Annotated in this window: 55 protein-coding genes and 7 pseudogenes (1 of these 62 running past the window's edge); 23 read left to right on the forward strand and 39 right to left on the reverse strand. The window is 65.9% G+C overall.

What is annotated here, in order from left to right; genetic code table 11:
• The first annotated feature begins 328 nt into the window (after positions 1–328).
• The 4 genes from IPK20_19260 (at position 329) to IPK20_19275 (ending at position 2921) form a co-directional block, all read left to right on the forward strand.
• On the forward strand, positions 329–673 hold the full coding sequence (locus IPK20_19260; protein ID MBK8018635.1) for a hypothetical protein: 345 nt from the start codon (positions 329–331) through the stop codon (positions 671–673).
• Between the two features lie 262 nt (positions 674–935).
• Positions 936–1652 (forward strand): enoyl-CoA hydratase, encoded by a 717-nt coding sequence (locus IPK20_19265; GenBank protein ID MBK8018636.1) that lies wholly within the window; start codon positions 936–938, stop codon positions 1650–1652.
• A gap of 46 nt (positions 1653–1698) precedes the next feature.
• A complete protein-coding gene (locus IPK20_19270) occupies positions 1699–2574 on the forward strand; it encodes a CoA transferase (protein ID MBK8018637.1) in 876 nt (291 codons plus the stop codon).
• The gene (locus IPK20_19275) at positions 2514–2921 is read left to right on the forward strand and encodes a CoA transferase (protein MBK8018638.1); all 408 of its coding nucleotides are present in this window, start codon (positions 2514–2516) and stop codon (positions 2919–2921) included. Before IPK20_19270 ends, IPK20_19275 begins: the two co-directional genes overlap by 61 nt.
• Before the next feature lie 7 nt (positions 2922–2928).
• Here the strand turns inward: IPK20_19275 and IPK20_19280 are convergent, their stop codons facing one another.
• From IPK20_19280 to IPK20_19295, 4 genes and pseudogenes are all read right to left on the reverse strand, one after another.
• A complete protein-coding gene (locus IPK20_19280; GenBank protein MBK8018639.1) occupies positions 2929–4389 on the reverse strand; it encodes an alginate export family protein in 1461 nt (486 codons plus the stop codon).
• A gap of 17 nt (positions 4390–4406) precedes the next feature.
• A complete protein-coding gene (locus IPK20_19285; GenBank protein MBK8018640.1) occupies positions 4407–5771 on the reverse strand; it encodes a PFL family protein in 1365 nt (454 codons plus the stop codon).
• A gap of 2 nt (positions 5772–5773) precedes the next feature.
• Positions 5774–6063 (reverse strand): annotated as a pseudogene (locus IPK20_19290) (ACT domain-containing protein).
• A gap of 38 nt (positions 6064–6101) precedes the next feature.
• Positions 6102–6512, reverse strand: coding sequence for a group III truncated hemoglobin (locus IPK20_19295; protein MBK8018641.1), 411 nt, complete (start codon positions 6510–6512; stop codon positions 6102–6104).
• 297 nt (positions 6513–6809) lie between these two features.
• Between IPK20_19295 and IPK20_19300 the strand changes: the two genes are divergently transcribed.
• Complete coding sequence (locus tag IPK20_19300) at positions 6810–9287, forward strand: PEP-CTERM sorting domain-containing protein (protein ID MBK8018642.1); 2478 nt, start codon at positions 6810–6812, stop codon at positions 9285–9287.
• Positions 9288–9347: 60 nt separating this feature from the next.
• On the opposite strand, the gene IPK20_19305 is transcribed toward IPK20_19300, so the two are convergent.
• The 3 genes from IPK20_19305 to IPK20_19315 form a co-directional block, all read right to left on the reverse strand.
• Complete coding sequence (locus IPK20_19305; protein ID MBK8018643.1) at positions 9348–10931, reverse strand: AMP-binding protein; 1584 nt, start codon at positions 10929–10931, stop codon at positions 9348–9350.
• 183 nt (positions 10932–11114) lie between these two features.
• Complete coding sequence (locus IPK20_19310; GenBank protein MBK8018644.1) at positions 11115–11774, reverse strand: tetratricopeptide repeat protein; 660 nt, start codon at positions 11772–11774, stop codon at positions 11115–11117.
• A complete protein-coding gene (locus tag IPK20_19315) occupies positions 11768–13345 on the reverse strand; it encodes a hypothetical protein (protein ID MBK8018645.1) in 1578 nt (525 codons plus the stop codon). Before IPK20_19315 ends, IPK20_19310 begins: the two co-directional genes overlap by 7 nt.
• Before the next feature lie 231 nt (positions 13346–13576).
• Here IPK20_19315 and IPK20_19320 point away from each other — a divergent pair, with 231 nt between their 5' ends.
• The 7 genes and pseudogenes from IPK20_19320 (at position 13577) to IPK20_19350 (ending at position 18671) form a co-directional block, all read left to right on the forward strand.
• Positions 13577–13891 carry a hypothetical protein gene (locus tag IPK20_19320; GenBank protein MBK8018646.1) on the forward strand — a complete coding sequence of 105 codons (315 nt, stop codon included), beginning with the start codon at positions 13577–13579 and terminating at the stop codon, positions 13889–13891.
• Positions 13892–13923: 32 nt separating this feature from the next.
• Positions 13924–15014, forward strand: a pseudogene (locus IPK20_19325) (DSD1 family PLP-dependent enzyme).
• Between the two features lie 126 nt (positions 15015–15140).
• Positions 15141–16432 (forward strand): annotated as a pseudogene (locus IPK20_19330) (O-acetylhomoserine aminocarboxypropyltransferase).
• Between the two features lie 46 nt (positions 16433–16478).
• Positions 16479–17267: an alpha/beta hydrolase gene (locus IPK20_19335; protein ID MBK8018647.1), complete on the forward strand. Its 789-nt coding sequence runs from the start codon at positions 16479–16481 to the stop codon at positions 17265–17267.
• Positions 17268–17271: 4 nt separating this feature from the next.
• Positions 17272–17643, forward strand: a complete 372-nt coding sequence (locus tag IPK20_19340; GenBank protein MBK8018648.1) for a TfoX/Sxy family protein — start codon at positions 17272–17274, stop codon at positions 17641–17643.
• Positions 17644–17751: 108 nt separating this feature from the next.
• Entirely contained in the window at positions 17752–18225 is a 474-nt protein-coding gene (locus IPK20_19345) for a hypothetical protein (protein ID MBK8018649.1), read from the forward strand.
• Entirely contained in the window at positions 18222–18671 is a 450-nt protein-coding gene (locus tag IPK20_19350; protein MBK8018650.1) for a hypothetical protein, read from the forward strand. Before IPK20_19345 ends, IPK20_19350 begins: the two co-directional genes overlap by 4 nt.
• 147 nt (positions 18672–18818) lie before the next feature.
• Here the strand turns inward: IPK20_19350 and IPK20_19355 are convergent.
• Positions 18819–19345 (reverse strand): annotated as a pseudogene (locus IPK20_19355) (peroxiredoxin).
• An 87-nt stretch (positions 19346–19432) separates the two neighbouring features.
• Between IPK20_19355 and greB the strand changes: the two are divergent.
• A complete protein-coding gene (gene greB, locus IPK20_19360; protein MBK8018651.1) occupies positions 19433–19990 on the forward strand; it encodes a transcription elongation factor GreB in 558 nt (185 codons plus the stop codon).
• Positions 19991–20019: 29 nt separating this feature from the next.
• Positions 20020–20376, forward strand: coding sequence for an arsenate reductase (glutaredoxin) (gene arsC / locus IPK20_19365; GenBank protein MBK8018652.1), 357 nt, complete (start codon positions 20020–20022; stop codon positions 20374–20376).
• Between the two features lie 53 nt (positions 20377–20429).
• Here the strand turns inward: arsC and IPK20_19370 are convergent, their stop codons facing one another.
• The 7 genes from IPK20_19370 to soxY all read right to left on the reverse strand — a co-directional run bounded on the left by IPK20_19370 (position 20430) and on the right by soxY (position 27042).
• Positions 20430–21287 carry a hypothetical protein gene (locus IPK20_19370; GenBank protein MBK8018653.1) on the reverse strand — a complete coding sequence of 286 codons (858 nt, stop codon included), beginning with the start codon at positions 21285–21287 and terminating at the stop codon, positions 20430–20432.
• A 329-nt stretch (positions 21288–21616) separates the two neighbouring features.
• Complete coding sequence (locus IPK20_19375; protein ID MBK8018654.1) at positions 21617–22921, reverse strand: PEP-CTERM sorting domain-containing protein; 1305 nt, start codon at positions 22919–22921, stop codon at positions 21617–21619.
• A 137-nt stretch (positions 22922–23058) separates the two neighbouring features.
• Complete coding sequence (gene soxB / locus IPK20_19380) at positions 23059–24774, reverse strand: thiosulfohydrolase SoxB (GenBank protein ID MBK8018655.1); 1716 nt, start codon at positions 24772–24774, stop codon at positions 23059–23061.
• 10 nt (positions 24775–24784) lie between these two features.
• Positions 24785–25387, reverse strand: a complete 603-nt coding sequence (soxX, locus tag IPK20_19385; protein ID MBK8018656.1) for a sulfur oxidation c-type cytochrome SoxX — start codon at positions 25385–25387, stop codon at positions 24785–24787.
• The gene (gene soxA, locus IPK20_19390) at positions 25384–26178 is read right to left on the reverse strand and encodes a sulfur oxidation c-type cytochrome SoxA (protein MBK8018657.1); all 795 of its coding nucleotides are present in this window, start codon (positions 26176–26178) and stop codon (positions 25384–25386) included. Before soxA ends, soxX begins: the two co-directional genes overlap by 4 nt.
• Positions 26179–26261: 83 nt before the next feature.
• On the reverse strand, positions 26262–26573 hold the full coding sequence (soxZ, locus tag IPK20_19395; GenBank protein MBK8018658.1) for a thiosulfate oxidation carrier complex protein SoxZ: 312 nt from the start codon (positions 26571–26573) through the stop codon (positions 26262–26264).
• A gap of 10 nt (positions 26574–26583) precedes the next feature.
• Positions 26584–27042 carry a thiosulfate oxidation carrier protein SoxY gene (gene soxY / locus IPK20_19400; protein MBK8018659.1) on the reverse strand — a complete coding sequence of 153 codons (459 nt, stop codon included), beginning with the start codon at positions 27040–27042 and terminating at the stop codon, positions 26584–26586.
• A gap of 618 nt (positions 27043–27660) precedes the next feature.
• Between soxY and IPK20_19405 the strand changes: the two genes are divergently transcribed.
• Positions 27661–28425 carry a hypothetical protein gene (locus IPK20_19405; protein MBK8018660.1) on the forward strand — a complete coding sequence of 255 codons (765 nt, stop codon included), beginning with the start codon at positions 27661–27663 and terminating at the stop codon, positions 28423–28425.
• Between the two features lie 106 nt (positions 28426–28531).
• Here IPK20_19405 and IPK20_19410 read toward each other — a convergent pair whose 3' ends face one another.
• The 7 genes from IPK20_19410 to IPK20_19440 all read right to left on the reverse strand — a co-directional run bounded on the left by IPK20_19410 (position 28532) and on the right by IPK20_19440 (position 36573).
• Positions 28532–30724 (reverse strand): TonB-dependent receptor, encoded by a 2193-nt coding sequence (locus IPK20_19410; GenBank protein MBK8018661.1) that lies wholly within the window; start codon positions 30722–30724, stop codon positions 28532–28534.
• Between the two features lie 79 nt (positions 30725–30803).
• Positions 30804–30875, reverse strand: coding sequence for a pyrroloquinoline quinone precursor peptide PqqA (gene pqqA, locus IPK20_19415; GenBank protein MBK8018662.1), 72 nt, complete (start codon positions 30873–30875; stop codon positions 30804–30806).
• 44 nt (positions 30876–30919) lie between these two features.
• On the reverse strand, positions 30920–30991 hold the full coding sequence (pqqA, locus tag IPK20_19420) for a pyrroloquinoline quinone precursor peptide PqqA (protein ID MBK8018663.1): 72 nt from the start codon (positions 30989–30991) through the stop codon (positions 30920–30922).
• Between the two features lie 130 nt (positions 30992–31121).
• The gene (locus IPK20_19425; GenBank protein ID MBK8018664.1) at positions 31122–31742 is read right to left on the reverse strand and encodes a response regulator transcription factor; all 621 of its coding nucleotides are present in this window, start codon (positions 31740–31742) and stop codon (positions 31122–31124) included.
• Between the two features lie 26 nt (positions 31743–31768).
• Complete coding sequence (locus tag IPK20_19430) at positions 31769–33532, reverse strand: PAS domain S-box protein (GenBank protein ID MBK8018665.1); 1764 nt, start codon at positions 33530–33532, stop codon at positions 31769–31771.
• Between the two features lie 7 nt (positions 33533–33539).
• Positions 33540–34514 carry a prolyl aminopeptidase gene (pip, locus tag IPK20_19435; protein ID MBK8018666.1) on the reverse strand — a complete coding sequence of 325 codons (975 nt, stop codon included), beginning with the start codon at positions 34512–34514 and terminating at the stop codon, positions 33540–33542.
• A 4-nt stretch (positions 34515–34518) separates the two neighbouring features.
• Positions 34519–36573 carry a TonB family protein gene (locus IPK20_19440; GenBank protein ID MBK8018667.1) on the reverse strand — a complete coding sequence of 685 codons (2055 nt, stop codon included), beginning with the start codon at positions 36571–36573 and terminating at the stop codon, positions 34519–34521.
• 225 nt (positions 36574–36798) lie between these two features.
• Between IPK20_19440 and pqqA (IPK20_19445) the strand changes: the two genes are divergently transcribed.
• From pqqA (IPK20_19445) to pqqE, 5 genes are all read left to right on the forward strand, one after another.
• Positions 36799–36870: a pyrroloquinoline quinone precursor peptide PqqA gene (gene pqqA, locus IPK20_19445; protein ID MBK8018668.1), complete on the forward strand. Its 72-nt coding sequence runs from the start codon at positions 36799–36801 to the stop codon at positions 36868–36870.
• 95 nt (positions 36871–36965) lie between these two features.
• Complete coding sequence (pqqB, locus tag IPK20_19450; protein ID MBK8018669.1) at positions 36966–37880, forward strand: pyrroloquinoline quinone biosynthesis protein PqqB; 915 nt, start codon at positions 36966–36968, stop codon at positions 37878–37880.
• A gap of 17 nt (positions 37881–37897) precedes the next feature.
• The gene (gene pqqC / locus IPK20_19455) at positions 37898–38611 is read left to right on the forward strand and encodes a pyrroloquinoline-quinone synthase PqqC (GenBank protein MBK8018670.1); all 714 of its coding nucleotides are present in this window, start codon (positions 37898–37900) and stop codon (positions 38609–38611) included.
• Between the two features lies 1 nt (position 38612).
• Complete coding sequence (gene pqqD, locus IPK20_19460; protein MBK8018671.1) at positions 38613–38915, forward strand: pyrroloquinoline quinone biosynthesis peptide chaperone PqqD; 303 nt, start codon at positions 38613–38615, stop codon at positions 38913–38915.
• Positions 38878–40041, forward strand: a complete 1164-nt coding sequence (pqqE, locus tag IPK20_19465; protein MBK8018672.1) for a pyrroloquinoline quinone biosynthesis protein PqqE — start codon at positions 38878–38880, stop codon at positions 40039–40041. Before pqqD ends, pqqE begins: the two co-directional genes overlap by 38 nt.
• 42 nt (positions 40042–40083) lie before the next feature.
• Here pqqE and IPK20_19470 read toward each other — a convergent pair whose 3' ends face one another.
• Together IPK20_19470 and IPK20_19475 are read right to left on the reverse strand one after the other, a co-directional pair.
• Positions 40084–40572 (reverse strand): FKBP-type peptidyl-prolyl cis-trans isomerase, encoded by a 489-nt coding sequence (locus IPK20_19470; protein ID MBK8018673.1) that lies wholly within the window; start codon positions 40570–40572, stop codon positions 40084–40086.
• Positions 40569–41036, reverse strand: coding sequence for a peroxiredoxin (locus tag IPK20_19475; GenBank protein ID MBK8018674.1), 468 nt, complete (start codon positions 41034–41036; stop codon positions 40569–40571). The genes IPK20_19470 and IPK20_19475 overlap by 4 nt, the downstream gene beginning before the upstream one ends.
• 73 nt (positions 41037–41109) lie before the next feature.
• Between IPK20_19475 and IPK20_19480 the strand changes: the two are divergent.
• From IPK20_19480 to IPK20_19490, 3 genes and pseudogenes are all read left to right on the forward strand, one after another.
• Positions 41110–42261, forward strand: a pseudogene (locus IPK20_19480) (cupin domain-containing protein).
• Between the two features lie 317 nt (positions 42262–42578).
• The gene (locus tag IPK20_19485; GenBank protein MBK8018675.1) at positions 42579–42815 is read left to right on the forward strand and encodes a hypothetical protein; all 237 of its coding nucleotides are present in this window, start codon (positions 42579–42581) and stop codon (positions 42813–42815) included.
• Between the two features lie 201 nt (positions 42816–43016).
• Positions 43017–43268 (forward strand): hypothetical protein, encoded by a 252-nt coding sequence (locus tag IPK20_19490; protein MBK8018676.1) that lies wholly within the window; start codon positions 43017–43019, stop codon positions 43266–43268.
• Positions 43269–43372: 104 nt separating this feature from the next.
• Here IPK20_19490 and IPK20_19495 read toward each other — a convergent pair whose 3' ends face one another.
• From IPK20_19495 to IPK20_19565, 15 genes and pseudogenes are all read right to left on the reverse strand, one after another.
• On the reverse strand, positions 43373–44137 hold the full coding sequence (locus IPK20_19495; GenBank protein MBK8018677.1) for an MBL fold metallo-hydrolase: 765 nt from the start codon (positions 44135–44137) through the stop codon (positions 43373–43375).
• Positions 44138–44152: 15 nt separating this feature from the next.
• The gene (bamC, locus tag IPK20_19500) at positions 44153–45274 is read right to left on the reverse strand and encodes an outer membrane protein assembly factor BamC (protein MBK8018678.1); all 1122 of its coding nucleotides are present in this window, start codon (positions 45272–45274) and stop codon (positions 44153–44155) included.
• Between the two features lie 56 nt (positions 45275–45330).
• Positions 45331–46225, reverse strand: a pseudogene (locus tag IPK20_19505) (4-hydroxy-tetrahydrodipicolinate synthase).
• Between the two features lie 77 nt (positions 46226–46302).
• The gene (locus tag IPK20_19510; GenBank protein ID MBK8018679.1) at positions 46303–46809 is read right to left on the reverse strand and encodes a class I SAM-dependent methyltransferase; all 507 of its coding nucleotides are present in this window, start codon (positions 46807–46809) and stop codon (positions 46303–46305) included.
• Positions 46810–46838: 29 nt separating this feature from the next.
• Positions 46839–47630 carry a flagellar biosynthetic protein FliR gene (fliR, locus tag IPK20_19515; protein MBK8018680.1) on the reverse strand — a complete coding sequence of 264 codons (792 nt, stop codon included), beginning with the start codon at positions 47628–47630 and terminating at the stop codon, positions 46839–46841.
• Positions 47631–47660: 30 nt separating this feature from the next.
• The gene (gene fliQ / locus IPK20_19520; GenBank protein MBK8018681.1) at positions 47661–47930 is read right to left on the reverse strand and encodes a flagellar biosynthesis protein FliQ; all 270 of its coding nucleotides are present in this window, start codon (positions 47928–47930) and stop codon (positions 47661–47663) included.
• Positions 47931–48107: 177 nt separating this feature from the next.
• The gene (gene fliP, locus IPK20_19525; GenBank protein ID MBK8018682.1) at positions 48108–48857 is read right to left on the reverse strand and encodes a flagellar type III secretion system pore protein FliP; all 750 of its coding nucleotides are present in this window, start codon (positions 48855–48857) and stop codon (positions 48108–48110) included.
• 74 nt (positions 48858–48931) lie between these two features.
• Entirely contained in the window at positions 48932–49351 is a 420-nt protein-coding gene (fliO, locus tag IPK20_19530; GenBank protein MBK8018683.1) for a flagellar biosynthetic protein FliO, read from the reverse strand.
• Positions 49348–49773 (reverse strand): flagellar motor switch protein FliN, encoded by a 426-nt coding sequence (gene fliN / locus IPK20_19535; protein MBK8018684.1) that lies wholly within the window; start codon positions 49771–49773, stop codon positions 49348–49350. Before fliN ends, fliO begins: the two co-directional genes overlap by 4 nt.
• Positions 49766–50761, reverse strand: a complete 996-nt coding sequence (gene fliM, locus IPK20_19540; GenBank protein ID MBK8018685.1) for a flagellar motor switch protein FliM — start codon at positions 50759–50761, stop codon at positions 49766–49768. The genes fliN and fliM overlap by 8 nt, the downstream gene beginning before the upstream one ends.
• 4 nt (positions 50762–50765) lie before the next feature.
• The gene (locus IPK20_19545; GenBank protein MBK8018686.1) at positions 50766–51401 is read right to left on the reverse strand and encodes a flagellar basal body-associated FliL family protein; all 636 of its coding nucleotides are present in this window, start codon (positions 51399–51401) and stop codon (positions 50766–50768) included.
• A gap of 464 nt (positions 51402–51865) precedes the next feature.
• Complete coding sequence (locus tag IPK20_19550) at positions 51866–52966, reverse strand: flagellar hook-length control protein FliK (protein MBK8018687.1); 1101 nt, start codon at positions 52964–52966, stop codon at positions 51866–51868.
• A gap of 72 nt (positions 52967–53038) precedes the next feature.
• Positions 53039–53491 carry a flagellar export protein FliJ gene (fliJ, locus tag IPK20_19555; GenBank protein MBK8018688.1) on the reverse strand — a complete coding sequence of 151 codons (453 nt, stop codon included), beginning with the start codon at positions 53489–53491 and terminating at the stop codon, positions 53039–53041.
• Positions 53491–54904: pseudogene (gene fliI / locus IPK20_19560) on the reverse strand (flagellar protein export ATPase FliI). Before fliI ends, fliJ begins: the two are co-directional and overlap by 1 nt.
• 7 nt (positions 54905–54911) lie before the next feature.
• Positions 54912–55493: the 3' portion of a hypothetical protein gene (locus tag IPK20_19565; GenBank protein ID MBK8018689.1), read on the reverse strand. Its footprint extends 204 nt past the window's final position; the window shows 582 of its 786 coding nt (coding positions 205–786); its start codon lies beyond the right edge, outside the window; it ends in the stop codon at positions 54912–54914.

Consider the following 55493-nt stretch of genomic DNA (forward strand, 5'->3'; position numbering starts at 1 on the left):
CGGCCGGGCATCGCCGCTGGGAGCAGACCGACGTGGTCATCGGGATCGGGTCCCGCATGGAGCTCGCGTGGTTCCGCTGGCCGAAGGCGGCAACGCCGCGCAAGACCATCCTCATTGACATCGATCCGACCCAGACGGCCCGGCTGTCCCCCGACGTGACGATCCTCGGCGACGCCGCGGACGGCGCCGGACAACTCGCCGCCGCACTACGCCGCGCAGGCGTTTCGCGGCCCTCTCGCAGAACGAGTTCGTCGACCTCAAGGACGCCGTCACCCGTGACACGCAGAAGATCCAGCCGCACATCGAATACCTCGCCGCCATTCGCGACGTGCTGCCTCGCGACGGCTTCTTCGTCGAGGAGATCTGCCAGGCCGGCTTTGCCTCCTATTACGGCTTTCCCGTCTACGAGCCGCGCACGTTCGTCACGTGCGGACCGCAAGGCACCCTGGGCTTCGGTTTTCCGACGGCGCTTGGGGGTGAAGGCCGCTCATCCGACAAGGCCGTGGTTTCGATCACAGGCGACGGCGGCTTCCAGTTCGGACTGCAGGATCTCGCGACAGCCGCCACCTACCACCTCGACGTCGCCATCGTGCTCTTCAACAACGCTGCGTACGGCAATGTGGCGCGACCAGAAGCAGCTGTTCGACGGCCGGCTGATCGCTCCCGGAATTGACCAACCCCGACTTCGTGAAGCTCGCGGAGAGCTATAGTGTGCCAGGTGAAAGAGTATCGACACCCGCGGGCCTGCGCACCGCACTGGAAAGATCGCTGGGCCGCAGCACCTCGCTCATCGAGGTCACGTTCGACCGGACCGCCGAGGTCTCTCCTGGGAGTTCCTCGTGCCCGCCCCTACAAAGTCTGAATCGTCTCACCCAGGACCACGCCATGACCGACCTCATCGCACCGAAACCGCGAACCGCATCTGCCGCATCGAGATGGCCCGCACGGACAAGAAGAACGCGCTCACTGCCGAGATGTACCAGGCGCTGGCGGACGGACTCCGATCGGCGGAGAACGACCGGGCCACGCGAGCCGTGCTCATCCACGGCACGCCCACCTGCTTTTCCGCGGGCAACGATCTCAGCGACTTCCTGCTGCAATCGCCGCACGACGACTCGTCTCCGGTGTGGCAGTTCCTGCAGGCCATCTCCACGCACCCCAAGCCGATCGTCGCCGCCGTGGGCGGGCCGGCCGTGGGCATCGGAACCACCATGCTGCTTCACTGCGACTTCGTGTACGCCACCCCGGCCACGCGCTTCCAACTGCCTTTCACGTCGCTCGGTGTGGTTCCGGAAGCCGCCTCGAGTCTGCTGCTGCCGCTCGCCGCAGGCTACCAGCGCGCCGCCGAACTGCGGCTCCTGGCCAGACCCTTCAACACGGAAAAGGCGCTCTCGGCCGGCATCGTGACCGAAGTCGTGCCGGAAGCCGATCTGCTGGAGTACGCGATGGACGCCGCGAAGGCGCTCGCCGCGCTGCCGCCGGAATCCGTGCGCCTCACCAAGGCCTTCATGAAACGCACGTGGGCCGCCGCCGTGGCCGAACGGATGAGCGACGAAAGCCACGAGTTCCGCAAGCGGCTCCAGTCTCCCGAGGCAAAGGAAGCGTTCTCCGCATTTCTGGAGAAGCGGCCGGCGGACTTCTCGAAGTTCTGATCCGGTTCACGCAACCGTTCCCTGCTTCACGATCCGGATGACCCCCATGGATTCCATCTCGAACACGGTCCGCGACCCTCTGCTGAAGGGCGTCACCGTTCTCGACTTCACGCGCGTGCTGTCCGGTCCGTACTGCACGCGGTTGCTGGCCGATCTGGGCGCGGACGTGATCAAGATCGAGCGGCCCGGCGAAGGGGACGAGATCCGCTACACCGTCCTGCAACTGGATCCCGGACGGACCGACCAGAGCACCTACTACGTTCGGCTCAACGCGGGCAAGCGCAGCATCGCGCTCGACCTCGCTCATCCCGACTCGCGCGCCGTGATTCTCGATCTGGTGCAGCGTTCGGATGTCGTGGTGGAGAACTTCTCGCCGGGCGTGATGGCGCGATACGGTATCGACGCGGCGGCGCTGCACGAGATCAAGCCGTCGCTCATCTGCTGCTCGATCTCGGGATTCGGGCAGACCGGCCCGCTGCGCTCCATGCAGGCGTACGCGCATCTCATCAACGCCATTTCCGGAATGATGGACCTCGACCGCTGCGGCGATCCGCATCCGCGGGTGTCGTACCTGCAGGCCGCGGACGTGCTCGCCGGTGCGCATGCGTTCGGCGCGATCTGCGCCGCCCTGTTCGCGCGGCCCGCACGGGCGAAAGGTGCGTTCATCGATGTCGATGCTCGAATGCCTGATCGCGGCCGACGACATCACCTACGGCGCCCTGTTGAACGGTGGTCCGGTGGAACGCGTACCGCGCCGCGGCATGATCGTCCACGAATTCCCCGACAGGAACATCGCCATGCAGACCGTCGGCGCCCCGCACCTGTGGTCGCGGCTCGTGGCGGCGATGGGAAAGACCGGACCTGGAAACGGACGATCGGTTCGCTACCGCCGCCGCACGCCGCGCCCACTGGCCGGCCTTGATGGCGGAGATCCGGACGTGGCTCGAGGGCTTCGACAGCGCCGAATCCGCCGTAGGCGCGCTCACCGGTGCGCGCATTCCCGCCGTGCCCATGCTGTCGCCCGAAGAGGTGGTGAACCACCCGCATCTCGCGCAGCGCCATGCGTTTCCGGAGGTGGATCATCCGGTGCACGGCAAGGTCAAGGTCACGGCCACGCCATTTCACCTCGATGGCCAGCCCGTGGTGCCCGCCGGCCCGGCGCCCTACCGCGTGGGGGAACACACCCAAGAGGTGCTCTCCCAGGTGCTGGGCTACAAGCCGGAACGGGTGGACAGGTTGCTGGCGGACGGCGTGGCGCACATGCCCTGATGCGGTCTCAGAACCGGTACGCCCACCAGGTGGTGAAGTAGGTCACGTTCTCGCCGGGCGGCGTCTCGCGCAGGAACTTGCCGGCGGTGAAGTACGAGATCGTCGTGAGCCACGACACGTGCGGGGTGAACTGCCACACGAACTGCACCGTGTACTGGTTGCCCACGTGGCGGGCGCGGCTGCCTGCCGCGCGCCGCTGCACCTCCGTGAAGATGTTGTACACGCCGTCCTCGGCGCTCTGGCGCCAGAAGCCGATCATGCCGAAGGAGAGCACCTTGGACTCGTCCACCTCGAAGCTCACGGACGGCGCGGCACCGATGCTGTTGGAGGGTCCCACGAGTCCTGCGAGTCCCGAATACGCGGTCGCGGCGAACATGGGGCTGAAGGTATTCAACTCGCCGTCGCCCAGCTTCCGGTCGCCGCTGCCCACGTTGAAGCGCAGACCCAGTCGGGGCCGCGACACGTGGTCGAGCCGGTAACCGGTGTCCGTCGACAGGTACCACGCGCGGAGGCTTCCCGGGCCGAAATCGCCGCGCTGGACACCGAACTCGTAGTTGTAGTCCCAATGCTCGCTGCGTCCCCACCAGCGCGTGCCGATGGACATCCGCTCCTCGCGCAGCGAGCCGTCCTGGTAGCGCGTCGTGGCGTCGGTGCGGCGATTGACGTAGAAGACCGCATTGGAATCGCCGCCGGGCAGGAGATCGTGACTGCGCGCGATGAAGAAGCCGGACAGCGTGTCCTGGCGGTCGGGCGAATCGTCGAATACACCGCGGCGCGTCTGCACCACGCGTGTGGTCATGGCGTGGAAGCGCCAGCCCTTCACTTCTCCGAATGCGCGAATGCCGTCGAAGCTCAGCCGGTCGTTGAGGCCGTTGCGCGCGGACGTGAACTGGGACGAACCGATCTCGACCTCCTGCCGGCCCAAGCGCAGGGTCATCCGGTCGTTGCCTTCCTGCACGGGCGTCCAGTCGGCGAAGAACTGGTTCAGGTCGAGGCGGTCCTCATCGGTTTCGCGCGGGCCGTTGACGCGGCCGTTCTCGCGGGACGACTCGAGCTGGCCGAACAACCGGACACGCGGCGACAGCCGCAATTCGCCATGCAGGAGATAGCGCTGCAGCAGATAACCGCTCAGGTCTTCCGGATCCGCGCCCCAGCCGGGATTGTCGAATCGCTCGTAGCGGATGCGCGCCTCGCCGCCGAGCGAGGCACTGCGTCCGCCGGCCAGATCGATGTGCTTGATGGGGTCCCAGGCATCGCGGCGGCAGCGGGGATCGGCGAGAAACCGCCAATCCTCGTCGTAACGCAGGTTGAGGAACTGCGTGCGCGGGCACGGTTCGGGCTCGACTTCTGCCGCCTCGGCAAACGCGCAGCCGGACAGCGACAGGCCGATGGCCGCGGCGCGAAGGCCCCAGCCGTTCGGAACCCGCCCTGTCCTGGCCCGGCACGCTGCGCTCCACGTCTGCACCACGTCGAATCGCCCTGCCGTCAGTTGTTCAGCGCCTGCAGCGGCGCAGGAATGCGTCCGCCGCGTGCGACGAAGGCGATGCTGCTTTCCCGGCTGACGGCCATCACCGGGGCGTAGCCGAGCAGCCCGCCGAACTCGACGCGGTCCCCGACCTTCTTGCCCGGGGCGGGAATGAGCCGGACGGCCGTGGTCTTGCGGTTGATCATCCCGATGGCGGCCTCGTCCGCGATGATGGCGGACAGCGTCGCCGCCGGCGTGTAGCCCGGGACGGCGATCATGTCCAGTCCCACCGAGCACACGGCCGTCATCGCCTCCAGCTTGTCCATGGTGAGGGAGCCGGCCTGCGCCGCCTCGATCATACCGATGTCTTCCGACACCGGTATGAAGGCTCCGCTCAGGCCGCCCACATGGCTGGAGGCCATGGCGCCCCCCTTCTTCACGGCGTCGTTGAGCAGAGCCAGCGCCGCCGTGGATCCATGCGCTCCGATGCGCGACAGTCCCATGGCTTCGAGAATCCGCGCCACGCTGTCCCCCACCGCCGGCGTCGGTGCCAGCGAAAGATCGACGATCCCGAAAGGCACGCCGAGCTTCTCGGACGCGGCGCGTCCCGCCAGCTCTCCCATGCGCGTGACCTTGAAGGCCGTGCGCTTGACGATGGAGGCCACGGTCCCGAGATCCGCACCGGGCGCGGCTTCGACCGCCCGCAGCACGACGCCGGGACCGCTCACGCCCACGTTGATCACGCAGTCGGGCTCGCCCACGCCGTGAAATGCGCCGGCCATGAACGGGTTGTCTTCCACCGCGTTGCAGAACACGACGAGTTTGGCGGCACCGATGCCGTCGCGATCCGCGGTGCGTTGCGCGCATTCGCGGATCACCTCGCCCATGCGCGCGACGGCGTCCATGTTGATGCCGGCCCGCGTGCTGCCGATGTTCACGGACGCACACACGCGCTGCGTCTCCGCGAGCGCCTCGCCGATGGAGTCGATGAGCGCGACGTCCCCCGGTGTGGCCCCCTTCTCCACCAGAGCCGAATACCCGCCGATGAAGTTGACGCCGACTTCCGCTGCGGCACGATCCAGCGCCCGGGCGATGTGCACGTATCCTTCCGTGCCCGTGCTCTCGGCCACGATGGCCACCGGGGTGACCGATATGCGCTTGTTGATGATGGGTATGCCGTACTCGTGCGCGATCGCCTCGCCTGCGGCAACGAGGCCCTGGCCCTTGCGGCAGATCTTGTCGTAGGCCTTGCGCGCGAGGTCGTCCACGCTTCCACCGGCGCAGTCGCGCAGGCTGATGCCCAGGGTGATGGTGCGGATGTCCAGATTCTCCATCTGGACCATGCGGATCGTCTCGACGATCTCCTGCGGCGAGAAGCGCTGCATCGTCAGACCCGGTGCATGTACTTGAAGACGTCCTCATGCTGCGCGTCGATGCGCAGCCCCATCTCGGCGCCCTTGGCGGCCAGCCGCTGCTTCAGTTCCTCGAAGGAACGGTGGCGTTCTCCAGGTCCGCCATCATGATCATCACGAAGAACTCCTCCATGATGCTCTGGGAGATGTCGAGGATGTTGGCGCTGGCATCGGCGAGAATCGTGGCGACACCGGCGATGATGCCGACGCGGTCCTGGCCGATGACGGTGACGATGACTCGATTGGAGCGTTGCGTTGCATTCATGCGGGTGCCTTCGTGGGTCGCGGGCGGTCGTGTGTGGGTCAGGACGGCTTCCGGACGGGAACGCGCGAAGGCTTGCCCTCGGCGTCCGTGAACGGAAAGAGGCCGGTCCTGTAGCTCTGTGCCATGTGGCGGGCGACGCGGATCGCCCTGCCGGCGGCTTCTGTATCGAGATGTTCGTTGGCGGCGCCTTCGAACGCAGCAAGCCAGTGTTCGAAGGCCTCGACGCCGAACTTGAGCTTCATGTGCGGAGCGAACGCATTGCCCTTGTAGCGACCGGTTCCATAGATCGAATTCGACCAGAAGTCCGAGACGAGCCGGATGTGTCCCTCCCAGTCGTGGATGGCATCGAAGAAGATCGGTGCGAGGACTGCGTCGGCCAGGCCGCGTTCGTAGAAGGAACGCACCATCGACTCGATGGCGGCTTCCTGCGCTGCAGTGGGGTGGATCATTGATTCCTTGCCAGGTTCCGTTTCGTGCGCGGCATGTCCCGACCGTACCGGGAGAGACGGCCGCGCATGCAAGTGTAGCTTTCGCGGCCAATGCCCGGACAGGCCAGGAACGAAGCGAGGCCGTCGGGCCGATGAGGGAACGTTGACAACTGTCAACGATGTCCGGATCTGCATGACGTCCAATGAGCGGCATGGGGATGGGCTCGACCCGCCCGCAAGCCCTTCCAAGAACGATCCCGGGAAGACCTCCGCTGCCTCGCGGCCGGAACCCCGGATCGACGACTCCGGAGACCCGCCATGCCCGCTTCCTTCCGACGTTCCGTGCTTGCCCTGGCCATCCCGGCCGCGTTCTCCGCCGTCGCCGGCGCTACCGAGTATGTCTGGGTGACCGGCAGCTTCGGCCCGCTGGTGGCGCCAGGTACGCTCGATGTGCCTGACACGCTGGCGATCGAGGCCGGCGGCGCCAAGACCTTCTCCAGCACCAGTTTCACGAACAACTCCACGGTCAACTGGAATGCCGACGACGTGGGGTTCGTGTCGTCGCTGGTCACCAACGCGGGAACATGGGACTCGAAGGCCGATCACGGCCTGGCGTATTCAGGAGGGTCCGGGTCGACATTCATCAACAGCGGAGTCTTCCGCAAGAGCGCCGGGACGGGCACGACGTCCGTGGCGTCCGCCAGCATCGCCTTCGTGAACACGGGCATCGTCGATGCGCAGACCGGTACGATCGCTTTCCTGGGGAAGCAATGCCTCGTTCCAGGACGGCTCGGTATTCAGGGTGCAGGCGTGGTCAACGTGGCGTCCTCCGCCTCGTTCTCCGGCACGATCCAGTCGCAGAACCTCCTGCTGTCGGCCGGCAACTTCTCCGGCGGCGGCGCCGTGCTCAACGGCACCACGGTCTGGACTGGCGGACAGTTCACCGGTGCGTGGAGCGTTGCCGCGAACCAGACGGTTTCGGTGGAAGCGGGCGGCAGCAAGAACTTCGAGAGCGCGAACTTCGTCAATGCCGGGACACTCGCCTGGGACACCACCGGCCGCATGGGTTTCGTCAGCTCCGTGCTGACCAACGAGGGGCTGCTCGATCTTCGACAGAACGCCGACTTCGACTACGCCGGCGGATCCGGGTCCACGGTCATCAACAAGGGAGTCCTTCGCAAGTCGGGTGCCGACGGCATTTCGGCCTTCACCAGCGCCAATGTCGCGTTCTTGAATGCAGGCGGCGTCGTCGACGCGCAAACGGGCACTCTCGACTTCGCCGGCGCCAATGCCACGTTCGAGAACGGCACGCAGTTCATGGGGGGTGGCACGGTGCGTGTCAGCCACAACGCCCAATTCAACGGGAACTTCGAATCCGCGAATCTCGTTCTCGCAGGCGGCACGTACCAGGGCGGCAACGCAGTCGCCCACGGCACGGTCGACTGGACCGGCGGGACGTTCTCGGGCAACTGGCGGATCGCCCCGGACCAGGTGTTGAACGCCTCGGGCAACACCACCAAGAACTTCTCCAGCGCCTCCTTCACGAACACGGGGACCGTCAACTGGTCCACCGAGGCAAGAGCGGGATTCCTGTCATCCCTGGTCACGAACGAAGGGCTCTGGGATCTGAAGGCCGACGCGGACTTCGCCTACGCCGGCAGCAGCAGTTCCACTTTCGTCAACAGCGGGACACTGCGCAAGAGCGGTGGCGCGGGGGTGGCGGAATTCAAGACCAACGTTGCCTTCGTCAACACAGCCACCGGTGTCATCGACGTGCAGGTGGGTACGCTTTCCTTCGCCAACCACGACAGCCAGTTCCAGGCAGGCACCCGCTTCACTGGCGCCGGGTCGTCCTCCATCGTCTCCAACGCGGCCTTCGCCGGCGCATTCACCTCGGAGAACCTGGTGCTGGCAGCCGGCAGCTTCCAGGGAAGCGATGCCGTCCTCAACGGGACGGTCCGGTGGACGGGGGGTGCGTTCTCCGGCAACTGGCAGGTCGCGCCCGGCCAGGTGTTGATTGCCCTCGGAGACAGCAACAAGAATTTCTCCAGCGCATCCTTCACGAACAAGGGAACCGTCCGCTGGTCCACCGGGAACAGGGCAGGCTTTCTGTCTTCTCTGGTCACCAACGAGGGCCTCTGGGACGTGCAGACCGACGCCGACTTCGCTTACGCAGGCAGCAGTGGTTCCACCTTCATCAACAGCGGAACATTGCGCAAGAGCGGAGACGGCGTCACGCTCTTCGGCACGAATGTCGCGTTCGTGAACCACGGCGTCGTCGAAGTCCTGGCGGGCACCTTCCAGTTGCCCAACAACTTCGACAACCCCGGCGTCATCACCGGTGACGGAATCGTGAAGACCAACACCCTGACCAACAGCGGAACGTTGAAGCCGGGGGACGGCGTGGGCACGCTCACCCTGGAGAGCAACCTCGTCGAGGCCGCGGGCGGGATCATCGAGATCGAGGTCGGCGGAACGGACGACCACGACGTGCTGGCGGTCACCGGCAATGCCACGCTCGGGGGAACGCTGGCCGTGCGCCGTGCCGGCGGATTCATGCCCACGGTCGGTGACAGCTTCATCGTGATGACCTTCGCCAGCCGCCTGGGCGGTTCGACCTTCCTCGGGGACCCGACGGTCCTCGGCTGGGGGAACGGCGTGGACTTCGACGTGATCTACGGCGAGGACAAGGTCACCCTGGAGGTCACGGCCGTGCCGGAACCCGGCACCGTGGCGCTCATGGCCGGCGGACTGGCTGTTCTCGGCTGCTCCCTTCGCCGCCGCCGCACTGCCTGAGCGCGACAAGCGCTCTCTTGTTCGCGCACTGTTCGAACGGCCACACGGCAGGCCGTTCGATCACTTGGTGTCCCGCAATTCCCTGCGCAGGATCTTTCCGACCGGACTCTTCGGCAACGTGTCGCGGAACTCGATGTGCCGCGGCACCTTGTACCCGGTCATGTTCTCCTTGCAGAAGGCGATCACCGACTCGGCCGTGAGCGAAGCATCCTTGCGCACGACGAAGGCCTTCACGGCCTCGCCGGACTGCTCGTCCGGCACGCCCACCACGGCAGCTTCCGCGATGCCGGGATGCCCGGCCAGCACGTCCTCGATCTCGTTCGGGTACACGTTGAAGCCGGACACGAGGATCATGTCCTTCAGGCGGTCGACAATGCGCAGATAGCCTTCCGGCGTGATGGTCCCCATGTCGCCGGTGGAGAAGAAGCCGTCCGCGGTCATCACCTTGGCCGTCTCGTCCGGGCGTTGCCAGTAGCCGGCCATCACCTGCGGCCCTCGCACGCACACCTGCCCCACGTCGCCCTGCGGCAACGCGTGTCCCTGGTCGTCGCGGATCTCCACCTCGGTGCTGGGCAGGGGAAATCCCGTGGTTCCGGTGTGTTCCTCGATCGTGGGGGTGTTGATCGAAACGGCTCCCGAGGTTTCGGTGAGTCCGTAGCCCTCGATCAGCGTCCGCCCCGTGACCTGTTTCCACCGTCTTGCCACCGCGAGCTGCAGCGGCGCGCCACCCCCGCCGCACATCTTCATCGCCGAGAAATCGATCCTGGCGAAGTCCGGATGATTGAGCAGCGCCGTGTACAGCGTGTTCACCCCGACCATGAAGGTGAACCGGCTGTCCGCGAGCGTCTGGACGAACCGCGGAATGTCGCGCGGGTTGGTGATGAGGATCTGCCGGTCGCCCCGGTAGAGACCCAGCATGCAGTTCAGCACAAGCGCGAGGATGTGATAGAAGGGCAGCGCCGCGATCGCGACTTCCTCCCCTTCGCGAAAGGCGGGGCCCATGTACGCCTTGATCTGCAGGCAGTTCGAAAGCACGTTGCGATGGCGCAGCATCGCGCCCTTCGACACGCCGGTGGTGCCGCCGGTGTACTGGAGAAACGCAAGATCGTCGGGGCCGATCTCCGGTTCCTTGAGCCGCATCGCCGCCCCCTTGGTCAGGGCGTCCGGAAAACGGACGGCCCCGGGCAGGTTCCACGCGGGAACCATCTTCTTCACGTGCCGCAGCACGAGATTGATGATGAACCCCTTGGGAAAACCCAGCAGATCGCCAACCGCGGACACGATCACGTGCTTGACGGGTACGCGCGAGGCGATCTGCTGCAGGGTGTGCGCGGCGCCTTCGAAGATGACGATGGCCTTGGCGCCCGAATCCTTGAGCTGATGCTCCAGTTCGCGCGCGGTGTAGAGCGGATTCACGCTCACCACCACCAGACCGGCGCGCAGGATGCCGAAGAGCGCGATGGGGTAGTTGAGCAGATTGGGCATCATCACCGCGACGCGATCGCCCTTTGCCAGTCCGAGTCCCGACTGCAGATACGCGGCGAACTCGCGGGAACGATGTTCCAGGTCCTCGAACGTCAACCCCTTGCCGAAATTCTCGAACGCGGTCCTGGCTCCGTACTTGCGCGCCGCGGCGGACACCATCTGCCCGATGTGCCCGAATTCCAGCGGTCCGAGATCGTGCGGAGCTCCTTGCGGGTAGTTCACCAACCAGGGTCTGGAACTCAAGGCTTCCCCTCCCTTGTTATTCGGCGTTCACGGCGGGGCCGCCGGACGCCGGCGGCTTCCGGGGCGGAGCTTACTCCGAACGCATGGCCGGCGCGGCCATCAGGTACGTTCGCGGTCTGCCGCCCGGGAAGCGCGGCGCAGCGCTTCCTGCACGGCCTCGAGATGAGGATTCAGTTCGAGGGCCTTCTGGAAATACTGCAAGGCTTCGACGTTGCGGCCCAGATGCATGCTGCAGTGGCCGAGGCCTTCCAGCGCGCCGAAGTGGTAGGGATTCAACTCGAGCGCACGCGCGAAATCCGCGGCGGCATCGGCCCACCGGTCTGCGAGCACCTTGGTCTGGCCGCGCCGATGCCAGCCTTCCGCGAACTCGGGCTTGAGTTGCAGCAGCCGGTCGAAATGCTCCTCGGACTCCTGCAGCTTGTTCTGATTCATGAGATCCAGCGCGACCTGGAAAAGCGGATCGGCCACGGAATCGTTGGCGCGCATCCAGATGCCCCAGAGGGACTGCTCGGCGACACCCCGGATGAGGTCCTCGTCGTCGGTGAGGGCGGACAGGAGCAGCGGCGTATCCTCCATCGTCCCCACGTCCGCCAGCCAGCCGTAGCCCTGCCGGCGCTGCTCCATCTGCGTGCTGCCGATCTTCCGGAGCGCTTCCTCGCGCGTCACGGTCCCCGCGCTCCAGGCCGGAGCGTTCGCGATCAGGACAAGACAGATCGCGAGGGAGAGCAGGCGGAAGATGTGGCGTGGGGCAGTCAGCATGTCGGGCCTCTGCGGCGGGAAGTGGGCGTCGGCACGCGGGCAGACGCACCCGGCACCGTGCAGCATGGGACAGCGAACATCGAAATCAGTTTGCCCCGACCCCCGGTTGGCCGCAACCGGCCGCACCCTCGATCGCCGGTGGGCGGCAGCGGGCCTCGCGCCAGCGGTGGGGCGCGCGCGCTTCCATCCGCCGCGCGAGACGGTCGAGCTTGCCCCTTATTTCCGCCGCGACGAAGATCTCCGGATCTGAATGCCTCGAACTTTTCCCGGACTTCGCGCGCTGCGATGTTCGCCCGGGCCTTCTCGAAAGCTTCCGGGAACGAGAACGTCTCGCGCAGCGCCTCGTCGAAGAACGCCTTGCCGAAATAGGTGAGCCGGGAGTCCGCACCGCACCCGAACGACGGATGCTTCGAGTCGGCGGCGGTCATGATCAGCGTGCGATCGTTCTTGAGCGTCTCGACGAATCCTCCCGCATAGCAGGCGGACAGTACGACGACGCGCCAGCGGAAACCCGCGTCATCCAGCATCTTGCCCAGCATCGGCGGCGTGATGCCGCTCAGCTGCAGGGGCCAGGCTTCCATGGCCAGCGTGTGATCCTCGCTGCCGTGAGTGGTGAGGAAGAGGAACAGGATGTCCTCTTCCCGGTTCATGGTGTGGGCCACCGCCTTGAGCGTATGGGCGAGGCTCGTGGCGCTCGCCAGCGGCAGGGTGCGGACCGTCTTCGGGTTGTTGGACAGCAGGACCGTGCGGCCTTCGGCGTCGAAGCGGGAACGGACCAGTTCCGCGGCCAGGCTCGCTTCATTGAGGAACACGTCTTCCTGAGCATAGCCGGCGGCACCGACGAAGTAGAGATCCTCCACGCCGGGCCGTTGCGGCGACAGCCGGATCGCCGCATTGTGGAGCAGACGTACCTGGCCGTAGATCACGTCCTCCTGGCTGGCCGCGTAGGTGTCGGCGGTTTCGTCGGGGTCGGGCGGGTTCCACAAGGGAACATAAGGCACCCACCACAGAGGAAGGATGAGCGCGACGGCGACCCAGGCGGTATCGGCAAGACGGAGAAGACCACGCGGAGAACTCGACAGGCGCAGCACGGCCACCACGGCAGCCACTGCCCACCCCCAGAACAGCAGGCTTTCCACATCGACCGACTCCTCCGAACGATCGATCCAGTCCGACTCGCGCGCCAGGTAGACGAGGTCGACCGCAAGATCCATCCACACCGTCAGGGACAGGATGGCGACGGCGATGGAAAGCGCCAGGCGCGGCTGCGGGGAACGACGTGCGACGAGCCAGCCCGCCAGCAAGGCGAGCGACACGGGAAACAGTGCCCGCGGCAGTCCGGCCCAGTGGAACTGCCCTTCTCCGCCGGCCTCGATCACGGCGGCAAGGAAGCCGAGCGCGATGTCCAGGACGGCGATGGCGAACAGCTGCTCCGGGAATGGGCGCCACCCTCCCGGCCGGGGAGGCCGCAGGACGAAGGCTCGCAATGCGCTGGCGAGGTTGGACAGAAGATCCCGTCCAAGGCCGGCGGAAACCGGCGGACCGTACTGGTCGAGTGAAGCGATGTTCAAGGAGGACTCGGCCTCGAGGTAAGGAAGTGTCCGGCCGCAGGCGGATCGATCGGTGCCGCCGCACAGGCTCTAGAACGCAACGCGGCAGGCAGCGGGCATTCTAACTCCCGGACGCCGGTTGGAACCGCAAACGGATGATGAGTTCTTGCGACGGATCCGGCCTTTCGTGCAGTGGCTGAGGAGGGTTCGATGGGACTACACTGCCTGCCTTTTCCGCAGGCGCCGCACACCATGATCCGACTGTCCCTCGCCCTCGCCCTGCTGGGCCTCACCGTCCCGGCGTCGGCCGGCAACTACCCGCTCGGCACGATGACCTGCGACGACATCGCGCAGTTCTCCCGGGACACCATGGCCGCCAAGAAAGCGGGGCGTTCCAAGGAAGACGCTCTGGCGGCGCTCGATCAGCGCGCCTACGGCGACCCCGTGGAGAAGCAGACGCTCGCCGACGTGGTGGGCGTGCTCTACAGCAATCTTGGTCGGAACCTCGGCGTGCAGTCCGCGGGCGCCGTGATGAAGACCGATTGCGAGACGGGCCGGTCCAAGTGAGCGCCGTGCTGCCCCCGCCCGCCGCTGCAGGCATGTCCCAGGCGGAGATCGACACGCCCGCCCTGCTGCTGGATCTGGACGCGTTCGAGGCGAACCTCGAAACCTCGACCAGACGCTGCAGGGCCGGAGGGTGAAGGTGCGCCCCCATGCGAAAAGCCACAAGTGCGCGCGCATCGCGCTGGCGCAGATGGCCCGGGGTGCCGTCGGGGTGTGCTGCCAGAAGGTGAGCGAGGCAGAGGCGCTGGTGGACGGAGGCGTGACCAACGTCATGGTGAGCAACGAGGTGGTGGGCGAGAGCAAGCTGCGCCGGCTCGCGCGGCTCGCCCGACGCGCCCAGGTGCTCGTGCTGGCCGATCATCCCGACAACGTGCGGGCGCTCGAGGCCGCCGCGGTCGCGGAAGGATCGACCCTGGAAGTACTGGTGGAAGTGGACGTGGGGGCGTCGCGCTGCGGAGTGGCGCCCGGTGAACCGGCGGCGGAACTGGCATCGCTCATCGCTGCCCAGACCCGGCTGCGGTTCGGCGGCATTCACGCCTATCAGGGTGGCGCGCAGCACCTGAGGACGCCGGGGGAACGCGAGACGGCGATCGCGCGCGCATTGGCCTTGGTGCAGGAGTCGGTCGCGGCCATGCGAAAGCGAGGCCTGGAACCCGCCACCATCACGGGCGCGGGAACGGGCACGTATCCGCTGGAGGCGGGCAGCGGCCTGTACAACGAGATCCAGCCAGGCTCCTACGTCTTCATGGACGCCGACTACGGGCGAAATCTCGAATCCGACGGGCGACCCGTCCACACCTTCCGCCAGAGTCTGTTCATACTGGCCACGGTCATGAGCCGTCCCACGCCGACGCGGGCGGTGGTGGACGTGGGGCTGAAGGCCCACTCGGTGGATTCCGGCATGCCGCTCGTCGCGGACGTGGAGGGCGCGAAGTACCTGCGCGCGTCCGACGAACATGGCGTGATCGAGTTGCCGCCGGGCACGGATGTGCCGCTGGGCACGAAGATCCGGCTGATACCCGGCCACTGCGACCCGACCGTGAACCTCTACGACTGGCTCGTGTGTCTGCGCGCAGGCCGCGTCGAGGACATCTGGCCCGTCAGCGCCCGCGGCGCGTTCTACTGACCCTTCGCACGGCGGGCCGGCCGCCGGGCCGCGTTTCCAGCCCGCCGCGCGAGAGGCACAATCGGTCCGCCGCGGCCGACCATGCCGGTTCGACCGGCCGGCCGCATACCCACAGAGGATTCCGCAATGCCCGCCCCCCGCTACCTGGGTTTCGACACGTTGAGCCTGCATGCCGGCCAGCAGCCCGACCCGACCACCGGCGCCCGCGCCACGCCCATCTACCAGACGACGTCCTACGTGTTCCGCGACACGGACCATGCCGCGTCGCTGTTCAACATGGAACGCGCCGGGCATGTCTACTCGCGCATCTCCAATCCGACGAATGCCGTACTGAGGAACGGATCGCCGCGCTCGAGGGGGGATCGGCGCCATCGCGACAGCCAGCGGACAGGCGGCCCTGCATCTTGCGGTCGCCACGATCGCCGGCGCCGGATCGCACATCGTGGCTAGCCGGTCCCTCTACGGCGGCTCGCACAACCTGCTGCACTACACGCTGCGCCGGTTCGGCATCGAGACCACGTTCATCGATCCGCGCGACCTCGATGCATGGCGCAGTTCCATCCGGCCGAACACCCGGCTGCTGTACGCCGAGACGCTGGGCAATCCCGGTCTGGACGTGCTGAACGTGCCGGAAGTGGCGCAGATCGCCCATGCGGAAAAGCTGCCGCTGCTGGTGGATTCGACCTTCACCACGCCCTATCTCATGCGTCCGTTCGAACTCGGGGCGGATCTCGTCTATCACTCCGCCACTAAGTTCCTGGGCGGGCACGGCATCGCGATCGGCGGCCTGCTGGTGGACAGCGGCGGGTTCGACTGGGAGGCTTCGGGACGATTCCCGGAACTGACGGAACCGTACGACGGTTTCCACGGCATGGACTTCACCGAGGAATCCACCGTGGCAGCCTTCCTGCTGCGGGCGCGGCGCGAAGGTCCTCAGGGACTTCGGCGCCTGCATGGCACCCATGGTCGCCTTCCAGATCCTGCAAGGCATCGAGACGCTGTCCGTGCGGATGGACCGGCACATCGCGAATACACGCAGGATCGTCGAGTTCCTCTCGGGCCATGCCGCCGTGGAATCGGTGAGCTATCCGGAGCTTGCTTCGCACCCGGACCACGCGCTGGCGAAGACGCTCCTGCCCCGGGGGTGCGGGGCCGTGTTCACGTTCGCCATCAAGGGTGGACGGCCGGCGGGACGCAAGTTCATCGAATCGCTCAAGGTCTTCTCGCATCTGGCCAACGTGGGCGATGCGAAGTCCCTGGTCATCCATCCCGCCAGCACGACGCATTTCCGCATGGACGACGCCGCGCTGCTCGCGGCCGGCATCGGCCCGGGGACCATCCGTCTGTCCGTGGGTCTCGAGGACCCGCAGGATCTGATCGACGACTTGGGTGGCGCCCTGCGCGTGTCGCAGAAGTGACCCCGACCGCCAGCCCCGCCGCTCACCGCCATCGCAGAGGAATCCCGTGCAACTGACCGTCAACAACACGGCCGCCTACGCCTACACCGGCGGCAAGACCTTCGATCCCTCGCTGCCCGCCGTCGTGTTCATCCACGGCGCCGAGCACGACCACTGCGTCTGGGTGCTGCAGACGCGCTATCTCGCGCATCACGGTCACGGAGTGCTCGCCGTCGACCTGCCAGGACACGGACGCTCGCAGGGACCTGCCCTCGAGAGCGTGGAAGCGATGGCCGACTGGATCGCCGCGCTGCTCGATGCGGCCGGCGTGCAGAAGGCGGCACTCGTGGGTCACAGCATGGGATCGCTCATCGCCCTGGAGTGCGCATCCCGCCACCCTGCCCGCGTCGCGAAAGTGGCGCTGGTGGGCACCGCTTTCCCGATGAAGGTCTCGGACGAACTGCTCACCGCCACGCGCGACGACGAACCCCTGGCGCAGGACATGGTGAACATCTGGTCGCACTCGGCCTACGCCCACTACCCCAGCAATCCAGGGCCGGGCTTCTGGGTGATGGGGGAGAATCTGCGGTTGATGCAGCGGCAGAAGCCCGGAGTGATGCACGCGGACTTCGCCGCCTGCAACGACTACGCGAACGGCGTGAAGGCCGCCTCGGCGCTGGAGTGCCCCGCGTTGCTGGTCATGGGGCGCAAGGACATCATGACGCCTCCACGGGCAGCGAGGGAGATCGCGGCGGCCCTCAAGAACTCCCGCACCGTGGAGATCGCCGGCAGCGGCCACGCGATCATGTCCGAGAAGCCGGAAGAGTTGCTGGACGCGCTGCGCGGATTCCTGTGACGACGTGAAAGGGGCCGCCCGCGACGCCTTCGTCGAGCACGTGCTGGACTTGCTCGGCCCGCTGGGGCCGATGCGAGCCCGGAAGATGTTCGGCGGCTGGGGGATCTACGCGAACGAGGTCTTCATGGCCATCGTCGCGTACGACACGCTCTGGTTCAAGGTGGACGCGTTGAGCCGGCCCCGGTACGAGGCCGCAGGCTCGCGGCCGTTCCAGCCGTACGAAGGCCGGGAAACCGTGATGTCCTATTGGGAGGTTCCCGGGGACGTGATCGACGATCGCGAGGCGATGGTGGAATGGGCGAGAGAAGCGGTGGGCGCTGCGCTGCGGGCTGCCGCGACGAAATCGTCCGCGAGGCGCGCGGGAAAGCGCCGCTGAGACGCTCTTTTCCATCCCCACCGCGCAGGATTGCCCTTGGCCCTCTGGTCCGCTCGTCGAACTCCTGGAGGCAGCGCTCCTTCGACTGCCGGTAAGGTGTTCGCCTGGATGGGAGCTGTCCTCTGGCTCGGCATGCTGAGCGGCTGCTCGCCCGACACCCCAAAGGATGACCGCCCGGCATCCGGCCGCAGCTTCGAGTTCAGGGTGCACGAAAAACCCATCCGGCTCGTGCTCGACGACTGCGAAGTCTTCATCGTGGACGGGGGTGACAAGCGCGAGAAGGTGGTGACCACCGATTTCTATCCCATGTTCTCCGTCTGCAGCCGGGAAGAAGTCTCGGCGGACGCCGACTACATCACGGTGGATCTGGGCCGCACCGCCCTCGGCGCGGGCGGATGCTGCGCAACGTCCGGGACGTGGCGCACCCGGGATGGCCATCATTGGGAGAGGCGCGTGAGGGGACGCTGGCTTTCGCCGGAGGAAGAGCAGGCATGGCGGGAACGCGAAGCACGGGCGCGAGAACGCGATGGGAAGCCTTCCGGAAGTCGCCCGGAATCCCGCGACAAAGGCTCGGGCCGGTGAAGCGCGCGCTCCTCTGGTTGGCGGGGGCGGTCCTGCTGCTTGCGGCCGCGCTGGTTTGGCGGCACCTCGCGAGGTCGCCGGCCGAACGAGTGGGCGCGGTCCTGTGGGAGATGACGGAGATCGGCACCGCCGCCCGCGATGCCCTCGTCTCGAGCCGTATCGGCGCCGGGGAAAGACGACGTCTGGTCGACCGGGCGGCACACCGGCTGGCTGCGGACCGCGACTCGCTCGCCGAACTCGCCGGGGACCTCGACCCGGATTCCGAACTGGCTGTCCGCCTTCGGCAGTTCGTGGAGAGATGGCCCTCGGAAAGCGCTTTCCGCGAGGACCTCCTGAGCGGGGAAGCGAACGGCTATCGCAGTGGAGCCGAGATCACGGGACTGGCGTGGCTCGCGCCGGATACGCGATTCCGCTGGAGCACCCCGTTCCGGATCTTTCGCCCCTGAACGGACTTGCGGGAGACAGCGTCGCGGCGTCACACCGGACACGCACACTCCGCAGCGGCGCCCCGCGGATCCCGCAGGCGCACTGCCGTGAGCGGCGCACCCACCACGCGGGTGAAACGCGGGCGGAGGCCCGCGTTTCACCTGTTCTCAGGGCAGGTACTGAATCACGCTCTCGGCCTGCTTGAGCAGCGTCTGCGCGTCGCTCACTTCGAACTTGCCCGGCTGTTCGACGTTGAGCGACTTCACGACGCCATCCACCACGATGGCGGAGAATCGCTGCATCCGCACGCCCATGCCACGGGCGACGAGATCCAGTTCCAGGCCCAGCGCCCGCGTGTAGGTCGCAGAACCGTCGCCGAACATGCGCACCTTTCCTTTCGCTCCCTGCTCGCGGCCCCAGGCGCCCATCACGAAAGCGTCGTTGACCGACAGGCACCAGATCTCGTCGATGCCTTTGGCGCGCAGGTCGTCGGCGAGTTGCACGAAGCCCGGACGTGCTTCGCCGAGCACGTGGGCGTGTAGGCACCGGGCAGACCGAACAGCGCGACTCGCTTGCCGGCCGCGATCTTCTCGACATCGAAGCTGTTCGGGCCGAGGCTGCAGCCTTCGGTCTCTTCGTCGATGAACTCCCACAGGGTTCCGGCGGGCAGCCGGTCGCCAACCTTTATCGTCATGATGGTGTCTCCAGTCGTCGGGGATGAACGTTCCGATTCTACTGCCAGCGCTTAGAATGAAGCGTTGCACCGGAGTTGCCCGACCGCATGAACAAGGCTTTCACGAAGGAAACGGAGCAGGAGGAAGACGACGACGTCGAAGAGGCGTCGCCGCTGCCCGCCGGCACCAAGAACTACATCACGCCCGCCGGCTACAAGAGGCTCAAGGACGAGGCGCTGCACCTCCTGGACGAGGAACGCCCGGAACTGGTCAAGGTCGTCCAATGGGCCGCGTCGAACGGCGACCGTTCTGAGAACGCCGACTACATCTATGGCAAGCGGCGACTGCGCGAGATCGACCGGCGCATCCGGTTCCTCACTCGCCGGCTGGACAATGCGGAAGTGGTGGATCCCGCCACCCGGGAACCCACCGATCAGGTGTTCTTCGGCGCCACCGTCACGGTCGCCGATCAGACCGGCGAGGAGAAGACTTACTCCATCGTGGGCATCGACGAGGCGGATGTGGCACGCGGGCGGATCAGCTGGATCTCGCCCCTCGCCCGCCAGCTGCTGAAAGTCAGAGAAGGCGACACGGTGGTGATCCGCACACCGGGCGGAGACGAAACGCTCGAGATCGTCGCCGTCGAGTACAGGGCCATCGACTGAACGGAACGACGCTCCGAGGAGAATCCGGCATGACCGAAGCGATCACCCTGTACCACAACCCGCGCTGCAGCAAGAGCCGCAGCGCACTCGCACTGCTCGAAGAGCGCGGCCTTTCACCCCGTATCGTGGAGTATCTGAGGACACCCCCCGATCGGAGCGAGATCGCCGCACTCGTCCGCAAGCTGGGCATTCCCGCGGAGCAGCTCGTTCGTACCGGCGAAGCGGTATTCAAGGAAAGCTACGCGGGCAGGACGCTCACCGACGCCCAGTGGATCGACGCCATGGCGGAGCACCCGATTCTCATCGAGCGGCCGATCGCCGTGGCGGGAGAGCGGGCGGTCGTGGGCCGGCCGCCGGAACGGGTACTGGAACTGCTCGGGACGTAGTCCGCCAGATCCGCCGCGCCGTCTTCCTCTTCCACCGGCGCGGAGGGCTCGCCTCAGCGCAGGGTCCGACCGCCGTCCCTGCCCCCCCGCCGGAATGCGATCCAGCCGGCCGCAGCGGCCACGGCCAGGAGCGGGAGTTCGCGTGGTTCGGGAATCGAGGGCAATGGGGGCGAGTCGATGACGGGAGGGAAGGGAACGATCGGTTCGCTCGTCTTCATGACCAGTGGGTCTCCGCCGAAGCGCTGGTTGGGGCCCATGTTGAAACTCACGTAGAGACCGACGATTCCCGTGATCCCGGGTCCGAAGACGGCCGCCGGGATTGCGTAGGGATAGGCGTTCTGCCTGATCGGCTCTATCACGGGCCCGATGGAACTGACCGCGGACAGCGGCAGCATCCACGTGGAGAATGCAGGAGCACTCATGTGGGCATTGGTCCAGAACGCGGCGAGGGAAACGTACTCTCCACCCGCGAAGCCGTCCGCAGCGACGGCGAAGCCGGAAAGTCCGACCGACATGTCGGCGAGCGCCAGCGTCGGTTGCGCGTACCCCGCACCGGCCAGGAGTAGATACTGACCGTTCGTGGTCGCACCGGTCGCGCCGCTCGTGATGCCCCAGTCTTTCCAGTACAGACCGAAGTCCAGGAGGTCGAATGAACCGTGGAACGTCGCCCCGGGGGCCCTGCCCGGGGCCGTGCCGCCGCCCGCCCCGAATGCGGCGAGGGGCTTCCCGGTGACCGCGTCCACGGGCGTATCCGGCGTGATACCCAGATTGGGCGTGGGAAAGATCGTCACCGGCGCAAGCGGTGTCGGGCCCGCTTCGGCGACGGCACCCGCGAGCAGGAGCGTCACCCCGGAAAAGATGCTGAACGCCAGCGCGGCGATCCCGGGAAGAACTGAACTGATTTGTCTCATGCGTCGATCCCCTCGAGTGGCCCGGCAGGCAGCCGGCTCCGCGAGGCCGGATACGTTCGCGCTCGGTGAACGCTTCGCCTTCGTGGTCAGAGCCCGCGGCGATCTTCGTGAAGACGCTTGTCCGGAAGAACCGACACCGGAGAATGCGCCCTGGCACCCTTTGAAATCGCGATCGTATGGTCCGCCCTGAAGCCGATCATTGACAACTGTCAATTCGCGACGGGGTGGCTCGGCTCGACTGCGATCAAAGAAAGATCTGCCATTGCCGCGAGTCAAAGAAAAAAGCCCGTGCAAGCACGGGCTTTCTCGCTGCGTGAGGCGCTGCGCGATCAGGCGCGGCGTTGCATCCGGCGGCTGGCGTGGCCGACGACCAGCAGGCCCAGGCCCAGCAACGCCCAGGTTTCGGGTTCGGGCACTGCGGCCGTGATGGGCACCTGCCGCATGCTGACCACACCCGAGCCGTCGAACGTGAGACCGGTCACGAACGCGCTGGTGTTCTCGGGGTCCAGGTTGGCATCCACTTCGATGCCAAGGATGCGGACCCGCGTCTGCCCGGTGGCGAACAGGTGTTCGACGCCTGCCTGCAGCACTTCGCCGCTGTTGACCCACTCGGTACCGTTCCACAGCCACAGTTCGAAGACGTTGTCCCCGACGGTAGGGAGCAGGATGGAGGTGATGGCGGGACCGCTGTCGACGATGTAGTCGTAGCCGACCGCCACCAGCGGATCGATGAAGATGCGCTGGCCGGACTCGATGTTGAACTGGAAGCTCCAGCCATCCTCGTTCACGACAGGAAGCAACGGATTCGAGGGCGTGGAGCCGTCGGGAAGGCTGCCGTTGCGCACGGCGAAAGTCCACAGTCCGGGGCTGTCCGCGGCCACGTTACTGGTGTTCTGCAACTCCAGCACGGCGTCGGTGCGGGAACCCGGCAGCGTGAAGAAGTGGATGCCGTCGCCGGCATCGAACCCCGCCTGGGCCGGGATGCCGCCGAGGCCGCCCGAGCCTTCGCTGGCGTCGCCGGTGGTCCACTGCAGGGTCTTGTAGCGGAAGTCGATGTCGAAATTGCCTTCGCCGGTATCCCCGCGATTGCGCAGGACGAGCTGGAAGTCGTTGCGCAGTTCGTTGTGACCCGAGTAGTAGCCGACCTTGTCCCAGGTGACCACGACCGTGTTCTCGTTGGGCGAATGCACCCATACGATGTTGCTGTCGTCACCGGGATCGGCCGACGTGTCCACGTCGCCCCAGTAGGGAGCGATGATGCCCATGGTCGGCGCCACCGCCGCCATCAGCGTGGGCACCTCTTCTCCGCCACCTTCTCCACCTCCCTCTTCCCCGCCGCCGATGGGGACGTTCAGAGGGAAAGGTTCGGGCGTGAAATTGCCGTAGGCCTGGCCGAAGGTGATGTTGCCGTTGTTGTTGACGAAGAAGGTGGTGTGGGTCTGGCCGAAGAAGTTGACGGCGAAGGGCAGCGTCAGCTCGTTCGTCGAAGAGTCGTCGTTGCGGAAGAGGAACTCGGTGCCGTAGTCCCGGACACCGCCGAACCCGGACAGCAGGTCGACAGCCTGGGCAGGCGCCATCGCGGCGATCCCGACCCCGGCTGCCAGAACTGCGCCGGCAAGGCGCTTCTGACTCATGTTTTGGTCTCCATGTAGCGTGTATCGGTGCTTTTCAGCCCCACGGGAAACCTAACACTCGTTAGATTTGTCGGCAACCCCGAAACACGGACCGGACGCAAAAAAATGCTGCGGCGCAGTTCGACTCGAGGCGCGGTTCAGTGGGTCAGCGCCAGACCCGGGTTGTCCTGCTCCCCGACGACCTCCGGGCGGAGAGGGTCTGGAACAGGAAGCGCCTGACGGTCGCGCAAGTACGCCTCGACGACTTCCCAGACAGGCTCCCCGGTGGCGCCTTCGGCCACGGGCGCCCATCCCGCCACCCTGTAAGTCCGTTGCGCATCGAGCGGCTCGCCACCCAGACGAAGATGATCGATGCGCTTCCCCCGTTCGGCACGGGGCGCGATGGAAAAGCGCAGCCCGCCCACCCGGACCATGTCGCCGCCCTGCTGGTAGTACGGATCTGGATGGAACAGATTGTCGGCCACGTCTTCGAGAATGGTCTTGATCTGCTCCCCTGTGAGAGAGGACAGCGTGACATGCGGATAGGTGATGGCCGTGTGGGCCATCAGGTCCTCCATCGTGATCGTTTCGCCGGGCAGGAGCGTCGGACCCCAGCGGAATCCGGGCGAGAATGCGATCTCGGCGCCCTTCACTTCCATCAGGGCATCGAGGATGAGCTGGTCGAAAGTGCCGGAGAAGTTGCCGCGCCGGTACAGCACCCCTTCCGTTCTTGCCAGGGGCCGGGCAAGCCGGGAGACGAACGGTGCGCGCAGCCCGTCGATGAGCGCCTGCATGCCGGGTTCGGGCGGGAGAAGGTCCGCAAAGACAGGCAGAAGCCGGTAGCGGTAATCGGCAAGCCTGCCCTTGCGAACGTCGAGGTCCAGCACGCCCACGAACTTGCCGTTGCAGCCCGCATTGGTGACCAGGGTGCGGCCACCGCGGTTCGAGATCTCGAGCGCGGCGGGAATGCCGTCGTGCGTGTGCCCGCCGAGGATGGCCGTGATGCCGCTCACGCGGCTGGCGAGTTTCAGATCCACGTCGGCGCCGTTGTGGGAAAGCAGCAGGACGATCGCGGCCCCCGCCGCCCGCGCGGAATCCACACTTTTCTGCAGGTTCTCCTCCTGGATGCCGAAGGTCCAGTCCGGAACAAGATGCGACGGATTGGCGATGGGCGTATAGGGAAAGGCCTGTCCCACGACCGCGATGCGCGTGCCCTGAACTTCCTTGATGACGTAGGGCGAAAACACCTCGTCGCCGAAATCGGCCGTGCGGACGTTCTGCGCGACGAAATCGATCCTGCCCGCGAGCGGGCCGTCGACCAGTTCCCGCACCCTTTCCGCGCCATAGGTGAACTCCCAGTGACCGGTCATCACGTCGACACCGAGCTGGACGCTCGCCCGGGCCATGTCCTCGCCACGCGTCCATAGCGCCGTGGCCGAACCCTGCCAGGTGTCGCCTCCGTCCAGCAGAAGAGCACCCGGGCGGTCCGCGCGCAGCCGTTGCAGAAGCGTCGCCAGGTGGGCGTAGCCGCCGACGCGACCGAAGCGTCGTGCGGCGAATTCGAAGTCGAGATGGGTGAAGGCGTGTGCCTGCCGGGAATGGGCAGGAATGCCGAAGTGCCGCAGGAGCGCCTCGCCCACCAGATGGGGCGGCCTGCCTCGTGCAGGGCCTACGCCCAGGTTCGCACGGGGCTCGCGGAACCGAGCGGGCAGAAGCTGGGGGTGGCTGTCCGTGATGTGCAGCACGCTAGCATTGCAGAAGGGCGGAACCGCGTAGAAGCCGGCATCGTCCCCCTGTGCCGCCGCGCGGGCGTCGAGCCGAAGGCCGGAGGCGGCTCCGGCCGCGAGCACCTGCAGGAACTCGCGGCGCCTCATTCGATGCGGGTCATCGGTTCACCGGCGATTCCGGATCGAGCAGGAAAGCGACGGCGTCGGCAATCTCCTCGGGCGTGAGCCAGCCGTTGTGCCCGAAGCGGGGCATGCTGGTGCAGGGAAAGTAGGCCTGCGGGTTGAAGATCTTACGGTAGGTGTAACGCTGTGCCTCCGGCGAATGGCCGTGGCGATTTCCATAACCGGTAAGAATCGGTCCCAGGTTGCCTGCCGACACTTCCGTGGGCGCCAGCACATGGCACGCATAGCAGTTGCCGCCCTTGCGCCTGCCGGGCGGGTCGGGCTGGATGCGTCCGATATGCCCGCCCGTGCCGATGCCGGCCAGCTTTTCTCCGGCGCGCCAGTCTCCCATCAGCCGGCCGCTCTCCGGATAGCGGAAGCTTTCGCTTTCGGATTTCGCGATCTCTTCGGCCACGCCGGCCGGCGGGCGGTTGCGGTACCGGCTGCAAAGCGCCTGGACACGGTCCTGCTCCAGACGCGTTCGCCATTCTTCGGGAGTTGCGCGCGGATGGGATTGGCGGAGCACCGATTCGGCGTCGGCCGCGAGAACGGTGCCGGAGAGGGCGGTGAAGACCAGGGCGGCCAGCAGTCTCGTCATCGCTTGATCCCCGGCGCCTGCATCACGCCGCCGTTGGCCTGATGCTGCAGATAGAGCTCCAGCGCGATGACGGCCTCGGAGGCGAATTCCGGCTCCGGATGGCGCATCTGCCGGATGCAGTCAACCAGACGGCGTTCCATGGTCCACACGGCACTCTGGGAAACCCGGTAGGCGGGCCAGACCGTCATGGAAACCCGGGCGCTCGCCGCGTCCGTGAAGTTGGGGAGTTCCTGCAGGCGGATTCGCCGGTCGTCCTGTGCGTGGCAGGTCGCGCACGCGAAATCGAGGGGGCCGGACCGCCGGAAGAAGAGTTCCTCGCCGATGGCGAGCAGTTCGGCTTCGCGCGGATGCGTCGCGGCTGCCTCGATGCGGCGGCCCCGGGACTGGCCGGCGACGAACGTGACCAGCGCCTCGACGTCGGAACCGGCCCTGTACCAGCCCTCTTGGGCCTCCTGCCGGGAAAAGCCCTGCAGTTCGACCATGCACGTGACGATGCGGGATTCCGCATCCTCGATGCGGTCCGTATCCGCAAAATAGCGCGGAAGCGCCGCATAGGCCCCCTCGACGACGCCCGGGCCCTGCCCCAGATCGCAGCGCTCCAGCGACACGTTGCGAGGGCCGCGCGCGGTCTGCCAGAGCTCGGCGCCTTTCAGCTCGGTCAGCTCCGCTGGGTTGTCATCCTCCAGCATCTGCCGGTAGCGGGCGATCTCCTCGCTGGCGGAACGTTCCTGCCCGGTCACCGACGAAGGCAGCGCGAGCGCAAGCCCCGAGAGAGCTGCCGCCACCGCCATCGCCCGCCACGTACCGGAGTTCTCGTGCCATTGCATTCGTGTTGCCTCTCACGAACTGCGCGTCGGGGCCGTGCTCCCGCCGCTCAGGAGATCAGGACTTCGTCGGACCGGGAGTCGCCCTTGTTGTCCCGCCACGACACCTTGAGGATCTCGCCCTTGGCGCCCCCCTTGAACTTGAATCCGACGAACGGATTGGCCGATACGGCCGGTCCGAATTGCGCGGTCAGCACGACCCTGCCCTGGTGCATCACGGTGACGTTCTGGATGAAATGGGCCGGCACCGTCTCGCCCTTGTCGTTCTTGCGCTGGCCGGTTTCCATGATGTGACTCATGAGGATCTTCACCTCCGTGGAGTCGCCCTCCGTCCGCGCTCGCACCTTCATCGGATTGCCCATCGCCGCCTCCTCAGCCTCCGCAACCACCCAGGGTGATCTTCACTTCCTTGACGGCATGGACGAAGCGGCCGCCGGAGCGTGCAACGACATACACGTTGGATGTCTGTGCCATCTTGATTCGCGTGCTGACCTCGGGCGCCGTGCCGGGGGGAAACGAGAACAGGGCAGCCAGTGTGTTCGGATTCTTTTCCACGAGGATCGCGAGAGCGTCCGTGTCGGGTGCCCGGCTCACGGCGGCGATCGGCACTACGGCGCCGTGCTCCGCCAGTTCAGGAGCCGTGATCACCACCGATCCGGCGGAACTCGCGGCGCCTCCGCCCAATGCCTTGAGCACGTCCTCCACGCTTTTCGCCTCGAAGGCGATGCGGTTCCATTCGTCCGCCCGGGCGGCGGGAATCCAGCCCGCGGCGGCCAGGGCCGCGGCGAGTCCCGCGAAACTGCCGTCCCGCAGGAAGTCACGTCTGTTCATCGGCGTTCGCCTCCGGGTTGTACGGGAGTACCGGTCTTGACGGCCGGCGAGACGTTCGACGCCTCCCGGGACTCATGGTTTCCATTCACCCGGGTAACGGGTGCGCGGCCGAACGGACGACGTCCGGCGACGGGCGGCAATGATACCGTGCGTCCGGCACCCGCCCTCGCCCCGATACCTCCGATCCCGCGCGCGGACGGCGGAGGCCGGTGTGCTTGCATTTCATGCGTCGAGTCCGTAACTTTGAACCACTAGACGATGTACACGGGGGAAGTGGGATGATGGCCAGCGCTTGCCGCGACCATGCCGGAATGCGTCAACGGAAGAACGCACGGCAGCTGCCGGGTTTCTTGCCTCGCCTGCACGGAAGGAATGGACGGTCGGCATGCAGGACCCTGAAGGCAAACCCGTGTACGCTCCGGTGTTCCGCAGAGCAGGAGCGCGCCTTGCCTCATGCCCGATGTGCTGTGCCCCCGGGCGGTCTGGATCGCAATTCCGCGGGGGCGGGAGCCATCGATTCTGCCGCGTTGCCGCAACTTACCGGCGCCGCGCGCAGTCAGACTCTCGCCCTGCCCGTCCCGCACCAGCAACACGTTTCAAGAGGGAGACCCTGAGTCCGTGTTTGATGCCGCACTGATCTGGCGAGCCTGCCGGCCAGCGCTGATTGCCCTGCTCCTCGTGTCCACCGGCGCGGTCGCCGGCATGCGCGAACCCTTCCTGCTCTCCGACGTGGTCACCCGCAGCCAGAAGGGCGATTCGCCCGACAGCATCATCCGCGCACTGCGAACCACCCGGACCACCTATGCGCTGCGGGGGTCCGATTTCGGCAAGTTGAGGGAAGCGGGCGTCAAGGACGACGTGCTGGATTACATCCAGCAGACGTTCTTCAACGATGTGGATCTGGTGGTCCGCTACTGGTCGGCCGGCGAGACGATGGGCCGGTGCGGCCCTTGTTATCCGCAACAGGTCGATCTCGGCGCTCTGCAAACCGATGGATCGATCCGCCAGATGCCCCCGCCGCTCCGGAGCAATCCCGGGCGCCCACTGGGGCTGCCGGACTGGTACCGCACAGCCCGCAATCACGCCCGGTTGGGCGGCATCACGGTCGACGAACTGCGCGATCTCATGAAGACCGGTCAGACCGAAGAGCAATTGCTGCATGAACTGCGAACGCGCGGGCTCATCGATGTGATCGGCGTGGGAGGCAAGCTTTCTTTCTCGACCCGCCTGTCCGCCGGCATTCCGGGGTCGACGATGGCCGACCTCCACGAGGAAGGGATGAGCGATGCCGTTCTCGACGAGCTGCAGGCCAATCTGCTGGCAGTGATGGTGGAGCATCTGCGGCTCAAGTATCTCAATCTCGGTCGCGGGGCGTTCCACTGAGGGGGAAGTCACCCGGGCTGTCCGCCCACTGCAGGAAATGAAAAGGCCGCTCGACGCGGCCTTTTCTCTTGGAACGGCTCCATGAGACCGCCGCGGAGGCCTCCGCTCAGAACTTCATCGAAGCCGACGCACCGAAGAGGAAGTTGCGCTCTGGCGCCGGCGCGTAGAAGTAGCCGTTGCCGTCGTTCACCGCCACGGCGCCGATGTACTTCTCGCCGAACAGATTGTTCACGCGCACGAAGCCCTGGACCATGAGACCGCCCAGGTCCTTGTTGATACCCGTGCGCAGATCGGTCAGCTGATATCCGTCCGCGAACGCCGTGTTCGTGTCGTTGGCGTACACCTTCGTCACCCAGCGGTTCTCCACGCCGGCAAAAATGCCGGTGGCGGGGTCACGCCAGTTGAGATCGACATACAGGGACGACCGGGGAACGCCGGGAAGCTGCGCGCCTTTCGCCACGGAACCGACGTTGCTGGTGAACGCGTCTTCGAACGTGGCACGCAGATACGTATAGGCAGCGTAGGCGAAGAAGCCACCTCCCAGTTCGCTGTCGGCGGACAGTTCGAGTCCGGATCGCTGCGTCGCACCGGCATTGCGGTAGACGGCACGGCCGGCGATGTTCGCGTCCACCACGATCTCCCGGTTCGAGTAGACCTGGAACAACGCGGCATTGATGCGCAGGTTGTCGGTCACCAGCATCTTGGTGCCGAGTTCGTAGTGATTGCTCGTGCTGGGCTGGACGGCGAAGTTCAGGCCGCTTCCGGTGCTGCGGTACGCCAACTCGATCAGCGTCGGCGTCTCGAAGCTGCGCCCTGCGTTGGCGTACACGTTGATGAGCGGTGTCACCCGGACGAGGGCTCCGATCACCGGCGTCCACGCATCGTATCTCGCCGAACCGCTGTCGTCGGGATTGGTGGTCAGATAGTAGTCCTTGGAGCGGAACGACACCTGCGTATAGCGCAGGCCCACGAACGTGGACAGCGTGGAGATCGGCTGCCATTCCAGCTGGCCGTACATGCCCCAGGATTGCGTGCGGTTGTCTTCGTTGCGCTTGATGATGCCTGCCACGCCGGCGTTGTTGACATATCCCTTGCGCGCTTCCAGAGCCAGGTCGTAATCGGCGCCCACCGTGAACGTGAGCGGCTGGCCCGCAAACAGTTCGGTGTTACGGGTCCAGCGCACGCCGCCGCCGCCATAGTCGCGTGAGAGTTCCGAAACTCCGCCGGAACTCGCTGCGCCCGTTCCCGCAAGGGCGAGAAAGCCGAGATTGTTGCGCTGACCCGCATACGTCATGAGCCGGACCGTGTCCTGTGCATTGAGATTGATGTCGTAGACCAGGCCGACCTGCTTGTTGTCGAGGCTCCGGCGTGTCTTGTACTCGTTGGAACCGCCCGCGGTCGTGGATCCGTTGTCCGGTCGGGCCTGGCGTGGATTCGCCGCTACCTGCGCTGCGTTCAGCGTCAGCGGATCGAGATCCTCCGGCTGGTCCATGTAGTTGGCCACGACCGTGAGCTTGGACGACTCGCCCACCTTGGCGTCGAATTTGGCGTTGAACAGATAGCGTTCGGACGAACTGCGCTGGCGGTAGCCTTCCGTGGAAAGATAGCTGCCGCTGGCCGTGACGCCGACGTCGCCGTAACGCCCGCCGAACTTGAGCCCGTAGCGCATCGTGTCGAAGCTGCCGAAAGCCAGGTTGCCGGACAGCGTGGGCTGTTTCGGCGCGTCCTCGGTGAAGATCTGGACGATGCCGCCGGAGTGGTTGCCGTACAGGGCGGAGAACGGACCTCGCATGACCTCGACGCGGGAGGCCGAGGCGAAATCGAAGTTACCGCTGGCGCCCTGCCCATCCGGCGTGCTGGCCGGGACCCCGTCCACGTAGATCCGCACGCCCCGGGTGCCGAACTGCGACCGGGCGCCGAAACCGCGGATGACGATCTGCTGCTCCTGCGCGTAGGTCTCGCGGTTCTGCACATACGTGCCCGGAACGCGAGGCAGCGTCTCGGAAACGTTCGCACCCAGCCTTGCCTCCGTCAACGCGCGATTGTCGAGCGCGTCGATGGCCACCGGAAGATCGAGGCTCGACTTCTCGGTGCGGGTTGCGGAGACCACCACGGGCGCCGAGCGGACGGTGCTCTGAGCCTGCGCTTCGGCAATGGCAAGGCAGGCGAACGCAACGGCAATCGCAGTGCGGCTGCGGGAAGGAAGACCCTCTGCGGGGCGGAATCCGTACATCGACATCTCCAACTGGCTGGTTTTCTTGAGGACGGCACGACAGTGCCGCCGGAGTTCGCGGAGCATTCTCGGGCTCGAACGCGATCTTGGACAAAAGCGAAGGGCCGCTTTGACAGCGGCCCTTCGCCGGGATCGTTCAACCGGTTCAGCGGTTGGCGATGTACATCGTCACTTCGAAGCCGAAGCGCATTTCGGTGTATTCAGGTTTGGTCCACATGATCGGTTCCTCGAGTCGGTGGTGTCGGAAGGGACCGCTGTCGTTCAGCGGTTGGCGATGTACATCGTCACTTCGAAGCCGAAGCGCATTTCGGTGTATTCAGGCTTGGTCCACATGATCGGATCCTCGTGTCGGTGGTTTCGGGAGACCGTGTTCGGGTCAGAAACGATTCTCCGCATCGCACCTCACCGCCGCCACGGCAAAACACTGAAACGGGCCTCATGATTTTCATGAGCGCGCGGGGACTCAGGGATCCATAAGTCCATGACGCATTGCAACAATCGCCAGTTCGGCGGAATTGGCGGCGCCCAGTTTCTGCTTGATGTTGTAGAGATGGGTGCCGATGGTTCTGGGGCTCAGCGACATGACCTGAGCGATGTCGGCGACGCTCTGGCCACGGGCGAGCGCCAGGAACACCTTGAATTCCTTTTCGGACAGCATGTCCACCGGACTGCGATCCCCGCTCACCTGCCGCACCGCGATCTCCTGGGCGATCGCGGGCTCGAGGTAGGTCCGCCCCTGATTGACGAGCCGGATCGCCTGGATCAGTGCATCGGGCGCCGTCCGCTTGGAGAGATACCCGAGCGCGCCGGCCTTCAGCACCCTCTTGGCGTGCTGGCTGTCCTCGTGTGCCGTCAGCACCAGGATCTTCGCGCCCGGCTCCCGGGCCAGAATCCGCGACAACGCTTCCAGCCCCCCCATCCCGGGCATGGAGAGATCCAGCACGAGCACGTCGGGATGCACCTCGTGATAGCGCTTGATGGCGTCTTCGCCGCTTTCCGCCTCGGCCACCACGCGCATGTCGGGCGATCCTTCCAGCAGCAACCGGAAACCCATGCGCACGACGGCATGGTCGTCCGCCAGCATGACCTTGATGATGAGATCGCTCGTGCTCATTTTCCTGGAATCTTTTCCGGTGCGTCGGGCGTGAGCGCAGCGTCCAGCGGCAGCGACACGCTCACTGCGAGACCCTCGCCTTCGCCGCTGCGAAGTTCGAACGTGCCGCCGAGGGCCTCGGCGCGCTCGCGCATTCCGAGCAATCCGAAGCGGGTGGCGCGCTGGGCATCGGGCTCGCTGAGCCCCCGCCCGTCGTCGCGCACGCTCACGCGCAATTCATCGTGCCCCGGGCGGGACGTTCTGTCCACCCGCACCTCGGCCCGCGTCGCGCGGGCGTGCTTCACGATGTTGTTGAGACATTCCTGCACGATCCTGTACACGGTGATGTTGACGGTCTCCCCGAGCCCGTTCGTGTCCCCGTGAACCTCCAGCACGAACGCCACCTCGGGGTGCAGTGTTCGCCACTGCATCACGGCTTCCTCGAGCGCTTCCTTCAATCCCAGGTGATCCAGCGCGCTGGGGCGCAACTGCCGGATGATGCCGTGCAAGGCGTCGTAGATGCGCCCCGCCGTGTCGACGATCATCCGGGCGCCCTCATGGATGTCCGGCTGCGTCGATTCGGTCTTCCGTGCGATCACCGTCCCGATGGTGCGTACGGCCGTCGCGCACTGTCCGAGTTCGTCGTGAAGTTCACGAGCAATCGTGCGGCGCTCCTCCTCGAGACTCGACTGGATGAGCCGCGTGAGACGGCGATTCTGCTCGAGTTCCGCTTCGGCCTCGCGCGCCCGCTTGAGTTCGGTGACATCGCGGATGGAGTAGATCTCGCCGATCACTTCGTCGGCAGAAGGATCGATCAAGGGCGCCGCAGCGAGTGCGACGTCGATCTGCCGCCCGTCCCGGGTGCGCCGCCGGGTCTCGAGGTGGTCGATCGTTCCGCGCCGGCGCAGCGCCGTCGAATGGTCCGCAAGTTCCGCCAGGAGGTCATGCGGCACGAGGAGACGGGACGGCTGGCCGACGATCTCGTCCGCGGTGAAACCGAAGAGCCGCTCGGCGGCCGGGTTCCAGTAGGAGACGCGCCCTTCGAGGTCGAGGATGATGATCGCGTCGCTCGATTGCTGGGCGATCAGCGCGAGCCGCCGGTTCTCGGCGAGACTCCGCTCCAGCTTCTCCGCCATCCCGTTGAAGGTGTGGCTGATCGCCTCGAACTCCGGAGTCGCCAGGCGGGGCAGGCGGGCGGAGAGATCGCCCTGTTCCATGCGCTGCAGCCCCGCAAGAATGGATTCCACCGGCCGCAACGAGCGGCCGATCAGGAAGAACACCAGCACGTTGACCGCGACGAGAAACGCTGCGACGACCGCCACCAGCGTCTTGAGGTCGTCCCATGCGTCGAGAACTGCCCGGGAGGCATCGACGGTCACCGTCACGTTGGCACCATGCGCGGGCAGATTGACGACCGGCAGGCGGGGACGGACCAGGCGCACGAACCAATCCGGCGCCGAACGGCCCACCTTGTACACCGAGGGAGGTGACGTGTAGACCTCCGCGCCATCGGTGTCGAAGAGCTTGATCTCGTGCGCCCGGACACGGCCGAGTTCTCGAAGGAACGACAGCAGGACGTCCTGCATGTCGCCCTCCTCGCGGGAAACCACCTGGGCATCGCGAATCACGGTGGACAGAAGTTGCAGCGTGACCCGGTTGGCGCCCTCCATCTCCTCCCGGATGGATCGCCGCGTGTCTTCCACCACGATGTTCAGCACCGCTGCCGTGAACAGCACCGTGAGAACGGTGATCAGCAGGTTGATCCGGAAGTGAAGGCTCATGGGCACATCACGCGCGTGCCAGTGCGCGCAAGGACCCGGCCGCGGCCATGAGTTCGCGTTCGAACGCGGGGTGCGACGACGCGTGCTTCGCCGACGGGATCATCACAAGCCGGGCGCCGGGCCAACGCCGTGAGAGTTCGACGGCGGTGACCGGCGGACAGACGAAATCCATGGCCCCGTGCAGGAGGATGCACGGAAGGTGCGCGATCCGGTGGACGTCATCGAGAAGCTGGCGGTCGCGCAGGAAGCAGCCGTGCTTGAGATAGTGCACCTGCACGCGGGCTCGGGCGAGCGCTCCATCGTCGGACGTCGCCGCTGGCGACACCGACGATCCCTCGCCGATGGACATGATGGCCGACTCGTAGGCATTCCAGCGCGCGGCCGCAGCGAGGGCCCGCGGACGATCGGCGCCTTGAAGCAGTTCATGGTAGAGGCTCACGAGTTGCGGCCAGGTTGCGCGGGGTGCCACCTCGTGAAGAGCGTCCCAGGCATCGGGAATGAACTGGCGCAATCCGGCGAAATACCATTCGAGTTCCGAACGCGAGGCGGTGAAGATTCCGCGCAGCACGAGCGCGCTCACCCTTGCGGGATGTGCCTGCGCATAGGCCAGCGCGAGCGTGCTTCCCCAGGAACCCCCGAACATCATCCAGCGACCCACGCCCAGCAGTTCGCGAATGCGCTCGATGTCCTGGATGAGGTGCGCGGTCGTGTTGAACGCCGTTGCGCCGGAGGGCGCGCTGCGGCCGCAGCCACGCTGATCGAACAGCACGATCCGGTGTTGCGAAGGATCGAAGTAGCGGCGGTGGTCGGGTTTGATGCAACTGCCGGGCCCCCCGTGGAGAAAGAGCACCGGCGCGCCGTCCGGATTGCCGCACTGCTCCACGTACAGCCGGTGACCGCCATCGACGGCAATCAGATCGGCGCGATACGGCTCGATGGGCGGAAAGAGCGTTGTGGCCGCATTCGCCGGTGCGTCGTTCACGGGGTCACTCCAGTCGGAACACGATGGGGATCATGACGGTGAATTCCCTGCCCTTGAAGTCGTCGGGCGGCCTGGGCAGCGTCCGGACCCGCTTGACCTTCTCGATGGCTTCCTCGTCCAGCAGCGCGAACCCGCTGGACTTCGCCACCGTCACGTCCTTGATCTTCGCATCGCGCCCCATCCGGACCAGGACCTCGGTGGTTCCCTGCTGTCCCGTCATCTGCGCCCGCTTGGGATAGCGCTGGTCCTTGCCGATCTCGCGGGACAGACGCAGACCGTACGCTTCCAATGCGGCACGATCCACGGCGCCCGTGCCCGGGACCGGTGCGATCTCGGGACGCGAGGTGCCTTCCGCCGCGGCCTGCGGACCGGAAGCATGCGCCGATTCGGGTTTTCCTCGTCCCAGAACGGGCGCGGCGGGCAGCGAAGGCACGGCCGAGGGCTTGGGCCGCCCCGGGGCCGCCGCGCTCACGACGATGGCGGGGCGATCCACGCTGATGGCAGGACGCGGTTCCTTGGCAGGCTCCGTCCGCGCGGCCTGGAGTTCCGGCCGCGCGGCGGAAGATGCCGGAGGTACGACGTCCGCGGATCTGGCCGTGGCCGGTTTCTCCAGGGCGACGTCGGGACGCGCGGTCCGCGTCACCTCGGGCCGTGTCTCCACTCGATGTGCCTCGGGAACCGGCTTGATGGGAGGCACGGGCCGGTCCAGGGGCGCCACAGCGACCGGGGTGTCGCGGGCGGGTGCTTCGGCGATCACGGGACGCTCGGCGGGACGCGTCTCGGGCCGCACGATGGGCACAGGCGCGGGTCTGGACACCGGCGAGGATTCCGTCCGCAGCACCGGGGCAGCCGTCGACCGCGGCCCTTCGACGCTCTCGTGCGCATCCGGCATGACGGATACGGCGGGCTTGGCAACAACCACCGTTTCGCTTCGCGCGGGAGCACGCGCAGACTCGGCAGGACGGGCCACGATGGCGGGCGCGGCACCGTCGGGGCGGGTTTCGACCGGGGGACGAGCCGACGGCGCAGCGGCCACCGCGGGCCGGACATCGGGACGGGGATCCGGACGAACATCCGGCTTGAGCTCCGGACGTGCCGGCGCAACGGCCTCCACCCGGTGGGGCGCACGATGATCCTCGCGCGGAGCGGGGACCGCCGCACCCGCCCGCGGAACGTCGAGCGATGCTTCCGCACGGATCGCCGCGCGGATCTCCGGCTGCAGCGACGGCTTCGGGGCAGCCACCGGATCGGGCCTGCGCGCCGCGGGTGCGTCCGCACTGGCTTGCACGGAAGGGGCCGTGAGCCTGGGAACGTCGGTCGACGCCTCCGGACGGATCGCCGCGCGGATCTCCGGTTGCAAGGACGGCTTCGGGGCAGCCACCGGATCGGGCCTGCGCGCTGCGGGTACGTCCGCACTGGCCTGCACCGAAGGGGCCGTGAGCCTGGGAACGTCGGTCGACGCCTGAAGCCTCGGCGCTGCCCGCAGGTCCGGCACGGCCTTCGCGCCTGCGAGGGGACGCGATTCGGAACGTGCCGGCTGGGGAAGTACCGTGGCGTCCGGAACGGCGAGCTGACGCGGATCGAGCCGGGGCGCAGCAGCCCCGACCTCGGGCCGGACAGTCCCTGCAATTCTCGGCGCGGTATCGATGCGCGGCTGGACAGGGCTTGCCGGAGGAGCCGGAAGCGATGGCGGAGGTAGATCCGCCTTCGCAGAAAGCCGGGGCGCAGATGCGGCCTTGCGCGGGGGCTTTCCCTTGGCAAGCTTCACAGGCTTCGGCGCGGGCTTCGGCTTCACCACCGGTTCAGGTGGTGGCTCGGGCGGCGGTGGCGGCGGTTTCGCGGGTTCGATCAGGCGGATCTCGACGACTTCCGTCTTGCGCGCCTGCGGCCTGCGGACCTCGGGCCCGAATGCAACGAACAGAACGTGTGCGAGCAACGAGACGGCAAAGGCCGCGATGAACGAGCGGTCGGCATACCACGGCGAGTTGCGCGAGGACGACACCGCGCCGTACGTGCTGTCGTGCAACGAACTGGCGCGGCGCTCAGAGCCGTGAATCATCACCCGCGCGCCGGGCCGCGAAACTCATGAATTTCATGAGACCACATTGCTGATTTTTTCGAGGGAAGGTGCTGCCGCATGCAAGAGACTTGCGTCCCAGGAGTCGTCGATGCCGATCCCGGAAGCCCTCTGCCGGGGTGCGGAACAGGATGGGACCGACGACTCCGAGAAGAGCGGCATTGCAGTGCCGCTCATCCCTGAACTCTCTATCACCTGGAGGTCATCATGTGGAGCAAGCCTGAATACACCGAAATGCGTTTCGGATTCGAAGTCACGATGTACATCGCGAATCGCTGATTCGCGACGACGGTCCGCGAAGGGTCCCCCGGATCCTTCGCGTGTCCAGGCGCCTGCCCCGGCGCTGAATCGCTCGATCAAGTCCAGGCAAAGTCATGAAGATCCGTGTTCTGGGTGCCGCCGCGGGCGGCGGATTTCCCCAGTGGAACTGCAACTGTCCCAACTGCGACGGTCTGCGCAAGGGAACGATGCGGGCATCGGCCAGGACTCAGTCGTCCATCGCGGTGAGCGGCAATGGCGTCGATTGGGTGCTGTTCAACGCATCCCCCGACATCCTCGCGCAGATCAAGTCCTTTCCCGCGCTGCAGCCCGCGCGCTCGTTGCGGGACACCGGCATCCGGGCCGTGGTGCTCATGGACGGGCAGATCGATCACACCACCGGCCTGCTGATGCTGCGCGAAGGCAAGCCACTCGAACTGTACTGCACGGACATGGTCCGAGAGGACATGACCACGGGAAATCCGTTGTTCAACATTCTCGGGCACTACTGCGGCGTGCACTGGCACCGCATTCCGGTGGAACCGGAGAACCGCTTCGAGATTCCCGGTGCCGAACAGCTGCAGTTCACCTCAGTAGTGCTCAGGAGCAAGGCGCCTCCCTATTCTCCGCACCGCGACAATCCGCACGACGGCGACAACATCGGCATGTTCATCCGGGATGCACGAACCGGCGGATCGCTGTTCTACGCCCCCGGCCTGGGAGAGATCGAACCTCATCTGAAGCCCTATCTGGAGACGGCGGACTGCGTCATGGTGGATGGGACCTTCTGGACCGATGACGAAATGGTCACGCTGGGCATCTCCCGCAAGCGGGCCCGCGACATCGGCCATCTGCCGCAGTCTGGTCCGGGCGGCATGATGGAAGTGCTGACGCCGTTGCGCGCGCGCCGCAAGGTGCTCATCCACATCAACAACACCAATCCGATCCTGAACGAGGACTCGCCGGAGCGCGCCGCGCTCGCAAGGGCGGGCATCGAGATCGCGTTCGACGGAATGGACATCGAGATCTGAGGAACACGCTCATGGGAATGGCCGAGAACCTGCCCTGGACCCGGGAAGAATTCGAACAGCAGTTGCGTGCGAAGGGCAGCCGGTACCACATCTATCACCCGTACCACGTGGCGATGAACAGCGGCAAGCTGTCCCGCGAGCAGATCCAGGGATGGGTGTGCAATCGCTTCTACTACCAGATCGCGATCCCGGTGAAGGACGCCGCGGTGATGTCCAACATGCCGGACCGCGATCATCGGCGGTTGTGGATCCAGCGCATCATCGATCACGATGGCACGGCAGGCGACGAAGGCGGCATCGAAGCGTGGCTCACGCTCGCCGACGCGGTGGGATTGCAGCGCTCCGAAGTGACCTCGCTCCAGCACGTGCTGCCCGGCGTCCGCTTCGCGGTGGATGCATACATCAACTTCGCCCGCACCCGGCCATGGCAGGAAGCCGTGTGCTCCTCCCTCACCGAACTCTTCGCGCCGGAGATCCACAAGGAACGCCTGGCCAACTGGCCGCAGCACTATCCATGGATCGACCAGTCGGGGTACGCCTACTTCCGCAAGCGCCTGTCGGAAGCACGCCGCGATGTCGAGCATGGGCTGCGGGTGACGCTTGATTACTTCCGCACCCGCGAACAGCAGCAGCGTGCGCTGGACATCGTGCAGTTCAAGCTGGATGTGCTGTGGACCATGTGCGACGCGATGATGGTCAACTACGGCATCGGCGCGCACCGGGTGGGCTGACATGGGCGAGCCCAGGCGTGTCGCCTTCGATCACTCCGTACCGCTGTCGATCGCGAAGTACTTCCGGTTCCAGTGGGAACCCGCGCAGAACTGTCACGTGCTCCTGTACCCCGAAGGCATGGTGAAACTGCCCGGCAGCGCCGGCGAGATCATGAAGCGGGTGGACGGCACGAAGAGTCTCGACAGCATCGTCGAGGCTCTCCAGTCGGCATTTCCGGAGGCGCCGGATCTGCGTGCCGACGTGGTGGATTTCCTGGAGGTGGCACATGGGAACGGCTGGATCCGCCCCGCGAACGCCCAGTAGTCCGCACTGGCTCAATGCGGAGCTGACGTACAAGTGCCCTTTGCACTGCGTCTTCTGCTACAACCCCGTCGACTACGCCGGATACGGCCCCGAACTGACGACCGAGGAATGGCTGCGGGTGCTGAGGCAGGGTCGCGAGCTGGGACTGGTGCAGCTCGGCCTGTCCGGGGGCGAGCCGTTGATGCGCGACGACCTCGAAGTCATCATCGCGGAAGCCGGACGCCTGGGCTATTACACGAACCTCATCACGTCGGGCATCGGACTCACCGAGAAACGGATCGCCGCCTTCAAGGAGGGCGGCCTCAACCACATCCAGCTCTCGTTCCAGGACTCCTCGCGCGAGATGAACGACTGGCTCTCCAGCACCAAGACGTTCGAGCTGAAGAAGCGCGCGGCGGATCTCATCCAGAAATACGACTATCCGATGGTCTTCAACTGCGTGATGCACAGGCACAACCTGGATCACACGCAGCAGATTCTCGAGATGGCCGAGACTCTGGGTGCGGAGTTCGTCGAATTGGCAAACACGCAGTTCTACGCGTGGGCGATGGAGAATCGCGAGCAACTGATGCCCACACGGGAACAGTTGCAGCATGCCGAAGCCGTGACCAACGCATTCCGCGCGAAGGTCGGCGACAAGATGAAGATCTACTTCGTCAATCCCGACTACTACGAATCGCGCCCCAAGGCCTGCATGAATGGCTGGGGATCGATCTTCGTCAACATCGCGGCCGATGGCGTGGTGCTGCCCTGTCACGAAGCGCGGATGCTGCCGGGCCTCTCCTTCCCCAACGTGAAGGATCACGATCTGCGCTGGATCTGGTACGACTCGCCGGGCTTCAACGCCTACCGGGGAGACGGCTGGATGAAGGAGCCTTGCCGCACGTGCCCGGAGAAGGAGAAGGACTTCGGCGGCTGCCGTTGCCAGGCTTTCATGCTTACCGGGGACCCCGCCAACGCAGATCCGGTCTGCGATCTCTCTCCTCACCACGAACTCATCACGGAAGCGGTCGCGAGAGCGCAGGCTCCGCAACTGCCGGCCGGGGTCAAGCCGATCGTGTTTCGCGATGACCGCAATTCGCGGTCGTTTGCGGACGCGCGCGGGAAACTGCAGAAGGTCGAGTGAGGCATCGCGCGATCCCGCCGGGCGGGATCGCGCGATGCCTGTTCAGTGGTGGTGATGTCCGCCGGGGCCGTGCGCGTGCCCGTGGGAGATCTCTTCCCGGGAGGCCTTGCGCACTTCGGTGACCGTGCAGGAGAACTGCAGCGCCTTGCCGGCGAGCGGATGATTCCCGTCGACGACCACCTTGTCGTCCGTGACGTCGGTGACCGTGTATACCGTCACGTGCCCGGATTCCTGCGACGTGCCCTGGAACTGCATGCCCACCGCGACGTTCTTGGGAAACAGGTTGCGTGCCTCGATGCGGATCAACTGCGCGTCGTAGTCGCCGAAGGCATCTTCAGGTTCCAGCCGCACGGAACATTCGTCGCCGGCGCGCTTGCCCTCCAGCGCTTCCTCCACACGCGGAAAAATTCCGTGATGTCCGCCGTGCAGATAGGTGATGGGACTGTCGGTCTTTTCGAGCACGACGCCGTCGGTATCGGCCAGTTCGTAGCTCAGGGAGACGACGGTGTTCTTTTCTATGGCAACGCTCATTGCATTCCTTTCAGGACGTTCAAGACTTCGTGGGCGTGGCCCCGCGGGCTCACGCCATACATGGCACGCACGACGTGCCCCCGGCGATCGATGACGAAAGTGGATCGCTGCACGCAGCGGCGGCGTCCCCCTTCGAATTCCTTCTCCACCAGCACGCCGTACTGGCGGCACACGTCTCCGTCGGGATCCGACAACAGTTCCACGGCGATGCCATGCTTGTCGCGGAAGGCGCCGTGCGCCAGGCAGTCGTCCATGCTGACCCCGAGGACGATCGCGTGATGCCGCTTGAAGGAGTCCTCGAGGTCGCTGAAATCGATGGCCTCGATGGTGCAGCCCGGCGTGTCATCCTTGATGTAGAAGTAAAGCACGACGTGGTTCCTGCCCAGGAACGAATCCAGACTGACCATGTTCATTTCCGCATCGGGCAGGTCGAAACGAGGCGCGGGGTCTCCTTCCTTCAGCATTGACGGCGGCTCCTCGATCACGTCACGATCGATTCTAACTGAATTGAATTGCGCATCTCCCCACGAAGAGACGATGACTGCCAGGGCCACGAAATCTGCTTCTGCCACCCCGCTTCTGGGCCGATCGACGCCGGCGGCGTTCATGCGAACGTACTGGCACCGCAGGGCACATCTGGTTCGGCAGGCGTTGCCCGGCTTCCACGGGATTCCTCGACCGGCGCGGCATGTTCGCGCTCGCCCAGCGTGACGACGTCGAGTCCAGACTCGTCATCCGGCACGACAACTCGTGGGAACTGCGGCACGGGCCGTTCCGGCCGCGGGAGCTGGCCAAGCTGCCGGAACACGACTGGACTCTGCTCGCGCAGGGAGTGAATCTTCACGATGATCGAGGCGCCGCACTTCTCGACCGGTTCGGATTCCTGCCGCACGCCCGGCTGGACGATCTCATGGTGAGCTACGCGGTGCCCGGCGGTGGCGTCGGACCGCACTTCGACTCGTACGACGTCTTCCTGCTTCAGGGTCCCGGCCGGCGCCGCTGGCAGATCGGTTCCCAGGCCGATCTGTCACTTGTGGAGAATCTTCCCATCAAGATCCTCAAGCGATTCGAGCCCTCGCGGGAGTGGATCGTCGAATCCGGCGACATGCTGTACCTCCCCCCAAGTACGCGCACGACGGCGTGGCCCTCGACGAATGCCTCACGTACTCCATCGGCTTTCGTGCACCTGCCTGCACCGAAATGGCCGGGCAGTTCCTCGCTGACCTGGCCGAAAGGGTGGAGCTGCCCGGGCGGTACGCGGATCCCGGTGCTGCGCCGACGCGCGCACCCGGCAGACTACCTTCCCGGTTGATCGATGCGGCCAGCGACGCCATCCGGAAAGTGAGGTGGCAGCGCAGGGACGTCGAGGAATTCCTTGGACGCTACCTGTCCGAGCCGAAACCGCAGGTGTTCTTCGATCCGCCGGCGAGCGTCCCCGGTCCGGCCGCGTTCGCGCGGCTGCTCTGCCGGCGAAGCACCCGCCTGCACAGGAAATCGTCGATGCTGTACGGGAGCCGGACCGTGTTTCTCAACGGCGAGCCCTATCGCTTTCCCCGCGGAATCCCGGCCGTCCTTCGCGAACTGTCGGACTCGCGTCATGCGCTGGTGGGCGATGTTCCACGCCCCCTGGCAGAGCTGTTGCGGGAGTGGTATGCGAGCGGTTTCATCGTCATGGATCCGCCGGCCTGATCCCGGTTGCCGGCGCATGCGGCCCCTCACCGTTCGTTCGTCGAGAAGGAAGTGATCATGAGCGACTCATCGTCCGAAATGAAACTGGAACGCTCCGTTTCCAGTCAAGCCGAGCTGGAGGAATGCGCGGATCTGATGCTGCCGCTGCGCGACGGCGGATCCTGCTGTTCGATCGGTCGCTGAGCCCGGCCTGGAACCGTCCGGCCCGAATCGATTCCCTGCGCGCGTTCTGTCTGGCGAGCCCGCGCAACGAGTTCCGAATCGCCTTGCATGACGCCTCCACCCTCAGACGTGACTGCCCTCGCCTGGCGGTCCTCATGGAAACCTTCGCCCACGTCATCAGTGTGCGTGAGACCCGGCCCGAAGCCCGTCACGCGCAGGATCCCTTGACGATCGTGGACGACCGCCATTTTCTTCACCGGTTCCACGTGGACTCGCCGCGAGCTGCCTTCGCATTGAACGCGCCGGCGGAGACCAAGCCCTTGACCGAGCGGTTCCTCGAAATCTGGGCAGCGTCGGATCCTGCAAGCCCCGCGACGACCCTCGGACTGTGATTTTTTTGCGCGTTACCTCTGGAAATAGTTTGTAAGATCCTGTTACACTCCGCGCGTTCGCATGCATGAGTTGTTCATAAGTACTTGTCGGGATGTGGTGTCGTGCTTCCCGAATCGCTTGTGCAGTGCGACAGACTGGATTGATTTGCCGATGGTTTTACCGTTCGCTTCACTCGTTTCACTTATTGGGACTGAACTCACATGACTCGCGCTCTCCTGATCGCTGCCCTGTTGGCCCTTGGCCTCGCCGCTTGCGGCAAGAAAGAAGAACCGGCGCCCCCGCCTCCTCCTCCCGCTGCGGAAAAGCCCGCCGAGCCCGCGCCCGCTGCTCCGGCGCCCGCCGACGCGGCCAAGCCGGCCGACGCTGCTGCTCCGGCCGACGCCGCCAAGCCGGCTGACGCTGCTGCTCCCGCCGCCGCGCCCGCCGAGCAGAAGCCCGAAGAGAAGAAGTAATCTCGAGCGGGCAGTCGCCCGCTTCGTGCTGAAGGGCCGGTTCGAAAGAACCGGCCTTTTTTTCGTTCCGGCGGACGCGCCCCGCAAAGGTGGCGCATGGTCCCTCAGGCGATCTGCCGCCAGTCCAGGCCCTCGAACTGGTCGGCAACTCCGATCCAGTCGGTCGAACACCCCAACGCCTCCGCCAACGCGGCCCGAGCCAGATCGGGTGCGTTGTTCTGCAGAGAGAGATGGACCGCGACGACGTGCTGGAGACGCGACCGGTCCAGGCTTGCCAGAAAGCGGGCGGCGGTGCCGTTGTCGAGGTGCCCCAATCTGCCTGCGATACGTTGCCTCAGCGACGGCGGGTAAGGTCCTGCACGCAACAAGTCGAGGTCATGGTTGCATTCCAGGGCGAGAGCGTCGCAACCGGTCAGAACCTCGCGCATGTGATCGGTCGTCACCCCGGCGTCGGTGAGCACACCCAGGCGCCGATGGCCATCGCCGAAGACGAACTGGGCCGGCTCCCCCGCATCGTGGGGTACGGGATAGGGCTGAACGTTCAGGGCACCGACGGAGAAGGCCCGATAGCCCTCGATGAAGCGGAGATCGACACCCTCGAGACTCCCCGCAGAGCAGCGCACCGTTCCGTAAGTGGCCCAGACGGGAACACGGTACTTGCGAGCAAGCCGGCCCACTCCGCCCAGGTGATCGTCATGCTCGTGCGTCACGACGATCGCGGAGATGTCCCCGGCTGCGACTCCGAGGCGCGCCAGCCGGGCCGTCGTTTCCTTGAGGGTGAAGCCACAGTCGAGCAGAACCCTGCTCCCCTGCGACTCCACCAGCAGGCCGTTGCCCTGACTGCCGCTGCCCAGATACGCGAAGCGCATCGCCGGCGGCGACCGCTATTTCAACTGTTCGACGAGCAGCGCGAGGATGCGTTTTGCCGTGTCGCTTTCGTCGGCGGCGCCGGCCTGCGTGAGAACCCTCACCTCCGAGCCGCTGCCCCCCTTGGGCGAGGCGACCTGGATCTTGAATTCCTCCGGCCCCTTCTTCTCGTCGCTGCGCCAGAAGGCAAGCTTGGAGGCTCCTTTCCGGCGAGGAGCCTCGGCTTCGGGATCCTGGTAGCGCACGAAGTAGATGCCATCGGCCCGGTTGCGGTCCTCGACCGTGAAACCGCTGCGGTCCAGGGCAAGGCCGACCCTGCGCCAGGCCCGGTCGAAGCCGTCCGTAAGCGATACCGCGCTGCCCACGTCCGATTTCACCAGTGACGCCCGGGGCGCGGCCGTATCGGCCACGGTCGCCAGCGCCTTCACCTGCTGTTCCTGGGTACCGAGACGCACCGCGAGTTTGCCCAGCATCGTCGCTTCCAGTTCCGGATCGGAAGGACGTACCTGCCAGCGGGTGTTGTTGTCGCGTTCGCGGTAGTAGACCTCCGCCATGCCCTTGTGGCTGACGAAGACCTCGGTGGCCGTGCCGTCCGCGCTCCGCTCCAGGCGCGTGCGGAACTTGTCGCGTTCCGGCAGCGACACGACCGAATCGAGCGCCTTGTTGAGCAACCCGGTGAGACCGCCGACGGGGATCTTGGCCCGCAATTCCGCCCAGTCCGTCTCCATGTAACCGACCTTGGGGTCCTCCTCCGCGATCAGGAATCCGTTCTCCTGCCAGAAATCCTTCACGGTGAGCCAGACCTGTTCCGGCGGGGCCTTCACGACCAGCCACCGCTGGATGCCGGCGCGCTGCATCTGGACCCGGTCAGGGGCCGGAGGAAGCACACCCGCCTGAACGGGGACGGCCGTTCCCTGCGCGGCCCGGGACTTCTCGTACTCGGAGTACGTGGTCTTGTCGCCGGCGGGTCCGTCAGGCACCGAGTAACGCGTATTGGCACCCGGAGACGAAAGATCGGGAGGCACTTCCAGGGGCGGCAGCTTGTCGGCCGACTTGTAGTCGATCTTCTTGCCGTCCAGCGCGCCGGAGCAACCGGCCGCGAGGACAGCCGCGACCACGGAACACAGTACCGTCCGCATGGCGGCACTCCTGACAAGCGGCGATTGCGAATGATTGAACATCGAATGGAGAACTCTCAGGCTGTGGCGACGGCGCGGGAGATCCCCGCCTGGTCCATCGCGTCGCGAACGATGGAGTGGAACTGGGAAGAGAGCGGCGTGAGCGGCAAGCGGATGCCGGGACCGAGCAGGCCCATCTCCTCCAGCACCCACTTGACCGGAATCGGATTGGCTTCCACGAAAAGGTTCTTGTGCAGACCCATCAACCTATCGTTGATCGCGCGAGCGGCCCGGAGGTTCCCGGCAAGAGCGGCATCGCACATCTCGCGCATGGCGCGGGGGTGCCACGTTCGCCGTGACCGAGATCACTCCATGGCCGCCCATGAGCATGAGCGCGAGCGCGGTTCCATCGTCGCCACTGTAAACGGCGAAATCCTTGGGCAGGCGGCGGAGCAGATCGGCACCGCGCTCCAAGTTGCCGGTGGCGTCCTTGATGCCCACGATGTTGCGGACCTGGGACAGGCGCACCGCGGTGTCGTTGTGCAGATCGGCGACGGTACGTCCCGGCACGTTGTAAAGAATGGTCGGCAGATCGGTCGATTCCGCGATCGCCTTGAAATGGCGGTAGAGACCTTCCTGGGAGGGCTTGTTGTAGTAGGGGACCACGGACAGCGCCATGGAAGCGCCGGACGACCTGGCGAAGCGCTGCAGTTCGATGGCTTCGCGCGTGCTGTTGGCGCCGGTGCCGGCGATGACCGGAACACGCCCCGCTGCCTGCTCCACGGCGGTCCGGATCAGCAGACAATGTTCGTCGAAGTCCACCGTGGGCGATTCGCCGGTGGTGCCGACGGCGATGATGCCTTGCGTGCCTTCCTTGATGTGGAATTCGACCAGGCGGCGGAACGCGTCTAGATCGAGGCCTCCCTCGTCCGTCATCGGCGTTGCGATGGCGACCAGACTGCCTGTCAACATGTTGGACCCTCCGGAAAGGCGCGATTTTAACCGAAGGGACCTCCCGAAACCGGTGTTTCCTGCGGTTGGGCCGAGAATCAGTCCCGCATTGCCACGATTCGCTGCACCATGGCCGGGCGAGGCCCGGCGAGTTCGACGTCCTCGTACGCGACGATCCGCAACTGCCCTTGGACGACCTCGAGCAATTCGCCATGCCGTAGCAGGAACGCGGGGTTGGAGGGCTTGCCGAATCTCTCGTTGCCCACCGCGAACGTTTCGTACATCAGGACCCCGCCCGGTGCGATCGAATCGAGAATCGCGGTGAACAGGGGACGGTGCAGGTAGTTCGTCACGACGACCGCATCGAACTGCCGGTCGGTGAAGGGCCAGGGCCCGCCCTCGAGGTCCGCGACCACGCTGACCACACCTGTCTCGCGCGACGCCCAGTCGGCGATCGTCCTGTCCCGGTCCGCGGCGGTGACCGGATGCCCCCGTCGCGCGAACCAGCGGCTGTGGCGGCCTGCCCCGCAGGCGAGGTCGAGCACGGACCCTCCGGGACGCACGAGTCCGGCCCAGCGGACGATCCAGGGAGAAGCATCATCCATGCTGTGGTCTGGAGAGGATGGCGCAACGGTCATGGAGCAGGCCTCAGCTGTTCGAGAATCCGCATGATGGCTGCTGCCGTCGCCGATTCGAGCGATTCGATGGCGGGTACGATCAGTGGCACAGACAGGTACAGCATCACGAATCCCAGGGCCAGCGTCACCGGAAAGCCCACGGCGAAGATGTTGAGCTGGGGAGCGGCACGGGTGAGGATGCCGATCGCGATGTTGGCCACCAGCAGAGCCCCGACGACGGGCATCGACATCATGAGACCCGCCTTGAATATCTCGCCCCCCCATGTCACGAGCGTGAGAAAGCCCCGGCCGGAGATGGGCTCCGGCGTCATGGGCAACGTGCGAAAACTCTCCACCAGCGCGGTGAGAAGCGTGTAGTGACCGTTGGTGGCGAGCAGTGTGAGCACGGCGATGATGCCGTAGAACTGCGCGACCACGGGCGTCTGACCCGATCCCTGAGGATCGAAGAACACGGCGAAACCCAGACCGACCTGAAGCCCCGCCAGTTGTCCGGCCATCTCCGCTGCGGATACCGTGATGCGTGCAGCAAAGCCCATGGCCACACCGATCACGAGTTGCTGAACGAGAACGAGAAGACCGGCGGCAGAGAACGGTTCGACGCCGGCCGGCCCGGGCACGGCGCCCGACACCAGGATTGCCACGAACACCGACAGGGCGACCTTGACCCGTACCGGGACCGACCGGTTGCCAAGCACGGGCTCGGTGGAGAAGAAGGCGAGGATGCGGACGAACGGCCAGCCCACCGAGACGAGCAGCGGCTGGAGCTGCGCGACCGCGAGCTCGATCACGTGGCCACCCCGCCTCCCCCTCGCGTTCCGCTAGCCGATCACCTGGGGGATCGACGAGAAGAGCTGGCGCGTGTAATCGACCAGCGTGGACAGCATCCAGGGGCCAGCCAGGATGATCACCACGAACATGGCAAGCAGCTTGGGGATGAACGAAAGCGTCATCTCGTTGATCTGCGTCGCGGCCTGGAAGATGCTCACCAGCAGTCCGACGCCGAGCGCGGTGAGAAGCAGCGGCGCCGAGACGAGCACGAGCACCTCCAGCGCCTGCTGGATGAGGGAAATCACGAACTGTGGCGACATGCGGCTCTCCTTGGCTACTGATTTTCGCCGTGTGGCGCGAGCCGCAGGGCAAGATATCGGCGGGCCGCCGGCATTGCCCACCGCAGCCGCGCGGATCTCGGGCTCGCGGCGGTCCGGCAGTTCGCATCGTCCGCGTCCGGTTCCTCCATCGCGACGGCATGCATCGATCAGTGCCCCCTAGACGTAGAAGCTTCGCACCAGCGAGCCGATCAGCAGATTCCAGCCATCGACCAGAACGAACAGCATCAGCTTGAACGGCAGCGAGATGATGACGGGCGACAGCATCATCATGCCCATCGACATCAGCACGCTGGAGACGACGAGGTCGATGATGAGGAACGGGATGAAGACGACGAACCCGATCTGGAATGCCGTCTTCAACTCGGAGATCACATAGGCCGGAACCAGAACCTTCATCGAGACGTCGTCCGGTCCCTTGGGCTGCGGCGACTCCGACAGCTTGACGAACAGGGCGAGATCCGATTCGCGCGTCTGCCGCATCATGAACGTCTTGAGCGGCACGGCGGCACGGTTCAAGGCATCGTTGAGCTGGATCTTCTCGTCCGAGAGCGGCTGATAGGCCTCGGTGTAGATGCGGTCGAACACCGGCGCCATCACGAAGAAGGTGAGGAACAGCGACAGGCCCACGAGGACCTGGTTCGGCGGCGTCTGGATGGTGCCCAGCGCCTGCCGCAACAGCGACAGCACGATGATGATCCGTGTGAAGCTCGTCATCATGAGCAGTACCGCGGGCAGGAAGGTGAGCGCCGTGAGAAACAGCAGCGTCTGCAACGACAGGGAGTAGGTCTGAGTGCCACCAGGGCCCGGTGCGGACGTGAAGGCGGGCAGGCCTGCCTGGGCCATCGCGGTACCGGCCCACGTGCCCATCAGGAGAAGCGGAAGGATGACTCGCAGGACAGCGCTCATGCCGACCGATTATACGGGGTCGGTCGGCGGCAACCGCGATGCATCGATGCAGTGGAGGCCGCTGCGGCCCGGCGTCACGACTCGCGACCGCTGCCGGCGCGCAACCAGCGCGCCAGGGCGGAACCAGGAGGAGGGAACACGGACGAAGGAGTCGACGTGGACGCGTGGGCGGGCCGCGGCAGCGTGTGCAATTCGTTCACCTGGGTCGCCGTGACGCCCAGGACGAGCCAGGTATCGTTCACTTCCACGACGACCACGCGTTCCTTCGGGCCGACCATCACGCCCCCTACCACCCGGACGGGTCCGCTGCCCATTCCGCCCCCGGGAAGATAGCGGCGCGCGAGCCATGCAGCCCCGGCAATGGCCGCCATGACGACACCCAGTCCGAGAAGAACCTGCAGCAGGGTCGTGAGCGTTCCGGACGGCGGCACCGTTTCGGCGGCACTCGCAAGCGCCGGCGCGATCGGCAGCGCGATCGCGGCCAGACGGATCATTTGTTGAGGCCGCGGAGCCTTTCCTCCGGCGTGATGATGTCGGTCAGCCGGATGCCGAACTTGTCGTTCACCACGACGACCTCTCCCTGCGCGATCAGGCAACCATTCACCAGGACATCCATGGGCTCGCCGGCGAGAGCGTCGAGTTCCACCACGGAGCCCTGCGCGAGCTGAAGCAGGTTGCGGATGGCGATCTTCGTGCGTCCCAGTTCCACGGTGAGCGTCACCGGGATATCGAGGATCATGTCGAGCTTCGAAGACGGGACGCTGGCGAGCGCTTCCGGCTTCAGCTCCTGGAAGACCCCCCCCGTCCTGGCGGGTGACGCCGCCTCCGCAGCGGGCTCGGGCGCCGAAGACTGCTGTTCCGCCAGCGCAGCAGCCCAGTCGTCGGCGGAGATGTCGTCCTGCTCTTCGTCAGCCATTTGCGTCCCCCGCTTGATCGTCTTCGTGCGACAGCACTCGTTCGACCTTCAGCGCGTATTGCCCGTTCGACACACCGTACCGGCACTCGACCACCCCGATGCCGTCGACCTCTGCCGTGAGGGTGTCCGGAACGTTCAGCGAAATCACGTCCCCGATCTCGAGATCCATCACCTGTCTCAGCGTGAGGGACGCCGTCGCCAGATTGGCCACGAGATCCACCTTGGCGGTCTGGACCTGCTGTGTCATCAGCTTGACCCAGCGCATGTCCGTCTCGGCACGATCCGCCTGGAAGGTGCTGTAGATGACATCGCGGATCGGCTCCAACATCGAGTACGGCAGGCACACGAAGATATCCCCGCCACCCGAACCGAGGTCGATGGTGAAACTCGTCGCCACGACCACCTCGGTCGGCGTGCAGATGTTGGCGAACTGCGTGTTCATCTCGGAACGGACGTATTCGAACTTCAGCGGGTAGACCGGGCTCCAGGCCTTCTGCATCTCCTCGAAGATCACGTCGAGCAGACGCATGATGACGCGCTGCTCGGTGGGCGTGAAGTCGCGGCCCTCGATGCGCGTGTGAATCTGACCTGTGCCGCCGAACAGATGGTCCACCACCTGGAAGACCAGGGTGGGCTCCATGATGACGAGGCCCGTCCCCCTCAGCGGCTTGGCATGGACGACATTGAGGTTGGTCGGGACGACCAGATTGCGGACGAAGTCGCTGTACTTCTGAACCTTGATCGGATTGATCGAAATCTCGGCGTTGCGCCGCATGAAGTTGAACAGCCCGATCCTGAACAGGCGGGCGAAACGCTCGTGGATGAGCTCGAGCGTGGGCATCCGCCCGCGGACGATCCTTTCCTGACGGCCGATGTCGTAGGGCCGGATGGAACTGCCGGTCTCTTCCTTGACCGATTCCTCCGGCTCTCCGGTGACGCCTCGCAGAAGCGCATCGACCTCTTCCTGGGAAAGGATATCGTCGGACATCCGCCTATTGAATGACGAAGGACGTCAGCAGCACGTCCTGCGCCCCTTTCTTGGGTGGTTTGGATTTTCCTTCGGAGCCTGCCGGCGCGCCCTTGTAGAAGCCCAGGGGCTTGTTCACGGCATCGCGAATCTCCGTACGCAACTTGTTCTTGCCTTCCAGCGTCGCCAGCTCGTCCACCGTCTTGCTGCTCAGGATGAGCAGGATGCCGTTGCGGATTTCGGGCAGGTGCTGTTTCACCTTCTCCGAAATCTCGGGAGCGGAGACTTTCACGTCGATGGCCACCTGCAGATAGCGGTCGGCCGACTCGCCGGCCAGATTGACGACGAAGGGATCGAGACTGAGATAGACGGGCGGCTTCTTGTGCCCCTCGTCGGCTTCTTCCTCATCTGCTGCATGCTCGTCGTCCGCCCCTTCTTCCTCGTCCGCCTGTGCCTCGGCATGCTCTTCCGCATCCGCTTTCTTGTGCGCCTTGCCCTTCTTCTTCCCGCCCATCAGGAAGAAGGCCGCGGCTCCGCCTCCCGCCGCCAGCACCACCACCAGGATGGCGACGATCAGGAGCAGCTTCTTCTTTTTCTTCTTGCCGTCGCCACCGTCGCCCGCCCCCAGATCCACCACCGTCGCTGCTGCTTTTGCCGACATGTTTTCCTCTATCGCTAAGGAGTTAGAACCCACATGTCATCGGCGCAAAGCCGCGCTCCTAGAGCGCAAATATCGTCCGTTTCCGGGATGGCGACGTCTTCTTGTGCCAAATTCCTTAAAAAACAATCGGCTTCTGGAGATACTTTAGGTGCTTTTTGAGCTTGCTGCAAGAGATGGCTGCATGCATTCGGAAAACCGAAGGCCGGCCGGACGTCTGTCGAGGGAATGCGACGGGGAGCCAACGGCGAAGCGGCGCGGGACATCCCTGAAAAAGGCCGGGGGGCCGTGCTCGGCTAGGAAAGGTCCGGAAGTCTTGCCGGGACTCCCGGGAAAGACGGCTCAGCTAAGCCGAGATGGCGAAAAGCGCGCTGTGCGAGCCATGGGCATCAGATCCCGGTGTACTGGCGCCCTGCGCGGCGGAGGGGCGGTCTCGCCCCCGCCCGCTCGCGTTGGGGGAACTGGGTTCAGGCAAACAGATCCACAGCTCGCAGACCGCTCACGGCTCCGCTCCAGCGCACTTCGCTCTGCGCGCGCACTCCGTGAACAGAATCGACGGTGTCCTGCCGCGCGGATCCGCTCGATCGCTGCTCCTGACGCGATTCCTGGCCACCTTGCGACTGCGCCCCGACAAAGACGTTGCCGAGCGTAAGACCCGATTCGGCCAATGCTTCCGTCAGACGAGGCATGGCCGCCTGAATGGCTTCCCGCACGGGCGCGTGGGGCGAGAAGAAGGAAAGACTGGCCTGGTCTCCCGTCATGCTGACCTTGATTTCCACGGGCCCGAGGTTCGGCGGATTCACTTGCAGCTCCGCCGAAGGCTGACGGCTCTGCACCAGCAGACTGACGCGGTCGGAGAAGGCGTCGCCCCACTGGGGCGAGGAGAACGGAGTGGGGACAGCCGCCTTCACGGCGCCCGCATCGGTTCCGGAGCGCACTTCGCGCCCGGTCTGGACCGCCCCGGCCTGGACCGGATTCGAAGGCGCCACGCTGGCGCCTGCTTCGCTGTCGGTCACTTCCGTGGTGGCAATGAGTCCCAACGGTCGCCGGTCTTCCGCGTCCTCGTGGATCGCTCCGACGATCGCATTGAAGTCGAGCGCCTGCGTCTCGTTCCCGGAGCGACCGTTGCCGTTGTCGTCGGGGAGGATGCCGATCCGGTCGACCATCGCTTTCTCGCGTCCGGAAACGCCTCCGATTGGCTGAGCCTGTCCGGCGCCTTCCAGCTTCTGGCGCAGCTCCTGCAACACGGCGCGCGATACATCGACATGCGTCGTCAGGGCACCCGCGGCGGACTGCAGGGCAGAAGCGTCCGGAGCCATCAGAAAGGCGGCGAAGTCGGTGGGCTGCGCCGTTTGCGCGGTATCGCCGGCGCTCTCGGACGGCGGGGCAGCATCGCCCTGGCCGTCTGTCTTGGTGACCTGGGCCTTCAACACGTCGTCGAACGACGGACCGGATTCCGCCCCGTCTGCCGGGGAAACGGCGTTGGAGGAGGCCGATTCCGCCGAGGACGAGGCGGCAAGCTTGGCCGGGGCGGCAACCACAGGCGGCAAGAGTGTTCCTTCTGGCATCGCAAACTCCTGATTCATTGGGCTTCGCAGGAGTGGATCGCAATCGGCGTGCCACACGCCGCTACCGGCCCTTCAGTTCGGGTTCTCGCCTGGCCGCGCCGACTTGCGGGTCGCGTGTTCGTCCTGCAGCTTCTGTTCCGCGCGGATCTCGTTGCGCAGTTCACGGTCCGCATGCCGCTCCGCCAGCACGTCGAAGGCTTGTTCGCGCCGTGAGGCTTCCGCCCAGAACGTGCGGGCCGATTCCCACAGGCTCTCGTGCCTGGCGACCTCGCTGGCCTGCGCCTCGAGGGCGGTCTGGATCCGTGAGAGGAAAGCCTGGAATTCGCGCAGACGGTGCGATGCCGCTCCCTGCGCCATCACCTGCTGCTGCTGTGCGCGGTACTCCGCGAGATACCGCTCGAGTTCGCCGAGCTTCGCACGCGCAGCCTCGAGACGCTGCGCATGACCGCGCACCGCGGCGGCCGCATCTTCGGTCTTGCGATGCAGGACGGCTCTGACGGGCTCGAGCGGAAAACCTCGCGCCATCACTCAGGCGCCGAACCGTTGCTCAGCAGCCCGGAGAGCGCCATGCGGCTGATGTCATACGGTGAACGCTCGCGGATGTCCTGCCGCAGGTAAGCGAACAGCGACTCCCGCAACCGGAGTGCCTCGTCGACAACCGGATCTGCGCCTCGCACGTAGGCCCCCTACATTGATGAGATCGCGGCTGCGGCGATAGGCCGAATACAGTTGCTTGAAGCGCCTCACCCCGGCCATGTCGCCGTCTTCCACGATCTCGGTCATCGCGCGGCTGATGGAGGCTTCGATGTCGATGGCCGGGTAGTGTCCCTGATCGGCCAGATCGCGCGACAGCACCACGTGACCGTCGAGGATCGCGCGGGCGCTGTCCGCGATCGGGTCCTGCTGATCGTCGCCCTCGGCGAGCACCGTGTAGAACGCCGTGATGGACCCTTCACCCGCGTCGCCGTTGCCTGCCCGCTCGACGAGTTGCGGCAGCTTGGCGAAGACGGAGGGTGTGTAGCCCTTTGTGGCGGGGGGTTCGCCGATGGCGAGCGAGATCTCGCGCTGGGCCATGGCATAGCGGGTGAGGGAGTCCATGATGAGCAGCACATGCTTGCCTTCCGCGCGGAAGTGCTCAGCGATCGCCGTGGCATAGGCCGCGCCGTGCAGCCGCAACAGAGGCGGGCTGTCCGCCGGCGCGGCCACCACCACCGACCGCGCCAGACCTTCCTCGCCCAGGATGTTCTCGATGAATTCCTTGACCTCGCGGCCACGTTCTCCGATGAGGCCGACCACCACGACGTCGGCCTCGGTGTACCGCGCCATCATGCCCAGCAGCACACTCTTGCCCACCCCGCTCCCCGCGAACAGCCCGAGACGCTGCCCCCTGCCGACGGTCAACAGACCGTTGATGGCCCGCACTCCCACGTCCAGAACCTCGTGAATGGGCAACCGCTCGAGCGGGTTGATGGGCCGGCTGTAGAGTGGCACCTGACGATCGAACGACACCGGCCCGCGGTCGTCCAGGGGACGGCCCGTGCCGTCGAGAACCCGCCCCAGCAATCCCCAGCCGACACCGACCTGGCGGGCCCGGTCTTCCGCGCGACGGCGGGGGATGTAGTCGATGCCCAACCTGGGGATCTGCACCGCCCCCGACTCCACGGGCACGACCAGCGCCCCCGGCTCGAGGCCATAGACGTCGGTCGCGGGCATGAGGAAGAGCCGGTCGCCGGAGAATCCGACCACCTCCGCATCGACACGCTGGCCGGTCGGCGCGATGACGAAGCACGAGTTGCCGACCGGCAACTTGAGCCCCACGGCCTCCATGACAAGTCCCGCGACCCGGGTGAGGCGTCCGCTGACCGTCCAGGGGGCCACCTGGGAGGAGGCGCTGTGGCAGTCCTGAAAGAATTTCTGCCACCGCCGCAGACGGCTCATGGCCGGGTCACAGGTTCAGGTCGAGCCACGCGTCGTCGCGCCCCAGGCTCGCCACGATGCGCCGCCACCGGTTGTCGAGCGTCGCGTCGATCTCCGTGGTGGCGTTCTGGAACTTGCAGCTTCCGCGTTCCAGCCGGGCATCCTCCATGAGAACCCAGTTCGCGGCCGCCATTTCGGCGTCCTCCGCCACCACGGCGCGCACGATGGCGGCGTCTGCCGGATGAAGAATCAGCCGCGGGCCATCGCCCAGTTCCGGGAAGGTCTTGGTCGCATCGCGGATCACCGCCAGCACCAGTTCCGGCTTGACCCGCAGCGACTGCCGGACGATCTGCTTGGCAAGTTCCAGCGAGAGGGAAAGGACATCGTTGGCGACCCCTTGTTCCAGGTCTTCGGCCAGCGTGTTCAGCCGCGCCAGCACCGAACGGATCTGCTGGACATCGTCCGCCGCCTGCCGCAGCCCTTCGGCATGTCCCTGATCGAATCCGGCTTTCTTCGCTTCCGCGCGCAACCGTTCGGCCTCCGCCCTGGCCTGCGCCAGCGGATCAGGAGCTTCCGCCACCTGCTTCGCCACAGAAGCTGCAGGCAGGGG

The organism is Betaproteobacteria bacterium (assembly GCA_016713305.1).
Taxonomy (GTDB): Bacteria; Pseudomonadota; Gammaproteobacteria; order Burkholderiales.

What these genes read in the sequence shown, in the direction of transcription:
- bamC (MBK8018678.1), bottom strand. Translation starts at nt 45,274, where the DNA reads ATGCGGACGGTACTGTGTTCCGTGGTCGCGGCTGTCCTCGCGGCCGGT.
- IPK20_19425 (MBK8018664.1), bottom strand. Translation starts at nt 31,742, where the DNA reads ATGCTGGCGGACGACCATGCCGTCGTGCGCATGGGTTTCCGGTTGCTG.
- fliJ (MBK8018688.1), bottom strand. Translation starts at nt 53,491, where the DNA reads ATGGCGCGAGGTTTTCCGCTCGAGCCCGTCAGAGCCGTCCTGCATCGC.
- fliP (MBK8018682.1), bottom strand. Translation starts at nt 48,857, where the DNA reads ATGAGCGCTGTCCTGCGAGTCATCCTTCCGCTTCTCCTGATGGGCACG.
- IPK20_19545 (MBK8018686.1), bottom strand. Translation starts at nt 51,401, where the DNA reads ATGTCGGCAAAAGCAGCAGCGACGGTGGTGGATCTGGGGGCGGGCGAC.
- fliM (MBK8018685.1), bottom strand. Translation starts at nt 50,761, where the DNA reads ATGTCCGACGATATCCTTTCCCAGGAAGAGGTCGATGCGCTTCTGCGA.
- IPK20_19430 (MBK8018665.1), bottom strand. Translation starts at nt 33,532, where the DNA reads ATGAGCCTTCACTTCCGGATCAACCTGCTGATCACCGTTCTCACGGTG.
- IPK20_19370 (MBK8018653.1), bottom strand. Translation starts at nt 21,287, where the DNA reads ATGAGACAAATCAGTTCAGTTCTTCCCGGGATCGCCGCGCTGGCGTTC.
- pqqD (MBK8018671.1), top strand. Translation starts at nt 38,613, where the DNA reads ATGGGCGAGCCCAGGCGTGTCGCCTTCGATCACTCCGTACCGCTGTCG.
- IPK20_19305 (MBK8018643.1), bottom strand. Translation starts at nt 10,931, where the DNA reads ATGGTGTCCGCCGCGGCGCGCAAGTACGGAGCCAGGACCGCGTTCGAG.
- fliN (MBK8018684.1), bottom strand. Translation starts at nt 49,773, where the DNA reads ATGGCTGACGAAGAGCAGGACGACATCTCCGCCGACGACTGGGCTGCT.
- soxB (MBK8018655.1), bottom strand. Translation starts at nt 24,774, where the DNA reads ATGAGGCGCCGCGAGTTCCTGCAGGTGCTCGCGGCCGGAGCCGCCTCC.
- pqqB (MBK8018669.1), top strand. Translation starts at nt 36,966, where the DNA reads ATGAAGATCCGTGTTCTGGGTGCCGCCGCGGGCGGCGGATTTCCCCAG.
- IPK20_19375 (MBK8018654.1), bottom strand. Translation starts at nt 22,921, where the DNA reads ATGAGTCAGAAGCGCCTTGCCGGCGCAGTTCTGGCAGCCGGGGTCGGG.
- IPK20_19475 (MBK8018674.1), bottom strand. Translation starts at nt 41,036, where the DNA reads ATGCTGAAGGAAGGAGACCCCGCGCCTCGTTTCGACCTGCCCGATGCG.
- IPK20_19490 (MBK8018676.1), top strand. Translation starts at nt 43,017, where the DNA reads ATGACTCGCGCTCTCCTGATCGCTGCCCTGTTGGCCCTTGGCCTCGCC.
- IPK20_19510 (MBK8018679.1), bottom strand. Translation starts at nt 46,809, where the DNA reads ATGGATGATGCTTCTCCCTGGATCGTCCGCTGGGCCGGACTCGTGCGT.
- IPK20_19470 (MBK8018673.1), bottom strand. Translation starts at nt 40,572, where the DNA reads ATGAGCGTTGCCATAGAAAAGAACACCGTCGTCTCCCTGAGCTACGAA.
- IPK20_19550 (MBK8018687.1), bottom strand. Translation starts at nt 52,966, where the DNA reads ATGCCAGAAGGAACACTCTTGCCGCCTGTGGTTGCCGCCCCGGCCAAG.
- IPK20_19285 (MBK8018640.1), bottom strand. Translation starts at nt 5,771, where the DNA reads ATGCAGCGCTTCTCGCCGCAGGAGATCGTCGAGACGATCCGCATGGTC.
- soxA (MBK8018657.1), bottom strand. Translation starts at nt 26,178, where the DNA reads ATGGCGGTGGCGGCAGCTCTCTCGGGGCTTGCGCTCGCGCTGCCTTCG.
- fliO (MBK8018683.1), bottom strand. Translation starts at nt 49,351, where the DNA reads ATGATCCGTCTGGCCGCGATCGCGCTGCCGATCGCGCCGGCGCTTGCG.
- IPK20_19410 (MBK8018661.1), bottom strand. Translation starts at nt 30,724, where the DNA reads ATGCTCCGCGAACTCCGGCGGCACTGTCGTGCCGTCCTCAAGAAAACC.
- pqqC (MBK8018670.1), top strand. Translation starts at nt 37,898, where the DNA reads ATGGCCGAGAACCTGCCCTGGACCCGGGAAGAATTCGAACAGCAGTTG.
- greB (MBK8018651.1), top strand. Translation starts at nt 19,433, where the DNA reads ATGAACAAGGCTTTCACGAAGGAAACGGAGCAGGAGGAAGACGACGAC.
- IPK20_19440 (MBK8018667.1), bottom strand. Translation starts at nt 36,573, where the DNA reads ATGATTCACGGCTCTGAGCGCCGCGCCAGTTCGTTGCACGACAGCACG.
- IPK20_19265 (MBK8018636.1), top strand. Translation starts at nt 936, where the DNA reads ATGGCCCGCACGGACAAGAAGAACGCGCTCACTGCCGAGATGTACCAG.
- arsC (MBK8018652.1), top strand. Translation starts at nt 20,020, where the DNA reads ATGACCGAAGCGATCACCCTGTACCACAACCCGCGCTGCAGCAAGAGC.
- IPK20_19485 (MBK8018675.1), top strand. Translation starts at nt 42,579, where the DNA reads ATGGAAACCTTCGCCCACGTCATCAGTGTGCGTGAGACCCGGCCCGAA.
- soxY (MBK8018659.1), bottom strand. Translation starts at nt 27,042, where the DNA reads ATGAACAGACGTGACTTCCTGCGGGACGGCAGTTTCGCGGGACTCGCC.
- soxZ (MBK8018658.1), bottom strand. Translation starts at nt 26,573, where the DNA reads ATGGGCAATCCGATGAAGGTGCGAGCGCGGACGGAGGGCGACTCCACG.
- soxX (MBK8018656.1), bottom strand. Translation starts at nt 25,387, where the DNA reads ATGACGAGACTGCTGGCCGCCCTGGTCTTCACCGCCCTCTCCGGCACC.
- IPK20_19345 (MBK8018649.1), top strand. Translation starts at nt 17,752, where the DNA reads ATGGGAGCTGTCCTCTGGCTCGGCATGCTGAGCGGCTGCTCGCCCGAC.
- fliQ (MBK8018681.1), bottom strand. Translation starts at nt 47,930, where the DNA reads ATGTCGCCACAGTTCGTGATTTCCCTCATCCAGCAGGCGCTGGAGGTG.
- IPK20_19270 (MBK8018637.1), top strand. Translation starts at nt 1,699, where the DNA reads ATGGATTCCATCTCGAACACGGTCCGCGACCCTCTGCTGAAGGGCGTC.
- IPK20_19320 (MBK8018646.1), top strand. Translation starts at nt 13,577, where the DNA reads ATGATCCGACTGTCCCTCGCCCTCGCCCTGCTGGGCCTCACCGTCCCG.
- pqqE (MBK8018672.1), top strand. Translation starts at nt 38,878, where the DNA reads ATGGGAACGGCTGGATCCGCCCCGCGAACGCCCAGTAGTCCGCACTGG.
- IPK20_19495 (MBK8018677.1), bottom strand. Translation starts at nt 44,137, where the DNA reads ATGCGCTTCGCGTATCTGGGCAGCGGCAGTCAGGGCAACGGCCTGCTG.
- IPK20_19295 (MBK8018641.1), bottom strand. Translation starts at nt 6,512, where the DNA reads ATGATCCACCCCACTGCAGCGCAGGAAGCCGCCATCGAGTCGATGGTG.
- IPK20_19300 (MBK8018642.1), top strand. Translation starts at nt 6,810, where the DNA reads ATGCCCGCTTCCTTCCGACGTTCCGTGCTTGCCCTGGCCATCCCGGCC.
- IPK20_19310 (MBK8018644.1), bottom strand. Translation starts at nt 11,774, where the DNA reads ATGCTGACTGCCCCACGCCACATCTTCCGCCTGCTCTCCCTCGCGATC.